At 61.3% G+C, this 55,195-nt stretch carries 59 protein-coding genes, 1 tRNA gene and 2 pseudogenes (1 of these 62 cut by a window edge); 36 read left to right on the top strand and 26 right to left on the bottom strand.

Annotation, left to right across the window (positions count from 1 at the left end):
- Positions 1-124 precede the first annotated feature (124 nt).
- Positions 125-466 (bottom strand): annotated as a pseudogene (locus GTP46_RS10595) (helix-turn-helix domain-containing protein); the annotation flags it as partial.
- A 92-nt stretch (positions 467-558) separates the two neighbouring features.
- Here GTP46_RS10595 and GTP46_RS10600 point away from each other — a divergent pair.
- Positions 559-780: a hypothetical protein gene (locus GTP46_RS10600; protein WP_161006606.1), complete on the top strand. Its 222-nt coding sequence runs from the start codon at positions 559-561 to the stop codon at positions 778-780.
- A gap of 48 nt (positions 781-828) precedes the next feature.
- On the opposite strand, the gene GTP46_RS29740 is transcribed toward GTP46_RS10600, so the two are convergent.
- The 4 genes and pseudogenes from GTP46_RS29740 to GTP46_RS30325 form a co-directional block, all read right to left on the bottom strand.
- Positions 829-1,410, bottom strand: a complete 582-nt coding sequence (locus GTP46_RS29740) for a DNA-primase RepB domain-containing protein (protein ID WP_308495428.1) — start codon at positions 1,408-1,410, stop codon at positions 829-831.
- Positions 1,407-1,907, bottom strand: coding sequence for an IncQ-type mobilization protein MobB (locus tag GTP46_RS29745; protein WP_229258913.1), 501 nt, complete (start codon positions 1,905-1,907; stop codon positions 1,407-1,409). The genes GTP46_RS29740 and GTP46_RS29745 overlap by 4 nt, the downstream gene beginning before the upstream one ends.
- Positions 1,908-2,235: 328 nt before the next feature.
- Positions 2,236-2,751, bottom strand: a pseudogene (locus GTP46_RS30320) (relaxase/mobilization nuclease domain-containing protein); the annotation flags it as partial.
- Positions 2,639-3,157 carry a plasmid mobilization protein gene (locus GTP46_RS30325; RefSeq protein ID WP_371869626.1) on the bottom strand — a complete coding sequence of 173 codons (519 nt, stop codon included), beginning with the start codon at positions 3,155-3,157 and terminating at the stop codon, positions 2,639-2,641. The gene GTP46_RS30325 and the pseudogene GTP46_RS30320, both read right to left, overlap by 113 nt.
- A gap of 449 nt (positions 3,158-3,606) precedes the next feature.
- Here GTP46_RS30325 and GTP46_RS10615 point away from each other — a divergent pair, with 449 nt between their 5' ends.
- Complete coding sequence (locus GTP46_RS10615) at positions 3,607-3,873, top strand: helix-turn-helix transcriptional regulator (protein WP_229258914.1); 267 nt, start codon at positions 3,607-3,609, stop codon at positions 3,871-3,873.
- Here GTP46_RS10615 and GTP46_RS10620 read toward each other — a convergent pair.
- The 4 genes from GTP46_RS10620 to pepN form a co-directional block, all read right to left on the bottom strand.
- The gene (locus tag GTP46_RS10620) at positions 3,833-5,071 is read right to left on the bottom strand and encodes a tyrosine-type recombinase/integrase (protein WP_161006610.1); all 1,239 of its coding nucleotides are present in this window, start codon (positions 5,069-5,071) and stop codon (positions 3,833-3,835) included. The genes GTP46_RS10615 and GTP46_RS10620 overlap by 41 nt on opposite strands.
- A 192-nt stretch (positions 5,072-5,263) precedes the next feature.
- Positions 5,264-5,339: transfer RNA gene (locus GTP46_RS10625), tRNA-Thr, on the bottom strand.
- A gap of 106 nt (positions 5,340-5,445) precedes the next feature.
- Positions 5,446-6,450 carry a class 1 fructose-bisphosphatase gene (locus GTP46_RS10630; protein ID WP_161006611.1) on the bottom strand — a complete coding sequence of 335 codons (1,005 nt, stop codon included), beginning with the start codon at positions 6,448-6,450 and terminating at the stop codon, positions 5,446-5,448.
- Positions 6,451-6,473: 23 nt separating this feature from the next.
- Complete coding sequence (gene pepN, locus GTP46_RS10635; RefSeq protein WP_161006612.1) at positions 6,474-9,116, bottom strand: aminopeptidase N; 2,643 nt, start codon at positions 9,114-9,116, stop codon at positions 6,474-6,476.
- Positions 9,117-9,298: 182 nt separating this feature from the next.
- Here pepN and GTP46_RS10640 point away from each other — a divergent pair, with 182 nt between their 5' ends.
- A complete protein-coding gene (locus tag GTP46_RS10640) occupies positions 9,299-9,943 on the top strand; it encodes a DUF4136 domain-containing protein (RefSeq protein WP_161006613.1) in 645 nt (214 codons plus the stop codon).
- Between the two features lie 91 nt (positions 9,944-10,034).
- Here the strand turns inward: GTP46_RS10640 and GTP46_RS10645 are convergent, their stop codons facing one another.
- The 4 genes from GTP46_RS10645 to GTP46_RS10660 are packed head-to-tail and all read right to left on the bottom strand — an operon-like array spanning position 10,035 to position 14,870.
- Positions 10,035-11,009: a quinone oxidoreductase family protein gene (locus GTP46_RS10645; RefSeq protein ID WP_161006614.1), complete on the bottom strand. Its 975-nt coding sequence runs from the start codon at positions 11,007-11,009 to the stop codon at positions 10,035-10,037.
- Positions 11,010-11,020: 11 nt separating this feature from the next.
- Positions 11,021-11,404 carry a methylglyoxal synthase gene (locus GTP46_RS10650; protein ID WP_161006615.1) on the bottom strand — a complete coding sequence of 128 codons (384 nt, stop codon included), beginning with the start codon at positions 11,402-11,404 and terminating at the stop codon, positions 11,021-11,023.
- 9 nt (positions 11,405-11,413) lie between these two features.
- The gene (locus GTP46_RS10655; RefSeq protein WP_161006616.1) at positions 11,414-12,319 is read right to left on the bottom strand and encodes a DMT family transporter; all 906 of its coding nucleotides are present in this window, start codon (positions 12,317-12,319) and stop codon (positions 11,414-11,416) included.
- Positions 12,320-12,359: 40 nt separating this feature from the next.
- Positions 12,360-14,870, bottom strand: coding sequence for an alkaline phosphatase D family protein (locus GTP46_RS10660; protein ID WP_161006617.1), 2,511 nt, complete (start codon positions 14,868-14,870; stop codon positions 12,360-12,362).
- A gap of 210 nt (positions 14,871-15,080) precedes the next feature.
- On the opposite strand from GTP46_RS10660, the gene GTP46_RS10665 reads away from it, so the two are divergent.
- Genes GTP46_RS10665 through GTP46_RS10715 form a run of 11 tightly spaced genes read left to right on the top strand, consistent with a single transcriptional unit; the run spans position 15,081 to position 23,417 of the window.
- Complete coding sequence (locus GTP46_RS10665; protein ID WP_161006618.1) at positions 15,081-15,806, top strand: YebC/PmpR family DNA-binding transcriptional regulator; 726 nt, start codon at positions 15,081-15,083, stop codon at positions 15,804-15,806.
- Positions 15,807-15,812: 6 nt separating this feature from the next.
- Positions 15,813-17,081: a phosphoribosylamine--glycine ligase gene (gene purD / locus GTP46_RS10670; RefSeq protein WP_161006619.1), complete on the top strand. Its 1,269-nt coding sequence runs from the start codon at positions 15,813-15,815 to the stop codon at positions 17,079-17,081.
- A gap of 1 nt (position 17,082) precedes the next feature.
- A complete protein-coding gene (hemF, locus tag GTP46_RS10675; protein ID WP_161006620.1) occupies positions 17,083-17,997 on the top strand; it encodes an oxygen-dependent coproporphyrinogen oxidase in 915 nt (304 codons plus the stop codon).
- A gap of 2 nt (positions 17,998-17,999) precedes the next feature.
- Positions 18,000-18,659, top strand: coding sequence for a nicotinate-nucleotide adenylyltransferase (locus GTP46_RS10680; protein ID WP_161006897.1), 660 nt, complete (start codon positions 18,000-18,002; stop codon positions 18,657-18,659).
- Complete coding sequence (gene rsfS / locus GTP46_RS10685) at positions 18,660-19,364, top strand: ribosome silencing factor (protein ID WP_161006621.1); 705 nt, start codon at positions 18,660-18,662, stop codon at positions 19,362-19,364. It abuts the gene before it with no gap.
- Between the two features lie 6 nt (positions 19,365-19,370).
- The gene (gene rlmH, locus GTP46_RS10690; RefSeq protein ID WP_072789839.1) at positions 19,371-19,841 is read left to right on the top strand and encodes a 23S rRNA (pseudouridine(1915)-N(3))-methyltransferase RlmH; all 471 of its coding nucleotides are present in this window, start codon (positions 19,371-19,373) and stop codon (positions 19,839-19,841) included.
- A gap of 10 nt (positions 19,842-19,851) precedes the next feature.
- Positions 19,852-20,472, top strand: a complete 621-nt coding sequence (locus GTP46_RS10695) for a Maf family protein (RefSeq protein WP_161006622.1) — start codon at positions 19,852-19,854, stop codon at positions 20,470-20,472.
- Positions 20,473-20,488: 16 nt separating this feature from the next.
- Entirely contained in the window at positions 20,489-20,776 is a 288-nt protein-coding gene (locus GTP46_RS10700) for an acyl carrier protein (protein ID WP_161006623.1), read from the top strand.
- Positions 20,773-21,450 carry an SDR family oxidoreductase gene (locus tag GTP46_RS10705; protein ID WP_161006624.1) on the top strand — a complete coding sequence of 226 codons (678 nt, stop codon included), beginning with the start codon at positions 20,773-20,775 and terminating at the stop codon, positions 21,448-21,450. Before GTP46_RS10700 ends, GTP46_RS10705 begins: the two co-directional genes overlap by 4 nt.
- A complete protein-coding gene (locus GTP46_RS10710; protein ID WP_161006625.1) occupies positions 21,450-22,745 on the top strand; it encodes an ANL family adenylate-forming protein in 1,296 nt (431 codons plus the stop codon). Before GTP46_RS10705 ends, GTP46_RS10710 begins: the two co-directional genes overlap by 1 nt.
- Entirely contained in the window at positions 22,746-23,417 is a 672-nt protein-coding gene (locus GTP46_RS10715; protein WP_161006626.1) for a hypothetical protein, read from the top strand. It abuts the gene before it with no gap.
- Here GTP46_RS10715 and GTP46_RS10720 read toward each other — a convergent pair whose 3' ends face one another.
- Together GTP46_RS10720 and GTP46_RS10725 are read right to left on the bottom strand one after the other, a co-directional pair.
- Positions 23,418-24,548 carry a DegT/DnrJ/EryC1/StrS family aminotransferase gene (locus tag GTP46_RS10720; RefSeq protein ID WP_161006627.1) on the bottom strand — a complete coding sequence of 377 codons (1,131 nt, stop codon included), beginning with the start codon at positions 24,546-24,548 and terminating at the stop codon, positions 23,418-23,420.
- A gap of 16 nt (positions 24,549-24,564) precedes the next feature.
- On the bottom strand, positions 24,565-25,461 hold the full coding sequence (locus GTP46_RS10725) for a hypothetical protein (RefSeq protein WP_161006628.1): 897 nt from the start codon (positions 25,459-25,461) through the stop codon (positions 24,565-24,567).
- A gap of 123 nt (positions 25,462-25,584) precedes the next feature.
- Between GTP46_RS10725 and rng the strand changes: the two genes are divergently transcribed.
- A complete protein-coding gene (gene rng / locus GTP46_RS10730) occupies positions 25,585-27,051 on the top strand; it encodes a ribonuclease G (RefSeq protein WP_161006629.1) in 1,467 nt (488 codons plus the stop codon).
- On the opposite strand, the gene GTP46_RS10735 is transcribed toward rng, so the two are convergent.
- The 5 genes from GTP46_RS10735 to GTP46_RS10755 all read right to left on the bottom strand — a co-directional run bounded on the left by GTP46_RS10735 (position 27,038) and on the right by GTP46_RS10755 (position 31,613).
- Complete coding sequence (locus GTP46_RS10735) at positions 27,038-27,424, bottom strand: hypothetical protein (protein WP_161006630.1); 387 nt, start codon at positions 27,422-27,424, stop codon at positions 27,038-27,040. The two genes, rng and GTP46_RS10735, sit on opposite strands and share 14 nt — an antisense overlap.
- Positions 27,421-27,918, bottom strand: a complete 498-nt coding sequence (locus GTP46_RS10740; RefSeq protein WP_161006631.1) for a hypothetical protein — start codon at positions 27,916-27,918, stop codon at positions 27,421-27,423. Before GTP46_RS10740 ends, GTP46_RS10735 begins: the two co-directional genes overlap by 4 nt.
- A gap of 112 nt (positions 27,919-28,030) precedes the next feature.
- The gene (locus GTP46_RS10745) at positions 28,031-28,804 is read right to left on the bottom strand and encodes a class I SAM-dependent methyltransferase (RefSeq protein ID WP_229258896.1); all 774 of its coding nucleotides are present in this window, start codon (positions 28,802-28,804) and stop codon (positions 28,031-28,033) included.
- 122 nt (positions 28,805-28,926) lie between these two features.
- Entirely contained in the window at positions 28,927-30,507 is a 1,581-nt protein-coding gene (locus GTP46_RS10750) for an isocitrate lyase (RefSeq protein WP_161006632.1), read from the bottom strand.
- A gap of 251 nt (positions 30,508-30,758) precedes the next feature.
- A complete protein-coding gene (locus GTP46_RS10755) occupies positions 30,759-31,613 on the bottom strand; it encodes an aldo/keto reductase family oxidoreductase (protein WP_161006633.1) in 855 nt (284 codons plus the stop codon).
- Positions 31,614-31,718: 105 nt separating this feature from the next.
- Here GTP46_RS10755 and GTP46_RS10760 point away from each other — a divergent pair, with 105 nt between their 5' ends.
- Together GTP46_RS10760 and GTP46_RS10765 are read left to right on the top strand one after the other, a co-directional pair.
- Positions 31,719-32,618, top strand: coding sequence for a LysR family transcriptional regulator (locus tag GTP46_RS10760; protein ID WP_161006634.1), 900 nt, complete (start codon positions 31,719-31,721; stop codon positions 32,616-32,618).
- 83 nt (positions 32,619-32,701) lie between these two features.
- Positions 32,702-33,361 (top strand): DUF3108 domain-containing protein, encoded by a 660-nt coding sequence (locus GTP46_RS10765; RefSeq protein WP_161006635.1) that lies wholly within the window; start codon positions 32,702-32,704, stop codon positions 33,359-33,361.
- A gap of 1 nt (position 33,362) precedes the next feature.
- On the opposite strand, the gene GTP46_RS10770 is transcribed toward GTP46_RS10765, so the two are convergent.
- Genes GTP46_RS10770 through GTP46_RS10780 form a run of 3 tightly spaced genes read right to left on the bottom strand, consistent with a single transcriptional unit; the run spans position 33,363 to position 35,832 of the window.
- A complete protein-coding gene (locus tag GTP46_RS10770; RefSeq protein ID WP_161006636.1) occupies positions 33,363-34,730 on the bottom strand; it encodes a vWA domain-containing protein in 1,368 nt (455 codons plus the stop codon).
- Between the two features lie 2 nt (positions 34,731-34,732).
- On the bottom strand, positions 34,733-35,359 hold the full coding sequence (locus GTP46_RS10775) for a TadE/TadG family type IV pilus assembly protein (RefSeq protein ID WP_161006637.1): 627 nt from the start codon (positions 35,357-35,359) through the stop codon (positions 34,733-34,735).
- Positions 35,359-35,832, bottom strand: a complete 474-nt coding sequence (locus GTP46_RS10780; protein ID WP_161006638.1) for a TadE/TadG family type IV pilus assembly protein — start codon at positions 35,830-35,832, stop codon at positions 35,359-35,361. Before GTP46_RS10780 ends, GTP46_RS10775 begins: the two co-directional genes overlap by 1 nt.
- Before the next feature lie 340 nt (positions 35,833-36,172).
- Between GTP46_RS10780 and GTP46_RS30330 the strand changes: the two genes are divergently transcribed.
- The 19 genes from GTP46_RS30330 (at position 36,173) to GTP46_RS10870 (ending at position 52,449) form a co-directional block, all read left to right on the top strand.
- On the top strand, positions 36,173-37,858 hold the full coding sequence (locus tag GTP46_RS30330; protein ID WP_161006639.1) for a sensor histidine kinase: 1,686 nt from the start codon (positions 36,173-36,175) through the stop codon (positions 37,856-37,858).
- Positions 37,859-37,875: 17 nt separating this feature from the next.
- Positions 37,876-38,550 (top strand): response regulator transcription factor, encoded by a 675-nt coding sequence (locus GTP46_RS10790; protein ID WP_229258897.1) that lies wholly within the window; start codon positions 37,876-37,878, stop codon positions 38,548-38,550.
- A 242-nt stretch (positions 38,551-38,792) separates the two neighbouring features.
- A complete protein-coding gene (locus GTP46_RS10795; RefSeq protein WP_092275371.1) occupies positions 38,793-38,960 on the top strand; it encodes a Flp family type IVb pilin in 168 nt (55 codons plus the stop codon).
- A 33-nt stretch (positions 38,961-38,993) separates the two neighbouring features.
- On the top strand, positions 38,994-39,161 hold the full coding sequence (locus GTP46_RS10800) for a Flp family type IVb pilin (protein ID WP_161006640.1): 168 nt from the start codon (positions 38,994-38,996) through the stop codon (positions 39,159-39,161).
- A 237-nt stretch (positions 39,162-39,398) separates the two neighbouring features.
- Positions 39,399-39,566 (top strand): Flp family type IVb pilin, encoded by a 168-nt coding sequence (locus GTP46_RS10805; protein ID WP_160989425.1) that lies wholly within the window; start codon positions 39,399-39,401, stop codon positions 39,564-39,566.
- 196 nt (positions 39,567-39,762) lie between these two features.
- Entirely contained in the window at positions 39,763-39,909 is a 147-nt protein-coding gene (locus GTP46_RS29445) for a Flp family type IVb pilin (protein WP_202414228.1), read from the top strand.
- A gap of 150 nt (positions 39,910-40,059) precedes the next feature.
- Complete coding sequence (locus GTP46_RS10810; RefSeq protein WP_072788862.1) at positions 40,060-40,227, top strand: Flp family type IVb pilin; 168 nt, start codon at positions 40,060-40,062, stop codon at positions 40,225-40,227.
- Between the two features lie 26 nt (positions 40,228-40,253).
- The gene (locus GTP46_RS10815) at positions 40,254-40,421 is read left to right on the top strand and encodes a Flp family type IVb pilin (RefSeq protein ID WP_161006641.1); all 168 of its coding nucleotides are present in this window, start codon (positions 40,254-40,256) and stop codon (positions 40,419-40,421) included.
- A gap of 103 nt (positions 40,422-40,524) precedes the next feature.
- Positions 40,525-41,100 (top strand): A24 family peptidase, encoded by a 576-nt coding sequence (locus tag GTP46_RS10820; protein ID WP_161006642.1) that lies wholly within the window; start codon positions 40,525-40,527, stop codon positions 41,098-41,100.
- A gap of 8 nt (positions 41,101-41,108) precedes the next feature.
- On the top strand, positions 41,109-42,500 hold the full coding sequence (locus GTP46_RS10825; protein WP_161006643.1) for an ATP-binding protein: 1,392 nt from the start codon (positions 41,109-41,111) through the stop codon (positions 42,498-42,500).
- Positions 42,497-43,372, top strand: a complete 876-nt coding sequence (gene cpaB / locus GTP46_RS10830; protein WP_161006644.1) for a Flp pilus assembly protein CpaB — start codon at positions 42,497-42,499, stop codon at positions 43,370-43,372. The genes GTP46_RS10825 and cpaB overlap by 4 nt, the downstream gene beginning before the upstream one ends.
- Before the next feature lie 18 nt (positions 43,373-43,390).
- Positions 43,391-45,016: a type II and III secretion system protein family protein gene (locus tag GTP46_RS10835; protein WP_202414229.1), complete on the top strand. Its 1,626-nt coding sequence runs from the start codon at positions 43,391-43,393 to the stop codon at positions 45,014-45,016.
- Positions 45,017-45,024: 8 nt separating this feature from the next.
- A complete protein-coding gene (locus GTP46_RS10840) occupies positions 45,025-45,294 on the top strand; it encodes a hypothetical protein (RefSeq protein WP_161006645.1) in 270 nt (89 codons plus the stop codon).
- Positions 45,295-45,317: 23 nt separating this feature from the next.
- Positions 45,318-46,487, top strand: coding sequence for a CpaE/TadZ family protein (locus GTP46_RS10845; protein WP_161006646.1), 1,170 nt, complete (start codon positions 45,318-45,320; stop codon positions 46,485-46,487).
- 33 nt (positions 46,488-46,520) lie between these two features.
- Complete coding sequence (locus GTP46_RS10850; protein WP_161006647.1) at positions 46,521-47,873, top strand: TadA family conjugal transfer-associated ATPase; 1,353 nt, start codon at positions 46,521-46,523, stop codon at positions 47,871-47,873.
- A gap of 2 nt (positions 47,874-47,875) precedes the next feature.
- Positions 47,876-48,850 carry a type II secretion system F family protein gene (locus tag GTP46_RS10855; RefSeq protein WP_161006648.1) on the top strand — a complete coding sequence of 325 codons (975 nt, stop codon included), beginning with the start codon at positions 47,876-47,878 and terminating at the stop codon, positions 48,848-48,850.
- A gap of 10 nt (positions 48,851-48,860) precedes the next feature.
- Positions 48,861-49,799, top strand: coding sequence for a type II secretion system F family protein (locus GTP46_RS10860; RefSeq protein ID WP_161006649.1), 939 nt, complete (start codon positions 48,861-48,863; stop codon positions 49,797-49,799).
- A 17-nt stretch (positions 49,800-49,816) separates the two neighbouring features.
- A complete protein-coding gene (locus GTP46_RS10865; protein ID WP_161006650.1) occupies positions 49,817-51,745 on the top strand; it encodes an Ig-like domain-containing protein in 1,929 nt (642 codons plus the stop codon).
- Entirely contained in the window at positions 51,745-52,449 is a 705-nt protein-coding gene (locus tag GTP46_RS10870) for an alpha/beta hydrolase (RefSeq protein ID WP_161006651.1), read from the top strand. The genes GTP46_RS10865 and GTP46_RS10870 overlap by 1 nt, the downstream gene beginning before the upstream one ends.
- Here GTP46_RS10870 and GTP46_RS10875 read toward each other — a convergent pair whose 3' ends face one another.
- The 3 genes from GTP46_RS10875 to GTP46_RS10885 all read right to left on the bottom strand — a co-directional run.
- Positions 52,450-53,991, bottom strand: a complete 1,542-nt coding sequence (locus tag GTP46_RS10875; RefSeq protein WP_161006652.1) for a sensor domain-containing diguanylate cyclase — start codon at positions 53,989-53,991, stop codon at positions 52,450-52,452.
- A 61-nt stretch (positions 53,992-54,052) separates the two neighbouring features.
- Positions 54,053-55,093: a lipopolysaccharide heptosyltransferase II gene (gene waaF, locus GTP46_RS10880; RefSeq protein WP_161006653.1), complete on the bottom strand. Its 1,041-nt coding sequence runs from the start codon at positions 55,091-55,093 to the stop codon at positions 54,053-54,055.
- Positions 55,090-55,195 carry the 3' end of an O-antigen ligase family protein gene (locus GTP46_RS10885; RefSeq protein WP_161006654.1) on the bottom strand. Its footprint extends 1,124 nt past the window's final position, so the window shows 106 of its 1,230 coding nt (coding positions 1,125-1,230); its start codon lies beyond the right edge, outside the window; its stop codon occupies positions 55,090-55,092. Before GTP46_RS10885 ends, waaF begins: the two co-directional genes overlap by 4 nt.

Raw genomic sequence — 55,195 nt, forward strand, 5'->3', positions numbered from 1 at the left:
GAGGCATAGGGAACGACCTTTACGCCTGCTGAACGGATACGATGGCTAAATAATGCAAGAGATCGCAGAGTAGCGCGAGGGAGAAATTCGTACTGTTGACAGTGGCCGGCTAATGGGTGACCCACTCAGTTTGACCCGCCTTCCACTGCCTGGCGAACGCCGCCACGCGGTCATACGACCCTTCATATCCCAGCTCTTGCAGCTCTGCATGGAGTTGCTTCAAATTGCGGCGCTGCTTACGCGGCTTGCTCGCCTCGCTCTTCAGCCATCCCGATAATTGCAGAGAATATCTGTCCAGTCCGCTCGCGATATGGCGTTCGGCATAGCTGGGCTCCGTGATCTCCGAACGCAGGTAGCGCCGGACAGTATTGCGAGAGATGCCCAGTCGCCTGGCGATCTCGCGTAGAGGAATCTGGTCACGTATGTGCCAGCGTCGAATGATGCCTAGTAAAGCCACGTTGATCACTCCGTTCTCCTGCCGATAAGACAGGTCGAATTGTGCTCTTCACGTGGGTCAGATTCAGTTGCAAATTACTGGGGAAAGTGGGTCACTTTTCGATGCAAATCAACATCGTGGTGAAATTAAGTGCGACACAACTGGAAAAAAGCCTATCTTTCGACGCATTATTAGATGGAAGCGCTAAACAAGAACTGAGTGGAAAAATCGTCATCCTCGCTTACGATGGCCCGCATATCGATAAATATGAAACAGTTTGGGGGGCTATGGGAGCGCATCGATATTTCGTGAACATTCTGCGTTCAATATACGATGCCCCATGAGCATGAGTATTAGCGAAGGTCGGCTTGGGGGCGTTATCGGAATTTCAATTAACGTGATCGCCCACGCGACGCATCGCGCTGTTTTGCTAGTTGCGCGATATGCTTCCCCAGTTCCTGCCGAATCCTCTCTAAGTAAGCCGGAGCTGCTGGCGCCACTTTGCCAGCAGCTTCAATCACCAGAGCATAGGGCTGGATATCATGTTTTGATTTCACCGCCCAATTCGTCAATCCAGCCAGTCGGCCATCTTTCGGACTATTCCCCTTGCCGGTTGGTAGTCCTAATCCTGCTCTTAGTCCTCGCGTGGCCATTTCTTGCGTATGCTCAGCAATTGAAGCATTGGATAACTTAACCCATGCTTGGCAATGCTCGCGATCTGTATCAACAACCACAGCTGGACTGAAGCCGCGCTGACGCAAGGTATCCAGCTGCACTTTAGTCAAACCATCCAGTAGCACCAGTCCATGCTCGCCATCAGGTCGAATCAGCACATCGTACCCACGCGCATTCATGCGCTTGAGCCAAGCTATGCCGTGCATCACCTCTTCCTTGTCCCAGTGGTGCTCTTCCTGATTACCTTCGGCCGCATGCTTTAACGTCACAACAAAACGGCTAACACCCATCGCCGTCATTTGCCTTTGCGCGGCTTCTGCATTGCGATCTCTGGCCTGAGTAACTCCGCCACTTCTTTCGCGTCCAATACGTTTTGCATGATCGGCGCTGGTGCCCGCCAGAGCAAGAATGCGCTCACGAGCAGCCCCGTTACCATTCCTGTCATCACGGCCAGCAGATAGTGGCTGATCTCCATTCGCTGCCCTGCTGCCTCCAGCCGCTCTGCCGCCAGCTGCGCCGCCTTCGTCGCGCTGTGCCAAGTCTTGATCGCGGTCTCTAGCTGCATGAGGAACTGCTTGCTCTGCTCCTTGCCGTGCTGCTCGATTTGCTCCAGACTCACCCGCGTTTCGTCCGTCAGGGCGGCCATCGCTTGCGCCAAAGGTTCCAGCAAGGTCGCTAGTTCTTCCGCGCTCGCGAGCTTCGCTTCGCGCAAGCGCTCGATCTGCTGGTTCAAGGACGCCAGCCTGGCTTCGTTCGATGCAGCGGCTAACTGCTTCACCGTCTCGCTCTTTGTCATAGCTCACTCCTCGTTTCGCTAGTCCCATTGGGCTGTAGCCCCTTCCCAGATCGCTGCCCTTCATCATCACGCCATCCAGTACATACGACAGACCTGACATCTTGCGTCCTTCCAGCTGCACCACCGGCACTAGCTGCACGTCAACCGCTTCAAGCCGAGCCGCGTAATCGCTGAAGCTATCGCAGTCCTTCGCTGCGGCGTCGCATAGCTGCTGCAAGCGCTGGCGCGTGGATGGCTGGCCGGTGCGCAGCCCTTCTTCGATTTCGCCTTTGGTTGGCGCGTGACGCTGCACGTCGATGGAAGGCTGCACGCGCTGCAGGTCATATTCGCGTTCAATGGCGCGCATCAGCATTTCTTGGCGTCGGTAGTCATGACTGTCCGACGTCACACCGCCATCAAAGCGTATGCGGTTCACCAGCAAGTGCACATGCTCGTGCTCTGTATCGAGATGGCGCGTCACCATGTACTGGTTGTTCTCTAGTCCCATGCCGTGCAGATAGCGCATAGAGACTTCCCGCCATTGCTCGTCGCTCAGATGTTCGCCTGGCGCGGCCGATAGCGACACATGTAAGACGGCCTTACCTAGCTTGGGCCGCAGGTTACGCACCTCGCCAAATTCTTTCGCTAGTTCACGCTCTGTGGTGCCGCTCATATTGGTGTCGATCACCCGGCCCTTCTCCGGGTTCAAGTCATAGGCCAGCGTACCGCGAAAGCCTCGGCCCTTCACGGCTTTAGCGATCATCACGCTCTCCTTGTACGCCAAGGAGAGATAGACGTAGGCGCTGCGTCTCTGACAGCAACTGCGCCAGCAAGCCGTTGGCGATAGTGACTCTCTGGCCTTCATTGGCCAAGCGGGTAAGCTGATTGAGATTGGCCGCCAGACGCGCTAATTCGACGTACTGCGCGCGATTGATTGCGGCGACAGGTGGTGGTGGCAGCCGCCGTGATAAAGCCGCTGTGCGCAGCCATTCGGCGGGCTTCATGTGCATGACGCTTGCACGCTCGCATAGCGTTGCATGCTCACTCGCTGAAACGCGTACCCCTATCACCGACGAACGCAGTGCAGCGGGATCACCTTTGGGGCGGCCACCTTTGGATTTTCGCGGAGCTGGAACGGCTTGCATGGCATGGCCTCTGCCGGTGTGAGTGAGCGCAGCGAATGCCGTGGACGAGCGGAGCGAGAGCAGCCCCGCAGGGCAAGCCAGTTTGAGTGAAACGAAAACATGGCTTGCTACTAACCGACGACACATCGTCTACCACTATAGCCAAACGCCACCAGCACACTCTGCGCTGCATCAACAGGCGCGTGCTATTCCAGCACTGCCAGCCTGGCCTGCGACTTTGCTAGTAGCCACGCGAATCCACACAAGACCAGTGGCTGTGGCTAAACCGCCAACAACACCATGCCATCTGGATAGAGTTGCAAAGACGCGCTTCACCGACAGCGTGGACCGGGTTCATTTCCAACGCCACATAGAACACCTGAGAAAAAAATTCAGTCAGGCAGGTAAAGGACCAATTTCCCTTTCGTAGCATTGAGCGCACTCAAACACTCGGCATATTTTCGATGGCATTCACATCAAGGAAGCGCAACATCAAACTCACCAATACCCGTGGTCCTACTTTATCTAAAACACCTGTCGAGACGCGGAGACACAGAATGGACACCAATACCACTATACCGGGAACGTGCCGCCTGATGCGGATACGTGAAGTGCTGCAGCTGTGCGGCCTATCGCGCGCGACGCTATACCGCGAGATCAAGCTCCACGCTTTCCCCGCGCCGGTCAAACTATCCGCGAGATCAGTGGGGTGGCTACAGGATGATGTAGTGCTATGGCTCCAGACGCGCATCGCACAGCGAGGCCCGGCCTACAACGCCGATACGCAAACCGCTCATCACGGTGAGAGGAAAACATCATCAGTCAGGCCGGCCCTACGTCAGGCGCGGGACGAATCGGAATGACGTTAGCGCCGGCGCGTAGCTTATCGAGATAGTCCGCCCAGCGCTGCATCATCGCAGCGCGTGCCGGCAGGTGCGCCGTGCGGTTGTATGCACGGCCATTGGGATCGATAACGCGGTGGGCCAACTGGTGTTCGATCAAGTCCACGCGCTCGTTCAATACTTCGTCCAGGATCGTCCGCGCAGTCGCCCGGAAGCCGTGCGCCGTCATCACGTCTTTCGTGTACCCCATCGCGCGCAGCGCGGCGTTGATGGTGTTCTCGCTCATACACGCTTGCTCGGTGCGCAAGCTGGGGAAGACAAACTTTCCGTGTCCGGTAACGCGGTGCAGCTCGCGCAGGAGTTCCACCGCCTGCTTCGGTAATGGCACCATGTGCTCCATCTTCATTTTCATCTTCGCTGCGGGGATGCGCCATTCGGCAGCGTCCAGATTAAATTCAGACCATTCAGCGGCACGCAACTCGCCTGGACGTACAAACAGCAGTGGCGTTAGTTTTAACGCTGTCACGGCTACCACATGGCCGTTATAGGCGTGCATCGCACGCAGCAGGCCAGCCAGTTCTTTCGGTTCGGTGATCGCCGCAAAATTCTTTCGTGGTACGGCGACCAAGGCACCTTTCAGATCCGGCGTCACATCGCGCTCGGCCCAGCCTATCGCCACGCCATAGCGCAGGATTTGTCCGCACACCTGTTTGATCCGATGTGCCGAATCCACCGCGCCGCGCGCTTCAACCCGCTGTATGACGCCAAGAATGTCGCGGGGCTTGATGGTGGACACTGGCATCTGGCCGATGAAGGGAAAGAGATCATGCTCCAGCCAGGCCAAAACCTTTTCCTGTGTTCCCGCGCTGCGACTGGCCTCCATCTTCGCCAACCATTCACGCGCCAGTGCTTCAAAGGTATTAAGGTCCGCCTCTAGTTGCTGCTGCGCGTGTGGATCGATCTTCGGCGCCTTAGGATCAACGCCAGCCCGCAACTGCTTGCGGGCATCAGCGCAGAGTTCCCGCGCCTCGGCCAGTGATATCTCGGGATAAGTGCCGAAAGCCAGCGTTTTATGCTTGCCATCGAAGCGATAGTTCATTCGCCAGTATTTATTGGATTCTTTGACAAGTAGGTAGAGTGAGCGGCCATCGCTGTACTTGTCACCGCTGGGCTTGCCGGAGTGCTTTAGTTTCCGGATAAAAAGGTCGGTGAGCGCCATGATGCAATCCCATTCCGGGTCTGGCGTCGATTGAGGGACAAATTTTTCGCGTGAGGGACCTGACGCCATTTTGTCCCTCACCCGTCGTAGATTTCATGGTACTCCGTCGGATTTGAAGAGACAATAAAAAACCCGCTTCCCTATGAAAGGAGCGGGTTTTGATACTTCTTGGTACTACATATTGCTGAGTTCTGGTGCCGCTTGCCGGAATCGAACTGGCGACCTTTTCATTACGAATGAACTGCTCTACCAACTGAGCTAAAGCGGCGACGACCCGCATTCTAACAAAGAACCTTCCACACAACTAGCCCTAAAACGATAAATTTTAGACAGCGATAGTAAAATTGCATTGCTTTCTGCGGATCAGGGACTTATCAGCCTTGCTGATGGTAGTCAGTCACCACCGCCACCTCATCGCGCGAACCCAGGAACACCGGCACACGCTGGTGCAGTTTGGTTGGCTGGATGTCAAGGATGCGTTGTTTGCCGTCGGTGGCCGCGCCGCCGGCCTGTTCCACGATAAAGGCCATCGGGTTCGCTTCATACATCAAGCGCAACTTACCCGGCACCGAGGTGTCGCGCAAGTCGGCTGGGTACATGAAGATGCCGCCGCGGTTCAGAATGCGGTGCACGTCCGCTACCATCGACGCGATCCAGCGCATGTTGAAGTTGGTGCCGCGCGGGCCAGTGTCGCCGGCCAGCAGTTCGCTGATGTAGCGCTGCACCGGCGGATGCCAGTGACGCTGGTTCGACATATTGATCGCGAATTCCTTGGTCTTGGCCGGGATCTGCATGTCGCGCTGGGTCAGCACCCACGAGCCCATTTCGCGGTCCAGCGTGAAGCAGTTCACGCCGTTGCCGGTGGTGAGTATCAGCATGGTCTGCGGGCCGTACACGGCGTAGCCGGCGGCCACTTGCTTCGAGCCTGCCTGCATGAAGTCCGCTTCGGTCGGCTGGGTCATGCCTTCCGGCGCTTTCAACACCGAGAAGATGGTACCGATCGAGACGTTGACGTCGATGTTCGACGAGCCGTCCAGTGGATCGAACAGCAGCATGTATTCGCCTTTTGGATAGCGGTTTGGAATCGGGTGGATCGACTCCATTTCTTCCGACGCCATCGCCGCCAGGTGGCCGCCCCATTCGTTCGCTTCGAGCAGGATTTCGTTGGAGATGATGTCCAGCTTTTTCTGCACTTCGCCCTGCACGTTTTCGGTGTCGGCCGAGCCAAGCACTTCGCCCAGCGCGCCTTTACCTACCGAGTGGCTGATGGTTTTGCATGCGCGCGCAACGACTTCGATCAGCAGGCGCAGTTCCGCCGGGATGTTGTCGTGGAGGCGCTGCTCTTCCACCAGGTATTGCGTAAGACTGACTCGTTTCATTGTGTACCCTCGTTGTAATGTAATTAGTTGGCCAGCGCTTTGGTGATGACTTCGGCCACGTCATTCGACAGCTTCTGTGCCGCGACTTTTTCCAGCGCCAGCTTCATCTTGGCTTGCAGCGCAGGCACGTAACGGCGCCAGCGGTCCATGCCGCGCGCCAGGCGTGCCGCCACTTGCGGGTTGATCGCATCAAGCTTGATCACGAACTCGGCCCAGAACTCATACGCACTGCCATCGGCCGCGTGAAATTGCGACGGGTTGGCGCTGGTGAAGTTGAAGATCAGCGCACGTGCGCGGTTCGGCGTTTTCAGTGTGAAGGCTGGATGCTGCATCAGCTTGCGCACTGCGGCCACGTTGGTGGTCGGCGCGGCGGCCTGCATGGCGAACCATTTGTCGATCACCAGTGCTTCGTTATCGAAGTCGTCGTAGAACGCCTTCAGGTACGGGCCCGCTTCCGCACCACTGTGGATCATGGCGACCAAGGCTGCCGAACGGTCGGTCATGTTGGAGGCGTTTTCAAACTGCTGCTGCGCGAGTTTGAGCTCTGCCAGTTCGGGCGCCACCATCAGGTAGGACAGGCACAGGTTTTTCAACGCGCGCTTGCCGGCCGACAGTGCATCTGGGCTGTATTCGCCCGGCGTTTGATTGGCGTGATACTGCGCCAGCAGTTCTGCTTTCAGCGATGCGCCGATGGTGCGGCGCATGAACTGGCGTGCGGCGTGGATCGCGTGCGGATCCACCACGTCCATCTGCTCGGCGATGATGGTTTCCGATGGCAGGATCAACGCCAGTTCGCGGAAGGCCGGGTCCAGCATTTCATCGGTCAGCACGGCGCGCATGGCGTTGATGAAGGTGCTGTCCAGTTTCAGGTTGGCTACGCCGCCGGTGGCCACTTGCTTGGTCAGTTTCAGCAGGCGTTCCATCGCCAGGCGCTGGCCGGCTTCCCAGCGGTTGACCGGGTCGCTGTCGTGGCTGAACAGGTGTAGCAGTTCGTCGTCGGTGTAGTCATATTCGAGGATCACCGGCGCCGAGAAGTCACGCAGGATGGATGGCGTCGGACGTTCGTCCACTTGACGGAAGCGGAAGATCTGTTCTTGCTCGGTCAGTTCCAGCACCACCGTGGTAGCGCCTTCGGCATGCGTGCCGTTTTCCAGATGCAGCGGCAAGTCCTTGCCGTTCGCATCCAGCAGGCCAACCGCCACAGGGATGTGGAACGGCAGCTTATCCGCTTGACCGCGCTGGCTCAGGATGATGTCGAAGTTGCGCTTGACCGCGTCGTAGCGCGTGCGCGCGGTGACCACCGGCGTGCCGGCTTGCGAGTACCAGCGTTCGAACTGGCGCAGGTCACGGCCGTTGGCGTCGGCCATCGCGGCGCGGAAATCGTCGCACTCAACGGCCTGGCCGTCGTGGCGCTCAAAGTACAGGTCCATGCCTTTGCGGAAGCCGTCGCGGCCCAGCAAGGTCTGGTACATGCGCACCACTTCCGCGCCTTTTTCGTACACGGTGACGGTGTAGAAGTTGTTGATCTCGACGAAGGAATCCGGACGCACTGGGTGCGACATCGGGCCCGCGTCTTCCGGGAACTGGGCCTGGCGCAAGGTGCGCACCTGGTCGATGCGGGTGACGGCGCGGCCGCTGTCGGTACCGATCATGTCGGCACTGAATTCCTGGTCGCGGAACACGGTCAGGCCTTCTTTCAGCGACAGCTGGAACCAGTCGCGGCAAGTGACGCGGTTGCCGGTCCAGTTGTGGAAGTACTCGTGGCCAACCACGGCTTCGATGCCGGCGTAGTCAATATCGGTAGCAGTGCGCGGATTGGCCAAAACGAACTTAGTGTTGAAAATGTTCAGGCCCTTGTTTTCCATCGCGCCCATGTTGAAGTCGCCCACGGCGACGATCATGAAGCGGTCCAGGTCTAGCTCCAGGTTGAAGCGCTCTTCGTCCCAGCGGATCGAATTCTTCAGCGACTGCATGGCGTAGTCGGTCTTATCGAGGTTGCCCTCTTCCACCCACACTTGCAGCAGCACGTCGCGGCCGTCGGCCAGCTTGAAGGTCTCTTCCTGGCACACCAGCTTGGCTGCGACCAGCGCGAACAAGTAGGACGGTTTCTTGAACGGATCTTCCCACTTGGCGTAGTGGCGGCCATCGCCGAGGTCACCCTCTTCGACCAGATTACCGTTGGACAGCAGCACTGGATAAGCGGCCTTGTCGGCGCGTAGCATCACGGTGTACTTGGCCATCACGTCCGGACGGTCAGGGAAGAAGGTGATGCGGCGGAAACCTTCGGCCTCGCACTGGGTAAAGAAGTTGCCATTCGAGACGTACAGGCCGGACAGCGAGGTGTTCTCCACTGGCGCGCAGATGGTTTCGATTTCCAGCACCACCTCGGCCGGAGCATTGCGGATGGTCAGCGACGATGCGGTCAGTTCGTAATCAGCGGCATCCAGCAGCTTGCCGTTCAGGCGCACTTGCACCAGTTCGATTTCCTCGCCGTGCAGCACGATGTCGTGGCTGGCCGAGGCCGGGTTCTGGCGCAGGACGATGCGGTTGGCAACGATGGTGCGTGCCGGAGCCAGGTCAAAACCCAGTTCTACGGTATCAACCAGATAGGCGGGCGGGGTATAGTCTTTGCGGAAAATCGTCGTGGGGCTGCTGTCTGTGCGCATGGGGGCTCTGGGAGGGACGGAGGCAAAAGCTTATTTTACCAATACCAGTCCGCTAAAACTAACCTAACTGTAAGTTGCTGCTTTCCACGATGGGGTAACATTCTGTAATAATCATGCAAGCTTCCAGTGCGGGGCCTAAACTTAGCTCTGGAAAATACCGTCTTATCTGAGAGGGCACCACCATGAAACATCTCGCCATCCTGGCGACTGCCGCCGCTATCCTGCTGAGCGGCTGCGCCACCACCATCCGCAGCAATGTAACCGCCTTCAACGACTGGCCGGCCGACATTCAGGATAAATCGTATGCGTTCGAAGCACCGCAGGGTGCGGACGATACGCTGGAATACCGCAACTACCAGGCGCTGGTCGCCGGTGAACTGGGCAAACTGGGCTTCCACCAGGCGCAGGACAGCCAGCAGCCGCAGCTGCTGGTGGGCATGAAGTTCTTCACCATTGATCATCCGGTGCGGGTGCTGCAGGCCGAGGATCCGTTCATGGGTCCGTATTGGGGTCCCGGCTTTGGCCGTTATCCCTATGGCTGGGGTTATTCGCGCTGGGCTTACCGGCCATTCTTCTACGATCCGTACCGTTTCGGCCCGCCGACTTATGTGGAAGAGCGCATCAAGCACCAGTACCAGCGCCAGCTGCGCGTGACCATCAACCAGAGTTCGGGCCGCAAGCTGTATGACGTGACGGTGCAAAACACCAGCGGCGTACAAGCCACGCCGCACGTGATGCCGGCGCTGGTACAAAGCGCGTTCACCGGCTTCCCTGGTCAGAACGGCGTGCCGCGCAACATCGACATCACGCTGGAGCCTAAAACGTAACCCGGGGTCAGTTCTGCCAAACGGACACGGGCTCAACCGTAGCAATCGCTACGGTTGAGCCCGTGTCCGTTTGGCAGAACTGACCCCGGGTTTATGGCAGCAGGATGGAGGAGCCCGTGGTCTTGCGGGCTTCCAGGTCGATGTGCGCTTGGCGCACGTCGGCCAAAGCATAACGCTGGCGGATATCAATCTTCACTTCGCCGCTACTCACCACCCCAAACAGCGATTTGGCCGAGGCTTCCAGGTCTTCGCGCTTGGCCGTGTAAGCCATCAGCGATGGGCGGGTAATGAATAGCGAGCCACGACTGGCCAGTTCGTTCAGACCAAACGGCGGCACCGGTCCCGATGCATTGCCAAAGCTGACCATCGTGCCCAGCGGCTGCAAGCAGTCCAGCGAGCCGATGAAGGTATCTTTTCCGATCGAGTCATACACCACCGACACGCCTTTGCCGCCGGTGAGTTCCTTCACGCGCTCGGGGAAGTTTTCCTTGTTGTAGTTGATGACGTGGGTGGCGCCGTTTTCAATCGCCAGCGCAGCCTTTTCCTCCGAGCCCACGGTGCCGATCAGGTTCACACCCATCACGCGCGCCCACTGGCAGGCGATCAGGCCAACGCCGCCCGCTGCGGCATGGAACAGCACCGTATCGCCGGCCTTCAGCGACACGGTGCGGTGGAACAGGTACTGTACCGTCAGCCCTTGCAGCATCATGGCAGCGGCGGTGTCGAAATCGATTTTATCCGGCAGCACCAGCAGCTGCGAGGCCGGGATATTGCGCGCCTCGGAGTACGCGCCAAGCGGACGGCCGCCGTAAGCCACGCGGTCGCCGACTTTCAACTCGGTGACGCCCTCGCCTACTTCTTCCACCACGCCAGCGCCTTCCACGCCCAGTGCGCCGGGCATGGGTTGCGGATACAGGCCGGTGCGGTGGTAGACGTCAATGTAGTTGAGACCAATGGCTTCATGGCGCATCCGCACTTCGCCCGGGCCGGGCGGCGGCAGGTCGACCTCCACCAGTTCCATCACTTCGGGACCGCCCACGCGGTTCATGCGGATAGCCTTGACCATGATCGTGCTCCTTATTTCGCTGCAGATTGCTGGAGTTGGGACAGTACCAGATGTGCCGACGCCACGTTGGTCGCGCACGGCGTATTGTGCACGTCGCAGGCGCGTACCAGGGCGTTGATGTCCGGCTCGTGCGGCTGCGGCGTCATAGGATCGCGCAGGAAGATCACGGCATCGATTTGACCTTCCACCAGCATGGAGCCGATCTGCAAGTCGCCGCCGAATGGGCCTGAGTGCTTGCGATCCACGGTCAGACCAACTTCATTGGCCAAGCGGCCGCCGGTGGTGCCGGTGGCGACCAGTTGGCAGGTCGAAAGGTAGGCCTTGTATTCGCTGGCCAAGGCGATCATGTCGTCTTTTTTCTTATCGTGAGCAATCAGGGCAATGCGGGTCTTCATGTCGTGATCCTATTTTTTTGACAGCAGATAAATCCCGGACAGCACGAGCGCAGTTCCGCCCAGCTGCCAGGAGGTGACAGGCTCGCCCAGCAGCAGCGCGCCCAGAAACAGCGTTGAAACGGGGCCGATCATACCAGCCTGCGAGGCGGTGCCGGCGCCGATGCGCTCGACCGCGATCATGGTCATGAACACGGGAGCGACGGTGCACAGGATGCCGTTGATCAGCGACAGGCCATACACCGGCATCGGTTGCAGCAGGCCGGAGGCGGGACGCAGCAGAAAGAACTGGCCGACGCAGGCGGCAGTGGAGACGCACATGGCGTAGGACACCAGCCTTATCGAACCTAATCGCCGGACCATTTCGCCGGACAGCAGCAGGTAGGCAGCATAGGCCGCAGCCGAGCCGGTGACCAGTGCCGCGCCGAGGGCGACATTGCCGCCGCCGCGCAGATCGTGCAGGAACACCAGCACGATGCCGCAGTAGGAAATCCCCAGCGCCATCCACTGCTTGCGGCCGATGTGGTGCTTGAGGATGGTAGAGCTGATCAGTAGCACGAAGGTCGGCGTAAGAAACAGGATCAACCGTTCAAGGCCGACCGAGATGTATTGCAGGCCGAGGAAGTCGAGAAAACTGGACAAGTAGTAGCCCACCAGCCCGAGACCGACGATGCGCCAGCGGTCGCTGGAGCTGAGTGGCGCTTCGGTGCGCATCTTCCAGATGGCGATGGCGGCGAATACCGGCAGCGAGAACAGCATGCGAAAAGCGATCAGCGTGACCGCATCGATATGGTAGCGGTACAGCAGCTTGGCGACGATGGCCTTGGTGGAAAACAGCACCGAACCGCCGACGGCGATTCCTAACCCGCTGAGAAAAGCGGCACGCGTCAGCGTGCCGTGTGTGATACTTTTGTCCATACATGAGATTGTACGGGCAAAAGCAAATGGCTGCTGACGGCTAGCTGATGGTCACTACCGGCGAGCCGGCGGCTACGGTTGCCGTGGTGGTGCGGGCGATGACGGTGGCTGGCGCGGAGGTGCCTACCAGCTTGTTCACCTGCTTGAACTGCGCCGTCATTTTGCCTGCCGTGAGCGTGACCAGAGTGTAGCCCTGCGCATCGGTGTTCAGGTGCTTGAGCCACTGGTTATTGCCCAAGGCTGACAGCTGCTGCGCCAGCGCCAACAGGCTGGTATTGAAGTCGCTGTTGGCTTGCAGGCCTGCCAGCACCGCCGACACGGTCGCATCCAACTGCGCCTCCGGCACACCTTTCGCCGCCAGTCCACCGCGCAGCTGCACGCGGGTTTGCTCCAGCAGCGAGGCCACCGTCGGCGCAGCTTTGCCCATGGTGTAGTCCAGCAGGTTGAAGTTCAGGTTGATCGTGCCCAGGCCCGTCACCGGCACCGCCAGCGGGTAGGACACCAGCGTCGCAATATCACCCAGCGACGATGCCGCATCGCGCAGGTAACTGAAGAACGAATCCGAGCTAATCCCCGCCGAAACCAGGTCCACCATCACCGGCGTGCCGCCGCCCGTCGCATCGAAATCATCATTCACGGTGCCAGCGAAGAAGGAGTGGATATCGCCCGTAATCGCCACTACGTTGCCGATGTTATTGGTCTTCAGGTGCGCCATCAGCGTTTTGCGCTCGGTGTTGTAGCCGTCCCACTGGTCGCAGTTGAGCAAGAAGCGGGTGAAGAACGCCGACAGCGCATCCTTCTTGCCCGACGCCGCCACGAAGACCGATTCCGCTTTGTTGGCCTGCACGTCCGGTTTGATGTAGCCAAAAGCGATGGTCTGCGCCGCTGCTGCCGCCTGCTGCGCTGGCGTGGTCGGGCCAGTGAAGATGGTCTTGCCGTAAGTCGCCACCGCAATCGACGCTTGCGCCGCTGTCAGGCCGGCTTTCATGCCAGCAGTAGCCATCGCACCTGACGTGCCGCCGCTCGCTGCAGCTGCCGCGATGGCGCCGGCGCCTGCTTGCGCAACGGCCGCCGATGCGCCAGCGGTCACCGCCGCCACGATGGCGCCGGCCACGGCGAAGTTGCCGCCTGCCGCAGCGGCAGTGGTGCCAACCGAAGTGGCCAGCGTGGTGACTGCGTTCAATGCCAGCAAAGTCGCAATCGCGTCGGTGCCGTTGAGGCCCATGCGCAGCAGCGATACCTCATTGCCCCACAATTTCCAGGTTGAGGTAGCGGACTTCATCTTGTCCATCCACCACTGGCGCTGGGTGTTGCCCAGGATGGTGGCAGTGGTCAGCGGATCGAGGCCGATGGTTTTGGCGCCGGCCATCTTCTGCGCTTCCACGCTGTCGAACAAATCCTGCGGCACCAGGTAGCGCGAGCCGATGCGGCCCAGTGGCTTGCCGGTCGCCGGATTAATCGACGATTCCGGGATGACGTGGTCAGAACGGTACAAACGCTCATCAGTCATCACCAGCTGCATCAGCTTACCGAACTGGAAGTCGCGGTAGATCTTGATGTTCTGGAAGCTGGCGTTGGCGGCGTCGAACGAAACGTCGGCCGGCATGAATTCAAACCACGCCTGGTTGGCGTTGCGGCGGCGCGAGGTCTGGTGCAGATCCGAGCCGTCGGCATTGAAAGAGCCGTCGTAGGTTTGCGCATCCTGCCATGCATCGTCGGTGAATTCGTGGTCGTCCCAGATGGCGATGAAGGCAAAGCGCTCGTGCAGCGCCTGCAGGCGCGTATCGGTGCGGTACTTCTTGTACAGGTAGCGGTAATCGGCCAGCGAGTTGGCGTACTTGGCGCCCGAGGTACCGTTCTTGAACACACCGTCCGGCAGCACCAGCGCATCGTGGCGGCTTTCCACTGCGCCCAGCTGGAAGTCCTCGCCCACGGTCTCGTAGATGTAGTCGCCCAGGTGGACGATGAAGTCGAGGTTCTCGGCGGCGATGGAAGACATCGCGCCCCAGTGGTTCACGCTCCAGTCCTGGCAGGTCATGTAGACGAATTGCAGCTGCGAGACGTCAGCATCCGCAGCCGGCGCGGTCTTGAAGCGGCCGACGTTGGAACGATTGTCGCCTGCTACGAACTGGTAGTAGTAAGTGGTGGCTGCCGTCAAACCGGTCAGCTTATGGCGCACGGTGTTGTCGTACTGCGCTTGCAGCGGCAGGCGCACGTCGGCCACGGTGGCGCCGTTCAATGCTGCGTTGCTGCCCAGCGCCGCGCTGTTGTCGACCGAGGTGACCACCAGGCGAATCGAGGAATCAGCGCCGGACGTCACAGCAGCCACGTTGTCGGCAGCTGCCGGCACGGCGCGGGTCCACAACAGGATGCTGTCGGGGCGTGGATCGCCCGTGGCCACGCTTTGCGGGAACTTCCACGCGCCGCTGGCCGCTGGCAGGTCACTGCCTGCCGCGCCGCTGCTGCTACCGCCGCACGCACTCAGGCCTGCACCCGATGCTACCGATACCGTAATAAAGCTGCCAAATTTCAGAAACTGCCGTCTATCCATGTCTGCTCCCGCGCTGCGATGATGTCAAAAAGGTAAACCCTAGCAGGAGGATATGACAGCTTCCCTACAAAAAGTGGAGCCTCACCTCTAGCGGAGGCGCCGGTGTGTGTGCTATGAGCGGCGGTTTCTGACCGCCCTCTTATGCTAGAATACCGCCCTCACCGCACACCAACGCTTAAATTACCGAACACCGCCGAAGGAAGACCGAACATGGCTGGACACAGCAAATGGGCCAACATTAAGCACAAAAAGGCAGCAACTGACGCGAAACGCGGCAAGATCTGGACGCGCCTCATCAAGGAAATTACCGTAGCAGCCCGCATGGGCGGCGGCGACATTGCGTCGAATCCGCGCCTGCGTCTCGCTATCGACAAGGCGGCCGACGCCAATATGCCGAAAGATAACGTGCAGCGCGCGATCACCCGCGGCACCGGCGGCGAAGACGGCGCGTCGTACGAAGAGGTACGCTACGAAGGCTACGGCATCGGCGGCGCAGCCATCATCGTTGACTGCATGACCGATAACCGCGTGCGTACCGTGGCTGAAGTGCGTAACGCCTTCAACAAAAACGGCGGCAACATGGGCAATGAAGGCTCGGTAGCCTTCATGTTCAAGCATTGCGGCCAGTTCCTGTTCGCACCGGGCACCAATGAAGACGCGTTGATGGAAGCCGCGCTGGAAGCCGGCGCCGAAGACGTGGTCACTGACGAAGAAGGCGGCATTGAAGTACTATGCGGCCCGCACGATTTCGCCGAAGTGAAAGACGCGCTGGAAGCCAAGGGCTTCAAGGCCGAAGTGGCCGAGATCATCATGAAGCCGGATGCCGTCACCGGCGTCACCGGCGACAACGCGATCAAGATGCAAAAGCTGCTGGACGCGCTGGAATTGCTGGACGACGTGCAGGAAGTGTATTCGAACGTTGAAATCGAAGACTGAGGACTTATGAAAATTTTGGTAGTCGGCTCCGGCGGCCGTGAGCACGCGCTGGCATGGAAACTGGCGCAATCCGAGCGCATCCAGATGGTGTACGTGGCCCCGGGTAACGGCGGCACCGCGCGCGACGCGCGCCTGGTCAACGTCAACATCACCGACCTGCACGAACTGGCGAACTTCGTCGAGAGCGAAGGCATCAGCCTGACCGTAGTCGGTCCGGAGACCCCGCTGGCTGGCGGCATCGTCAACCTGTTCCGCGCACGCGGCCTGAAAGTATTCGGCCCGACCAAAGAAGCGGCGCAGCTGGAGTCGTCGAAAGACTTCGCCAAAGCATTCATGCAGCGTCACGGCATCCCGACTGCCAAATACCAGACTTTCTCGGAAGTGGCACAAGCCCACGCCTACATCGACGCCAACGGCGCACCGATCGTCATCAAGGCCGACGGCCTGGCTGCCGGCAAAGGCGTCGTGGTCGCCATGTCGCTGGAAGAAGCCCACCAAGCGGTGGATGATATGCTGGCCGATAACCGCTTCGGCGACGCCGGCGCGCGCATCGTGATCGAAGAATTCCTGGCCGGCGAAGAAGCCAGCTTTATCGTCATGTGCGACGGCAAAAACATCCTGCCGCTGGCCACCAGCCAGGATCACAAGCGCCTGAAAGACAACGACGAAGGCCCGAACACCGGCGGCATGGGCGCTTACTCGCCAGCCCCGATCGTGACGCCTGCGATGCACGCCCGCGTGATGCGCGAGATCATCAACCCGACCATCGCCGGTATGGCGAAGGACGGCATCGTGTTCACCGGCTTCCTGTACGCCGGTCTGATGATCGATGCAGCGGGCAATCCGCGCACGCTGGAATTCAACTGCCGCATGGGCGATCCTGAAACGCAACCGATCATGTCGCGCCTGAAGACTGACCTGGTGACCGTGATGGAACACGCCGTCCACGGCACGCTGGACCAAGTGGAACTGGAATGGGACCGCCGCACCGCCGTTGGCGTGGTGCTGGCTGCTGCCGGCTATCCGGACGCACCGCTGAAAGGCGCCGTCATTGAAGGCATCCCGGCCGAGACTTCGGAATCGGTGACCTTCCACGCTGGCACCGCAGAAGTAGACGGTCACCTGCAAGTCACCGGCGGCCGCGTATTGTGCGTGGTTGGTTTGGCAGACAGCGTCAAGCTGGCACAGAAAACGGCTTACGAAGTGGTCGACCAGATCAGCTTCGAAGGCGCACAGTGCCGCCGCGATATCGGCTGGCGCGGTCTGAAACACTAAGATGTCTTCGACTCCCAATCCCGCAGCAGTCAAAGCCTGGCTGCTCGACCTGCAAAACCGCATCGTGCAAGCGTTGGAGGCCGTCGACGGCAACTCCTTCCTGCGCGATGAGTGGCAGCGCGCCGAAGGTGGCGGCGGGATTTCGCGCCTGGTTGAAGAAGGCAATGTGATTGAACGCGGCGGGGTGAATTTCTCGCACGTGCTGGGCGCCAAGCTGCCGCCATCGGCATCGGCGCATCGCCCGGATATCGGCGGCAATCCGTGGGAAGCCATGGGCGTGTCGCTGGTGATCCATCCGCGCAATCCCTACGCGCCGACGGTGCACATGAACGTGCGCTTCTTCAGCACCACCAACGCAGCCGGTGAGCCGGTGTGGTGGTTCGGCGGCGGCATGGATTTAACGCCGTACTACGGCAACCAGCAAGACGTGAAGCACTTCCACCAGACCTGCCGCGACGCCCTCGCCCCATTCGGCGACGACCTGCACGGCAAGTTCAAGCAATGGTGCGATGAGTATTTCTACCTGAAGCACCGCCAGGAAGCCCGCGGCGTGGGCGGCATCTTCTTCGATGACCACAGCGCCGACGGTTTCGAGCAAAGCTTCGCCATGACGCAAAGCGTGGGCGACGCCTTCCTCAAGGCTTACCTGCCGATTCTGGAAGCGCGCAAGGACACGCCGTACGGCGAACGCGAACGCGATTTCCAGGCGTACCGGCGCGGCCGCTATGTCGAATTCAATCTCGTTTTCGACCGTGGCACGCTGTTTGGCTTGCAATCGGGCGGCCGCACCGAAGCGATCCTGATGTCGATGCCGCCTATCGTCAAATGGCGCTATCGCTGGGAACCTGAAGCCGGATCACCGGAAGCGGCGCTGTATTCCGACTTCCTGCCTCATCGCGACTGGCTCGCTGCGTGACGATGGGCTACCGTGTCGCACTGCTGGGAGGCAGCTACGATCCGGTGCATCTAGGTCACGTCGCGTTGGGCGAGTACTTCGCCAATCTGCTGCAAGTCGACCAGTTGCGCGTGATCCCGACTGGCCTGCCGTGGCAAAAATCCACGCTGAAAGCCTCGTCGCAGCAGCGCGCTGACATGGTGGCGCTGGCCTTTGCCGGCCGGCCGTTCAGCGTAGCCGTCGACATGCAAGAAATCGCGCGCGGCGCCCAAGGGCTGCCGACTTACACGATCGATACACTGCGCCAGGTGCGCGCCGAACTGGGGCCCATGGCTTCCATCAGTTTCCTGATGGGCGCCGACCAGCTCCAGCGGCTCGATACCTGGCACGAATGGCAGGCGCTGTTCGACTACGCGCATATTTGCGTAGCGACCCGCCCTGGTTATGACATAGCCACAGCCGGCCTGCCGCCGGCCGTGGCGCAGGCGTTTTCCAGCCGTTTGGGAACGCCGGAACAAATCCGTAGCACGCCGCATGGTCTGACGTATCTGGCACAGGACTTCGCGGTGGATATCTCCGCAACCCGGATACGTGCGGCATTACAACGGGGGGAAGCGGCAAACTCGCTTATCCCGCCGCTAGTGCTAGACTATATTGAACAACACAATCTATACAAAAGCTAAATGGACATCAAAAAACTGCAAACCCTGGTCGTTGACGCCCTCGAAGACGTTAAGGCCCAAGATATCGTCCTGTTCGACACGACCCACTTAACCAGCTTGTTCGACCGTATCGCCATCGCGTCCGGTACCTCCAATCGTCAAACCAAGGCGCTGGCCGCCTCGGTGCGCGACAAGGTCAAAGCCGCCGGCGGCGACGTCTATGGCATGGAGGGCGAGGACACCGGTGAATGGGTGCTGGTCGACCTGGGTGACATCATCGTCCACATCATGCAAGCGCCAATCCGCGCCTACTACCGCCTGGAAGAAATCTGGGGCGACAAGCCAGTGAAACTGGGCGCCGCCAAGCGCAAGGGCACCAAGGAATCGGAAGAAGCCGAGCCGAAGAAAATCAGCAGCCACCTGGCCGCTGGTAAAAAGGCCGTTGCTGCTACCCCAGTGGTGGAGAAGAAGGCCGCCGTGCGCAAGCCTGCTGCTGCCAAGACCACCGCGACCAGCGCGACCAAAAAAGCCGCCGCCAAGCCAGCCGCAGTCCCAGCCGGCAAGAAGATCAAGGTCGGCGCACCGAAGACCACCGTCGCCGCGATCAAAGCACTGAAAGCCACGCCGAAGCCACGCGCTACCAAGCCTAAGAGTGATTCGGCGCCCGCCTCCGCCGCTGCACCGGCCAAAACGGTCATCAAGCGTATCAAAAAAGCGGCTGAGTAATTCTCTATGCAGCTGATTATCGCTGCGGTCGGCCACAAGATGCCGGCCTGGATCGAAACCGGCTACGCCGAGTATGTGAAGCGCATGCCGCCGGAACTGAAGATCGTGCTGAAAGAAATCAAGCCGGTCGAACGTTCGGGCAGCAAGACTGCCGCCACCGCGATGGCGCTCGAACGCGAGCGCATCGAGGCGGCGCTGCCGAAATCGGTGCGCATCATCGCCCTCGATGAACGCGGCAAGGACCTCACCTCGGTGGGCTTGTCGCAGCAGCTGGAGGCATGGCAGCAGGATGGCCGCGACACGGCTTTCCTGATCGGCGGCGCCGACGGTCTCGATCCCGCGTTGAAGGCGCGCGCGGAAGGTTTGATCCGGATTTCCAGTATGACCCTGCCGCATGGTATGGTGCGGGTGATGCTGGCCGAGCAACTGTACCGTGCATGGACCATTACGCAGAACCACCCGTATCACCGCGTCTAACAACAACGATATGAAACCGGTCGACAAGAAGATTTACCTTGCTTCCAAAAGCCCGCGCCGGCGCGAACTACTGCGCCAGGTCGGGATCGATTTTGAATTACTGCTGCTGCGCAGCGACGGCCCACGCGGCCCTGACGTCACCGAAGAAGTCAATCCCGGCGAAGCGCCGCTCGATTACGTGGCACGCGTAGCGCTGGAAAAAGCCAAGTTTGCGGCAGGTCTGGTGGTCCAGCGCCGTATGGCCGCGCGCCCTGTGCTGACGGCTGATACCACCGTCACCATCGACGGCGCTATCCTCGGCAAACCCGCCAATCCAAACGAAGCCACAGCCATGCTGCAACAGCTGTCCGGCCGCACCCACCAGGTGCTGACTTCCATCGCCGTCGCTTCCGGCGACTTCTCGGCCCAGATCACCCAAGTATCGGACGTGCGCTTCGGCGTGCTGTCGCCGGCCGCCATTGCAGCCTACTGCGCGTCGTCCGAGCCTTACGACAAGGCTGGCGGCTACGGCATCCAGGGCCCGGCGGCGATCTTCATTGAACACATCACCGGCAGCCACTCTGGCATCATGGGCCTGCCGATCTACGAAACTGTGCAGCTGCTGCGCCAGGCCGGCCTGCCCTATCCCTAACTAATTGCGAGTTCCCATGTCAGACATGAATTCCGTCAAACCTGCTGTATTTGCCGCCATCACCGCTCTGCTTGAGGATAAGTCCATCGCCATCACCGACGATAGCCAGTTGATTGGCGGTTCGGGCCTGCTCGATTCCATGAAGCTGGTGGAGTTGTGCCTGGCGCTGGAAGACCATGCGTCGGAGCTGGGCTTTGAATTCGACTGGACTTCCGAAGCCGCCATGTCGCGCTCGCGCAGCATGTTCCGCACCGCCGGCGCATTGGCGGCGGAATTTGCCAGCCAGATGGACGCCCAACAATGATCGTCGTCACTGGCGCCAGCAAGGGCCTGGGTCGCGCCATTTGCGACCGGCTGATCGCCAACGGCGTCGCCGTGTTTGGACTGGCGCGCAATGTCGAAGGCCTGCCCTTCCCTGCCATGGCGTGCGACGTCAGCTCCTACGATCAAGTGAAGGCCGTGGCGCAGCAGTTGAAGAAGGACGGCGCCAAGGTCGCTGGCCTGATCAACGCGGCCGGTATCGCCTCGATGAATCTGGCCGTGACCACGCCGCCGTCAGTGTCGCAAAACATCATCCACACCAACCTGCTCGGCACCATTTACTGCTGCCAGTTACTGGCGCCGCTGATGTTGCGCCACAAGGCTGGCGCCATCATCAACTTCTCGACCATCGCCGTGGCGCTGGGATTGAAAGGTGAATCGGTGTACGCTGCCTCCAAGGCCGGCGTGGAAGGCTTTACGCGTTCGTTCGCGCGCGAGATGGCAGACTTTAACGTCAATGTGAATTGCATCGCGCCGGGCCCGATCGATACCAGTCTGCTGAAGGGCATCACCAGCACGCAGATCGACAAGATCGTGGCCCAGCAAATCCTGCCGCGCCAGTTCACGCCGGACGCGGTGGCCGATCTGGTGGAACTGCTGCTGGACGCGCGTAGCAACTCGCTGTCCGGACAAGTGCTACACGTGGGAGGTGCTTGATGAAATTGATCGACAAGCTGGAACAGATCTGGGCTGGCGCGGATTATCCGTTCCTTATCCATCGCGGTACTGGGCTGCGCTTTTCGGAGATCGCGGCGCAGCAGCCAGTTGATTTGTCGGGCATCCGGCAAGGCGATGTGGTGGCGCTGATTGGCGACTTTGAACCATCGTCCATTTTGACCCTGCTGCGCCTCATCGACCTTGGCGCCATCCTGGTTCCGCTGACGGTGGAAACCGTGCATGAACACGAGTACTTTTTTGAAGCGGCCTTGGTTGATGCGGTAATCCGCGATGGCGTTGTAACCCGCCGCGAACATGGCCAGCGGCATGAATTTATCGACACGCTGCGCGCGCGCGGCCACGCTGGCTTGGTGCTCTTCTCAAGCGGCACCACCGGCCGGCCGAAAGCCATCCTGCACGATCTGAGCCTGTTCCTGCAACGCTTCGAGACGCCGCGCCCGACCCTGCGCACGATTAACTTCCTGCTGTTCGATCACATCGGCGGCATCAACACCCTGTTCCACACGCTGTTCAACAAAGGCGTGGTGGTGGCGCCGGAAGCGCGCACGGTGGAGTCGGTGCTGGAGACTTGCCGCCAGTACGACGTCGAAGTGCTGCCAACCACGCCAACCTTCCTGCGCATGATGCTGATGAGCGGCGCGATTCCGGCGCAAGTGCCGGCCTGCCTCAAGGTCGTCACCTACGGCACCGAGCGCATGGACCAACCAACGCTGGACGCGCTGTGCAAGCTGCTGCCTGACGTGGACTTCCGCCAGACCTTCGGCATGTCGGAGCTGGGCATCGTGCGCGTGAAGAGCGAAGCGCGCGATAGCCTGTTCATGAAAGTCGGCGGCGAAGGCGTGGAGACGCGCGTGGTGAACGACGTGCTGCAAATCCGCTCGCAATCGCGCATGCTGGGCTACCTGAACGCGCCCTCGCCGTTCGATGCCGAGGGCTGGTACGACAGCAAGGACATTGTCGAATCACGCGATGGCTACTACAAAGTGGTAGGCCGCATCAGCGATGTGATTAACGTCGGCGGCCTGAAATTCATGGCGTCGGAAGTCGAGCGCGTGGCGCTGGATTATCCGGGCGTGTCACTGGTGAAGGCCGTACCGCGCCAGAATCCCATCACCGGCCAGCACGTGGAGCTGATGGTGCAACCGAACGCCGAAGGTGCGGTCGACAAGGACGCACTGGCGGCCTACCTCAAGGAACGGCTGCAACCGCACATGACGCCCAAGCGCATCCGCATTGAGGCCGTGAGCGTGGGCCACCGCTTCAAGAAAGCATAAATGGATTACCGAGACATCATCGCCGGCATGAAGGCCGGCACGCTGGCCGACGCCAACACCAAGGCCATCGCCATCCGCAACCAGCAAGGCGACACGCTGGGCAAGCTGGTGCCGGTCGGCGCATGGATACTCGATGACCGCGAAACGGTGGAGCTGATGAGCAGCTGGCGCGCACGCGCCATGCGCATGTTCCTGACGCAGTTTGAATCGACTTACGAGCGCACGCTGGGCTACCTGAAGAACCGCTCCATCGCCAACGAGGGCTGCCTGTTCTTCATGATGTACGACGAAACGGACCGCCTGATCGGCCACATGGGATTGGCCGGCGTGGATGGCGTCAGCGGCGAGCTGGATAACTTCATGCGCGGCGTGGAAGGTGGTGATCCGCGTTTGGTCTACTACGCGGAACTGGCGCTGCTGGACTGGTGCTTCAAACAGCTTGGCCTGACGCACAGCGTGGTGCAAGTGCTGTCGTATAACTGGCTGGTGGTGGACCTGCACGAGGAAGTGGGCTACGCGCTGACTACCACGCAGCGCCTGCGCAAATACGAGAAGGATGGCATGACCTGCCATGACGTCGCTACGCCGGAAGACAGCAACGTCAAATACAACTACGTCAAAATGGAACTGGCGCCGGACGCGTTTTACGCCCGCGCGCCGTGGCTGGCCTGATCAGCGCAGGACGATCTGCTTCAGCGTGTCGCAGATAAAGCGCACGTCCTTCTCCGTCACACTCATATGCATCGGCAGCGACAGCACTTCGGCGCTGGCGCGCGAGGCTTGCGGGCACTGGTTGGCCGCGTGGCTGTACAGGCGATACTCGGTGTTGTCGCGATAGTGCACGCCCGGATAAATCTCAAACTCGTTCAGCGCCATCAGCACTTGATCGCGCTTGGCCACGCGTACCTGGAACAGGTGCCGTGAAGATTCGCAGCCGTCCGCCATCGGGATCACGCCAATCAGTGGATCGCCGCCGAGGTGCTGCTCGTACCACGCGGCCAGCTGGCGGCGGTAGGCGTTGTCGCGATCAAGATAGCGCAGCGACACCAGCGCCATCGCGGCCATGATGGAGTTGCCGTGGTATTTGAAGCCGATCTCCTCAACCTCGTACATCCACTTGTACGCGCCTTGACTGACGGTGCGCGAGTAGGTGTCCTTGTTGATGCCCAGCCAGGTCAGCTTGCGGGCGCGCGCATCTCGCTCGGCGTCCGGGAAGCAGATCATGCCGGAATCGGCGGTGGCCAGATTCTTCACGGCCTGGAAACTGAACACGGTACAGTCGGCGTCCGCGCCCACGTGCTGGCCGTTCAGGCGGGTGCCTGCCATGTGGGCGGCATCGAGGATCAGTTTCAAGCCGTGCTGGCGGCAGATGCGCAGCACTTCTGCATAGCGGCCGGTATTGCCACCGAGGCCGACGTACATCACGGCGCGGGTGCGGCTGGTGATCTTGCGTTCGAGGTCGGCCGGGTCGATGCACAGGCTGTCGTCGACGTCGGCAAACACCGGCATCAAATTCGTCTGCACCACGGCGTGGTTGGTCGAGACGAAGGTCAGCGGGGTGGAGATCACTTCATCGCCATCGGCCCAACCGAATTCGGTCTTGAACATGTGCAGCGCCAGGTGCAAACCCGAGGTATTCGAATTCAGGAAGTGCGCATGCGGCAGGCCGGCGTATTCACACCAGGCCTTTTCGATTTCCAGCGTTTTGAAACCGAGACCGGTCCAGCCTTTTTCAAGGCATTCGCGGATACCTTCTAGGCACTCATCAACGCGGAACTGGGGGGTGAACAGCTGGATGGACATGGGTGGATCTCCCTAATCAGGCGACGGATACGGCAGCCAAAGCGGCTTGCGCGCGCTCCATGACGGCACGGATGCGCAGCGCATTGTCGGCGCGCTGGGTGAATTGAACGGTCTTGCGCGAGGCGACCAGGCAGTTGTCCGGCGCGGCCAGGATGCGCTTGACGGCCGGCGCAAAACCTTCGGTCGGTGCGAACTGGATGCCGCTGTCGTTCCAGTCGCCGGAGGCCGGCAAGGTGGAGGCTTCGGAGATCACCGGAATACCCATCGACATCGGGCGCAGGCAGCGGTTAATTTCCAGCAGGTCGGTTTCGTAGGCGTGCAGGTTGAGGATGTAGCGGCACTCCAGCAAATGCTCGCTGAGTTTCGGGCCGTAGACATTCTCGATGTATTTGATGCTGATGCCTTCGCGCTCCAGCGCGTCCAGCATTACGCGGCGGCGCGGCACCACGGCGCCATAGAAACCGAGGTCGAACTTCATGATCCAGTCCTGCGGCGGCATCGGCGCCAAGCCGGGAGCCGGGAACAGTGGCAGCTCGAACGCGCCCGGGCAGCTGGGCGCGCGGCGCAGGATGGCGTCAACGTTGGGCTGGCACCAGTCCACCACCACGTATTGCGACAGGAAGTCCAGGTATTCCGGCGTGATCAGGCCCGAGGTGCTCTCAACCTGCTCGCCGTTGAAGATGATGGTGTGCTCGGGACTGGCGAACTGGCGCACTTCCTCGTAGGAGTGGCTGAACACGCTGCCGACACCAAACAAGATGTTGATCGCGCCCGGCACGATCAGGTTGGCGGTGATGCGGGTCTGGTAGCCGGCCTGGTTCAACAGGGCGGACAGGGCCAGCATGGTGTCTTCAAAGGTCCAGATGGAACGGCCATGATAGCGGTTGACCATGACCAAATTCACTGTTTGCATTCTCTAATCCTTGTCATCCATCTGGTCAGGCTACCTTGTGGCGAGAAATGCAGATATTTCTCTGTTGCATTGTAAGTAAGCCCTGTTTGCAGTGTCAAGGCGCACACGTGTATGATCGGCGACATGAACGAAGACATCCTGATTAACATCACCCCGCAAGAAACCCGTGTCGCCCTGATTGTCCAGGGCGCCGTGCAGGAACTCCACATCGAACGCACGCTCACGCGCGGACTGGCCGGCAACGTCTATTCCGGCAAGGTGGTGCGGGTGCTGCCTGGCATGCAATCGGCCTTTATCGACATTGGCCTGGAACGGGCGGCGTTTTTGCACGTGGCCGATATCTGGGAAGCGCGGCCGCACGACGGCGGCAACAACGCGGCGCCGACGCCGATTGAAAAGATCCTGTTCGACGGCCAGGTGCTGACGGTGCAAGTGATCAAGGATCCAATCGGCACCAAGGGCGCGCGCCTGTCGACCCAGATTTCGATTGCGGGACGGATGCTGGTCTACCTGCCGCAGGATGGGCACATCGGCATTTCGCAGAAAATTGAAAAGGAAGCGGACCGCGAAGCATTGCGCGCTCGTCTGCAGAGCCTGCTGCCGGCAGATGAAAAAGGCGGCTACATCGTGCGCACGCAAGCTGAAGATGCGTCGGATGCCGACATCGCCGCCGACGTGGAATACCTGCGCAAGACCTGGGCCGCCATCACCCACGGCGCGCGCACCAAGCCGGCCACCACCCTGCTGCACCAGGATTTGAGCCTGGCCCAGCGCGTGCTGCGCGATTTCGTGCATGACGAGACGGCCACCATCCAGGTCGACTCGCGCGAGAATTATGTGAACTTGCAGGAGTTCGGCAAGGCTTACACGCCAGGCGTGCTGCCGCGTTTGAATCACTATACGGGTGAGCGTCCGCTGTTCGATTTGTACGGCGTGGAAGAAGAAATCCTGCGCGCACTGGGACGGCGCGTGGACCTGAAGTCGGGCGGCTACCTGATCGTCGACCAGACTGAAGCCATGACCACCATCGACGTCAACACCGGCGGCTTTGTCGGCGGGCGCAATTTTGCCGACACGATTTTCAAGACCAACCTGGAAGCGGCGCACGCGATTGCGCGCCAGCTGCGGCTGCGTAACCTGGGCGGCATCATCATCCTCGACTTCATCGACATGGAAAATACCGAGCACCGCGCTTCGGTACTGGCCGAGTTGAAGAAGGCCTTGTCGCGCGACCGTACCAAGGTATCGGTGAGCAGCTTCTCGGCGCTGGGGCTGGTGGAAATGACGCGCAAGCGCACGCGCGAATCGCTGGCGCACATCCTGTGCGAGCCCTGCCCTGCCTGCAACGGACGTGGGCAGGTAAAGACCTCACGCACCATCTGCTACGAAATCCTGCGCGAACTGCTGCGCGAAGCCAAGCAATTCAACCCGCGCGAATTCCGCATTTTGGCGTCGCAGGAAGTGGTCGACCTGTTCCTCGAAGAAGAGTCCCAGCACCTTGCCATGCTGGGCGATTTCATCGGCAAGAAAATCTCGCTGCAAGTCGAGAACAGCTATCACCAGGAGCAGTACGACGTTATCCTGATGTGAGATCCGCTACCTTTACTGGCAATACTTCAAGACGGATTTCGTCTTCGCGGAACCGCATGCGCTTACACAGTTCCGCGTCGACGATTAGCAAGCCTTCGCTTTCAACGAAGAACGCAAAATAAACTTCATACTGAAACTTTGCCCGTAGCTGCAGGCGCTGGCTTTCCAACTTCGCAGGGATTGCCGTGTGATTTCGCAGAGTTTTGACTTCCACGACAATTCTTTCTTCTGCCTCTGCACCGCTTTTTTTTGCCGCAAAAACATCCGCCAACAATCCGGCTCCAATCGGTGCATCTTCGTACGCATAATAGCCGTTTCTCGTCAAAGCCAGCTTTACTACTGAAATGGCAAATTGCTTAGAGCGATCCATCATTTGTCCCCTACCCGCGTTAGCCGCGACTTGAAAACCTTCATACCTGACTGGAAATACTCATGTACTTCATTGAATATCATCAGACGAGTTTCCTCTTGTCGCAGTGAGAAAAGCCGAGGTACAACAGATACTCCACTCTGTAGCGCAGCATGTATGGCAATAGCATAGACTTCTTCCCGATCGCCACCAACACTACTGACAGCGGCCAGATAGACAGGCACTTTACGCGCCTTGGCAGCTCTCATCTTTGCACCACCTAGCCTGACTGGAACTCCACTGCCGCTTGCAGCAATACCAGCCGTTGTTTTGACCTGCACAAAGAAAAACGGCCCGTACTCGATGCCATTCTCGTCCAGCAAATTAACGAGAAAATCAAGTTGGGCTTTTGCCCCAAGAAAGCAGCAAGAAAACCGATAGGCACCTAATGTTTCCAAATGGAATAGCCGGGCGACGATACTCTCACCCAGCCGGCCCAGTTGATCTTCGGTGCCCATTTGCAGCCTCAACGCCCTTTTTATTAGGGCGATGGTAAGCCATGTATTCAGTTCAAAAGCACAGATCTCTCAAGCAATAGATGCATATCAAGCGGCCGTGAAAAAAGCCATCTTAATGTGACGGCTTTTTGAAGCGCAGCACGAAGCGGTCGGTTTTGCCGCGAATAGCGGGGTCGAAGATTTTCAGCTGGTGGTCGTCGGCCGCTACTGCCAGCACGCTGGTTTCGCCGTCGAAGACAAAGCCGGCTTTTTCCACTTCAGCCCTCACCGTTGCAAGATCAATGCGGTGCAGGTCTTCGGTATTTTTCAAGCCGCTGCCTGCAACGGCCGCGTGGTCGGCGACGATGTAGTAGCCGCCCGGTTTCAGGCGCTTGAAGACGGCCTGATTGAAGGCGTTGACGTCGGCGCCTTTCATGAAGCTGTCGTGCAGGTCGTGGTAGTTCTCGAAGGTCCAGGCCACGTCGACCTGGTTGTACAGATCGGCTTGCGGCTGTTCGGCGGCAGGATAGGACGTGGCTTCCACATTGCCATGTCCCGGCTCCGACGCAATGGCTTTGGCCAGCGCCAGCGGGTCGGACTTGAAGCCGGTGATTTCGGCCGGCACGTAGGCGTAGACTTTGCCGCTCGGCCCCACCAGCGTCGAGAACAGGCGCGACCAGTAGCCGCCGCCCGGCCAGATATCCACCACCACATCACCCTTCTTCACTTTAGAAAACGCCAGCAGTTCGGCCGGCAGGCGCACGCTGTCTTGCTGAACATCTTTTTCTGGACGCGCTTTGTCGGCAACCGCCGCCGATGGCGTCTGCGCCTGCACCGGTAGCGCCAACAGCAGCGGGGTGAGCGACAGCATGGCCAGCGAGGACTTCAAGAACAATACAGATTTCATGGATCGGACCTTTCCTGATTTTCCGCGCCCGTCGCGCGGCTGCGCTATCTTACTCCGGTCGCGCAAAGACGTCCGTCCATAAAAAAACCCGCCGAAGCGGGCTTTGCTACAAACGAATCAGCTTAGAACTGGTTCATGGTGTTGTCTTTACCGGCGGCCTTCAGCGCAGCTTCGCCGCTGAAGTAGTCTTTGTGGTCGTCGCCGATGTCCGAGCCGGACATGTTCTGGTGCTTGACGCAAGCGATGCCTTGACGGATCTCTTTGCGCTGTACGCCAGCCACGTAGCCCAGCATGCCCTGGTCGCCGAAGTATTCCTTGGCCAGGTTGTCGGTCGACAGCGCGGCGGTGTGGTAGGTCGGCAGCGTGATCAAGTGGTGGAAGATGCCGGCTTCGCGGGCTGCATCAGCCTGGAAGGTGCGGATCTTCTCGTCAGCCACTTTGGCCAGCACGGTTTCATCGTACTCGATGCTCATCAGCTGCGAACGCTCGTAGTTCGACACGTCTTGACCAGCGGCTTTCATTGCATCGTAAGCTTGCTGGCGGAAGTTCAGGGTCCAGTTGAACGATGGGCTGTTGTTGTACACCAGCTTGGCGTTCGGGATGACCTTGCGGATTTCACTGACCATGCCGCCGATCTGGGAAATATGCGGTTTTTCGGTTTCGATCCACAGCAGGTCGGCGCCGTTTTGCAGCGAGGTGATGCAATCCAGCACGCAGCGTGCTTCGCCACTGCCGGCACGGAACTGGAACAGGTTGCTTGGCAGGCGCTTAGGACGCAGCAGTTTGCCGTCGCGCTTGATGATCACGTCGCCGTTGCCCAGTGCGTCAGCCGAGACTTCGTCGCAATCCAGGAAGGCATTGTATTGGTCGCCCAGGTCGCCAGGTTCGTTGGTAACAGCGATCTGCTTGGTCAGGCCGGCGCCCAGCGAATCGGTACGGGCGACGATGATGCCGTCGTCCACGCCCAGCTCCAGGAAAGCGTAGCGGATGGCGCGGATCTTGGCCAGGAAGTCTTCGTGTGGCACGGTCACCTTACCGTCTTGGTGGCCGCACTGCTTCTCGTCCGACACCTGGTTTTCAATCTGGATGCAGCAAGCACCGGCTTCGATGAATTGCTTGGCCAGCAGGTAGGTCGCTTCCGCGTTACCGAAACCAGCGTCGATGTCGGCGATGATCGGTACCACGTGGGTGATGTGGTTGTCGATCTTCGACTGGATCGCCGCTTTTTCAGCGGCAGGCGCAGCGTCCAGTTGGCGGAACAGGCCGCCCAGTTCGCGGGCATCCGCCTGGCGCAGGAAGGTGTACAGCTCTTTGATCAGGGCCGAGACGGCGGTCTTTTCGTGCATCGACTGGTCTGGCAGCGGGCCGAATTCCGAGCGCAGCGCGGCAACCATCCAGCCCGACAGGTAGAGGTAGCGGCGGTCGGTGCTGTTGAAGTGCTTCTTGATCGAGATCATTTTTTGCTGGCCGATGAAACCGTGCCAGCAGCCCAGCGACTGGGTGTATTTCGATGGATCCAGATCGTAGGCAGCCATGTCGGCGCGCATGATTTTCGCGGTGTACTTGGCGATATCCAGGCCAGTCTTGAACTTGTTCTGGGCGCGCATACGAGCAGCGGACTCAGGATTGATGGCGTTCCAGGCGGCGCCTTGTTGCTCCTTCAAACCAGCAACTGCCTTGATGTCGTCTTGGTACTGGGACATGGTGTATCTCCTAAAAGAAAAAAGCGGGAAAGTAAGTCGTGAGCCTTAACTGCGTGCGAACTGCATGACTAAATAGTAGGACATTCTGATGCGTTGCACAAAGTCTTATATAAGACATATAACTTAATTTTTTTCCTTATTTTTCAATTAGATAGATCATATTTTTTACAATACAAAACGCCTTTTTAAAAAATGAAAAAAATCATGCGGCGGCCCACCATGGTAAATTCCACAATATGAAACGATTTTTCTTATGCTGAGGTAACAACACTATTTAAGCGCTGCACCGCCTGTGCCGGCAGCACCAGCTTGCCGGCTGCAAGGTTCTGGCGCAGGTGAGCCAGGGTCGAGGTGCCCGGGATCAGCAGGATATTCGGCGCGCGCTGCAACAGCCAGGCCAGCGCCGTTTGCAGCGGCGTCACTTGCAGTTCTGCAGCCACTTCGCCGAGGATGGACGATTGCAGCGGCGTGAAGCCACCCAGCGGGAAGAACGGCACATAGGCAATGCCCTGCTGCGCCAGCTCGTCGATCAATGCCTCATCATGGCGGTGCACCAGGTTGTAGTGATTTTGCACACAAACGATGTCGGTAATGCTGCGCGCCTGCTTTACTTGCTGTGCGGTGGCGTTGCTGAGACCGATGTGGCGGATCAGGCCGCGCTGCTGCAGCTCGGCCAGCTTGGTGATGTGGGCTTCGATGTCACCTTCGGCCGGACCCATTACATCAAACATCAGGCGCATGTTCACCACGTCCAGCACCTCGAGGCCGAGATTGCGCAAGTTGTCGTGTACGGCCGCTTCCAGCGCTTCAGGCGACTGCGCCGGCAGCCATGACGCATCAGCACCGCGCAGCGCGCCTACCTTGGTGACGATGGTGAGGTCGTCACGATAGGGATGGAGCGCTTCGCGGATCAGCTGGTTGGTGATGTAAGGGCCATAGAAGTCGCTGGTATCGATGTGGTTGACGCCGCTCTCGACTGCCTCGCGCAGCACCGCCAGCGCTTCCTCGCGGTTCTTCGGCGGGCCGAAAGCGTGCGCGCCGGCCAGCTGCATGGCGCCATAGCCCATGCGGTTCACAGTCAGGTTGCCAAGTTGGAAGGTACTCATGTGCTTCTCCTTTAGATGGGTTGATGGACACAGTCTAGGAGTCTTAGCGCTGTGCGACAATACACGGCAATAGCACAGCTTGTGCCGAAATCAGGACAATCCATCATGACCGATTTACAGGACGTGGGCGCCTTCGTGGCCGTAGCCCAGCATGGCGGCTTTCGCGAAGCTGCGCGCAAGACCGGCAGCAGCCCGTCACAGCTAAGCGAAGCGGTACGGCGGCTGGAGGCCGGACTGGGCGTGCGCCTGCTGCACCGGACCACGCGCAGCGTCGCCGCCACCGATGCCGGCCAACGCCTGCTGGAGCAGCTGACGCCGGCACTGGATGCGGTGGCGACGGCGCTCGATGTGGTCAACGGCTTCCGCGACCGGCCGGCCGGGCGGCTGCGGCTGAACGTGCCGGCCAGCGCGTCCAAGCTGGTACTGCCGCGCATCCTGCCGCCCTTCCATCAGGCTTATCCCGACATTACGGTGGAAGTCATCGTCGACGATAGTTTTGTCGACCTGCTGCGCAGCGGCTGCGACGCCGGCATCCGCTACGGCGAGCGCATGGAGCAGGACATGGTGGCCACGCCGATCGGTCCGCGCCAGCAGCGCTTCGCCCTCGCCGCTTCGCCCACCTATCTGGAACGGCACGGCACGCCGAAAAAACCGCAGGACTTGTTGCAGCATACCTGCCTGCGCGGCCGTTTCTCCAGCGGCGCCATGCCGCCATGGGAATTTGAATACAAAGGCAAACAGGTGCTGATCGAGCCGAACGGCCCGCTAATCGTCAACCTCGGGGCCGCTGCCGACCTGAAAGTCGATGTGGCCGTGGCCGGCGGCGGGCTGGTGTACCTGTTTGAAGACTGGCTACAGCCCTACTTCGAGCGCGGCGAGCTGGTGCCGGTGCTGGAACGCTGCTGGCCAGCCTTCCCCGGGCCCCTGCTGTACTACCCAGGCCGCCGCTACCTGCCGGCGCCATTGCGCGCCTTTGTCGACTTTATCCAGGCCATGCGCTGGTGAGGTGTGATTTTGCTGCACTGCGGCTAGCACTCTTTCAATGTTGGCGATATAGTCAATGCACAAATCACAACAAAGGAGACAGCATGACCATCAAACGTTACTTTGCAGTGCTCTGTTTCATCCTGCCCTGCGCACTCGCGCAGGCGGGCACTTCCCGTGAATCCGTACCGCTGCCAACCCCGGCCATCGGCGATTCGTGGACCTATCAGTACACTGATGTATGGAAAGGCGCCAAGGGCAATATCAACCGGGTGGAAGTAGCGGCCATCGACGAGGCCGGTGTGCACGTGGATGTACGCCGCGCTGCCAGCGGCGCCCTGCTGACACAGCAGCTGTTCAGCCCGGAGATGAATCCGGTCGACCGCGGCGCCATGCATTTCGCGCCGTCGTTTGCGCGCTACGCTTTCCCGCTGGCGCCGGGCAAGGAATGGAGCAGCGATGTCACCGGCAACAATCCCAAGCAAGGCAAGAACTGGCGCTATCACATAAAGGGCAAAGTGCTGGACTGGGAAAAGGTGAAAGTGCCGGCCGGCGAGTTTGAAGCGCTGAAGATTGTGGTGGAAGCCACCTACGGCGCCGAGGACACCTTCACCAAGAACGGCAGTGGCCAGCTGACCGAGACGGTGTGGTTCGTGCCGGAGCTGAACAACTTCGTCAAGCTTGACTACCGCGACACCGACTGGCAAGGCCGCCTCTACAACCGCGACAGCTGGGAACTCACCACCTACGTGCGCAAGCAGTAACTCATTTCGAAATCCGCAGGATGGCCGACGCCAGTTTGGAGAAGCACGGCGTCAGGTCGGCCTGAGTGGCCGCAAAGCAGTACACCCCCACCGGCTTGGCCGCGTTGAAGCAGCGCGCCGGTGCATCGGTCGAGTTGGCCATGCACTTGAGCGTGTCTTCGCCTTTTTCATTGTCGTAGCCGGTGCCTATCTTCAGGCTGGAGCCCAGGCCCAGCGTGAACACATAAATCCCCTCGTCGCGCGATTTCGACGCCATCGCTTCCACCAGGTTGCGCGAGGCGCGGTTGACGTTGGCGTAGGTGATGGCGTTGGTCACCACGCGCGGCGAACTGGTCACGATTGGATATTCGCGCGCGGCCGGATCGTTGGGATTGGTCGCCAGGTTGTGGGCGTTGTACCAGTCCGGCAGCGAATTGGCCTTGGTGGTGATGTCCGATGGCGTGCAGGTGCCGCCTAGGGTGGTCGATTGCAGGTCGATGCGGTATAGCCCGCCCGGGGTGCCGGAGCCGTCATCGTCGGTGATGATGGTGCCGGGGATAGGATTGCCCGAGGAGTCTTTGCAGTCCGTGGTGTTCTTCCAGTTCAGGTAGGCGCCGAAGGAGTTGGGCGCACCATCCGAGAAGAACACGATCACGCGCAGGTTGGAGCGGTTGTTGTTGGCGGTCGGCACGCTGTTGATCTGGGTGCGCGCCGTGTAAAAACCTTCCGGCGAGGCGGTCGAACCGGTGAATGAGAAGTTCTTGATGTGGTTGCTCATGGTGGTGCGGTCGAAGCCGCGCGCGGTCGGCCGGATCACGTCGTCCACCACGGCGCCATAGGAAAAATGCACCAGGCCGACGCGGTCGCGGTCGGCATTGAACTGGTTGAGGAAGGTCTGCCCCGAGCTACGCACATTGGCCGCCGAGCCGGACAGGGAACCGGAGGTGTCCATCACCAGGATCATGTCGAGGTCTTTGCGCTTGGTTTCGGTCAGCACGCCGGGCGACATCGGCCCAGTGCTGAAGCCGCCAAACAGCGCAGTCGGCATGGTGGCTGAGGCGCTGACGGTGATCGTCACCTCGCTGGTGTTGAACACCACACTGATATCGTTCAGGGTGGCGGTCGACATCAGGTAGTTGGCCGGGAAATTGATGTTGAAGAAGCGCTGCCCGGCGGCCTTGGCGTTGGCGATCTGGTCGCTCTGGTTGGCGCCGTTGCTGATGGCGCGCGCTGCGGCCAGGCCAGCGGCGTCAGTCGCTGCGTTGAGCTTGGCCTTGACCATGTAGCTCAGGCCGGCGCTAAAGGCCAGTCCCACCACGGCCAGCAAGGTGGTCAGCGAGATTATCACCATCACGGTGATGCCGCCGCGTTGTCTGTGTAAGGTTGCCATGATCAGAATACCGTCATTGAGTAAAAGTCCGGACCCAGCACCGGCGTGATGAAGGTGCCGAAGCTGAAGCTCTGGAACAGCATATTGAATTTGTAGAACACTTCGACCACGTAGATCACTTCGCCGTCCAGCAGCTGGCCACTCATCAGCGACACCGATGGCGCACTATTCCCGGTCGGGACCAGGCAAGTGCCTGCGGTGCCGCTGGCCCAGTTGGAGCAGCTCCAGACCTTGCTGGTGGGGCCATAGCCGCTAACGCGATAGCCGCGGTTGTTGACGCTGTCATCCCAGCGGTACTGCTCCAGCACGATGCTCTTGGTGACGCCGTTGCTGGTCGAACCCATGATGCGGGTGATGTAGATCATGCCCAGCTTGTTCATATCCAGCGGCGGCGCCGAAGCGGCCACCTGGCCGATGATGGTCTGGGCGTTTTCCGACAGCTGCAGCTTGCCGCGCGACGCCAGGTTGGCGCCCTCGCGCCCCAGGTTGACGATGATCATATTGGCTTGCAGCGCGCGCGCCACATCGATCAGCGCCAGGAACAGCACCAGCAGGATGGGCAGCAGCAGCGCGAACTCGACCGCAGCAATACCACGGCTGCGCTGGCGGGTGGAGGTGCGGGCGCGCATCAGAAGGCCTCGTTCTGCATGGTGGCGGCCACGGTGAACTTGTACTGGCCGCTGGGGAAGAAGGCGGCAACGATCGGCGTGGCCAGCTTCCAGGTGCAGTCGAGCCGCAGCACCACGATGTCGCCCGGGTTGCCGAACATATTGGCGTTGTAGGCGCTGGAGCTGGCGTAGCTGGTGCCATTGACCGAGATCACCGGGTTGACGCTATCGTACATGCCCATCGAGTTGTTCTTGATTTGCTGGATCACGGCCAGGTAGCGCTGCTGGTTGCTGGCGGCCGGGTCTTTGTCGGTACGGCCAGTGACGGCGTAGCGCGCCCCCTCGCGCACCGCGTATTGCATGGTGAGCGTGGTGTAGAACACAATGCTGTACTCGATCACGCCGATCAGCAGCAGGAAGGCGATCGGTGCAATGATGGCCATTTCGACGACGGCCGAGCCGCGCTGGCGGCGCAGGAATGCGGGCACTTTCATGGTGTTGCGTCCGTGGTACGGTGAAGGAGGCACAGGCGGGGGCGCAGACGGCGCGGGACTGTCGTCAGCCTGCGCGGCCCAGTAACGGCCGGCGGCGGCGCCACGGGAGCGAGGTGACGGTAATTCATTGTAACTTGATTCATTTTGTTTCGCCTAGTTATTTAACGTTCGCGAAAAGCATCAAAAGCGCATTACGGGGCGGTGCCGGGGTGAATCATCCCGTGCAGCGTAGCACGCTCTCGCTAGACATTGCAGCGCCGACTGCGTAGACTCGGTTGTGTTAGCAACAACTATCGAATCGCAATTTCGTTTAGTTTGCTTGTATGTGGGAGATAATGTAGTGATAGCAGAGCGTAGCAACGCCGGTGTGGCCCGCCAGAGCGGCGACGCCGTCGGCGCGTCGATGGTGTTTGTAATGCGGCTGGTACTGGCGCTAACCGCCATCCTGACGCTGTTTGTGGCGCCCGGCGACCTGGGCAACCGTTACGGCGTGCGCACCGTGCTGCATTCAATGATCTTCGGTGGCTACCTGCTGCACAGCCTGACTCTGCTGCTGGCCGCGCGCCGCCACCGCACCCCCTTCTGGCACGGCAAGACCGTGTATTGGATCGACCTCGGCTGGTTTGCGCTGATGGTGTATTGCACCGGCGGCGGCAACAGCTTCTTCTTCCCGTTCTTCTTCTTTGTGATTTTGACCGCCTCGTTCCAGTGGGGCTTTGACGAAGGCGCGCGCATCACGCTGGGCTCCACCTTTGCGCTGACGCTGGCGACCTGGCTGAGCGACAGCAATATCAATACCGGCCACCTGCTGCTGCGTACTGCCTTCGTGCTGGCGCTCGGCTATATGATCGCCTACTGGGGCGGCATGGGCGTGAACCAGCGCCGCCGCCTGCGCCTGCTGCGCGATGTCAGCCGGCTGTCCAATCCGCGCTTCGGGGTTGACCAGAGCATTGCCACCATGCTGCGCCAGACGCGCGACTTTTACCACGCCAGCAATTGCGTGCTGCTGATGCGCAATGGCAGCGACGAGCTGTGGCAGCTGCACTCCTCCGGCGCGCCCGAGGGCCGCTCCTCGCTGTCGCGGCTGCCGGAGGGCGCGGCTGCACCGCTGCTGGTGTTTGCGCCGGAGGCGCTGGTGCAGTATGCGGCGGCGCTGCATCCGCGCCTGCCCGGTACGCTGGAATCGCGCACCCGTACGCCGGACGACACCCGCTGGCGGCCGCTGGCGCCAGACACGGTGGAACAGTTGGTCGACTTGCTCGATGCCAGTTCCTTCGTCAGCGCGCCGTTGCCGCTGCGCAAGGGCGAGGGGCGGATTTACGTGGTCTCGGATAGCCACCGCTTCAACCGCACCGATGCGGTGTTTTTGCAACAACTGGCAGCACAGGTGTTCCCGGTGATCGAGAACATCGTACTGCTGGACCGGCTGGCCTCGGACGCCGCCTTCCGCGAACGGCAGAAAATTGCCCGTGACCTGCACGACACCACCATCCAGCCGTATATAGGCTTGCGCCATGGTATCAGCGCGCTGCGGCAATCTTTGCAATCGGATCACCATGTTGCGGCCGAACTTGATAAACTACTGGACATGACTACCCAGGTCATCGGTGATATGCGCCAGTTCGCCCGCAATGTGCGGCAAGGAGCGGCGCAAACAGACGCTGAGCTGCTGGTGGCCTTGCGCCGCCAGGCGCAGCAAGTGCGGGAGTTCTACGATATCCAGATTACGATACAGGCGGAAGACGGCCTGTCCATCAGCGACCGGCTCGCTGCTGAAGTGTTCCAGATCGTGAATGAAGGCATGCACAATATACGCAAACACACCCGTGCCCGTACCGGGCTGATCAGCCTAAGCAACGCTGACGGCCAGCTGCGGATACGCATAGAAAACGAAACCCCGGAAGGTCCATCGGCCCCATTCCTGCCTGGATCGCTGGCTGAGCGCACTGCTGCGCTTGGCGGAACGATCGAGATCGACTGCGCGTCGCCCGGCGCCACCGCAGTCCGTATCGCCATCCCGGTATAACTGACCGAGGCAAGACCATGAGCATTCCCGCTATCCGCATCATGCTGGTAGACGACCACAAGACCATGTTGTGGGGTTTGGAAAAATTAATCGAAGGCGGCGGCGACGACCTGCAGCTGGTAGGCACTGCCAACAACAACGACACCGCCTTGCAGCAAGCAAGCGCCCTCAAGCCCGACGTGATCGTGCTCGACCTCGACCTTGAGGGCCGCAGCTCGATCGAGATCTTGCCGCAGCTGCTGCAAGACAGCGGCGGCGCGCGCGTGATGATTTTGTCGGGCAACCGCGACCAGGGCTTGCTGACCCAGGCCGTCAAGCTGGGTGCGCGCGGCGTGGTCAGCAAGGAAGCGCCGGCCGAAGTGGTACTGAACGCCATCCGCGCCGTCTATCGCGGCGAGACCATCCTTGATCCAACCCTGATGAATGCGCTGCTGGGCCAGTTTTCTGCGCCAGCCAAGGCCGATCCGGAAGCGGTGCGCATCGCCTCGCTCACGCCCAAGGAGCGCAAGATCGTGGCGGTGGTGGTGGAAGGTAATGGCGCGCCAAACAAGGAACTGGCCTCCAAGCTGTTCATCGCCGAGCCGACCCTGCGCAACAACCTGACGACGATCTACCAGAAGCTGGGCGTGGCGAATCGCCTGGAGCTGTATGTCTACGCGACCAAGCACGGCATGACCAATGCCACGGCATAGCCAGCCTGGCCATCCTTAAAAAATCCGGACATTGTCCGGATTTTTTTTGCCCGCCCAACGTGACAATTGGTGACAAATGTCACGGCACATCGTGACGTTTGTCCGCTGCGCAGTGACATCGCGATGCGTAGAATGACTTTCATCGGCGGCACATAAGCAGTACTCAGAACCTGGCCCCCGTTTAGTAGACGTTAGAAGCCGCCAGACAAAAACATCAACCACACATTAAAACGAGGTCCATCATGAACGCAGTCAAAAACTTCATCAACGACGAAGCCGGCATCACCGCAATCGAATACGCCCTGATGGCTGCTGCCATCGCTGCCGCGATCACTGCTGGCCTGGCGATCCTCGGTCCTAAGCTGACCGCTTCGCTGACCTACATCTCCGGCCTGATCAAATCGTCGTAATCCATATACCGCATACACCGAAGGAGACGCATCATGAACGCAATCAAAAACTTCATCGCCAACGAAGACGGCATCACCGCTATCGAATACGCCCTGATGGCTGCTGCCATCGCCGCTGCGATCACCGCCGGCCTGGCCATCCTCGGCCCTAAGCTGACCGCTTCGCTGACCTACATCTCCGGCTTGATCAAATCGTCCTGATCGCCGCAACGCTGTAACCCCCTAACCCTTAAATCCGGACTTGCTCCGGATTTTTTTTCGCCCGGCCGCAGCTGGCCGGCAGCGGATGACAAATGTCACCGCACATCGTGACGTTTGTCCGATGTAAGGCAGCGCACCAGTGCGTAGAATGGTCTTCATCGGCAGTACCTAAAACCTGAACCCCGTTTTAGTTGAAGCAGTTAATCCCCTACTCATCTAACTTTTACGAGGTCCATCATGAACGCAATCAAAAACTTCATCGCCAACGAAGACGGCATCACCGCCATCGAATACGCCCTGATGGCCGCCGCCATCGCCGCAGCGATCACCGCCGGCCTGGCCATCCTCGGCCCTAAGATCACCGCCTCGCTGACCTACATCTCGGGTCTGATTAAATCGTCCTGATGCACCGGATTCACAGTCTCCTCGTTGTACCACTCCTGGCTAGTCTTCATCCGGAACTTCGGTTCCGGATTTTTTTTGCCCGCGCAAAAAAAACGGTGACAAATGTCACGCCACGCCATGACGTTTGTCCGATGTGAAAACGGAGCAAATTCCATACACTGGTTACTGAACTAATCGTCCAACCACAGGAGCAGCAATGCGTATTTTCCATATCCCACGCGGTCTCGCCCGCTTCGTCAGCAATGACGAAGGCGCCACGCTGCTGGAGTACGCTTTGATTGCAGCACTGGCCTCGGTGATCCTCATCATCGCCGTGCTGGCCGTGCTCGGTTCTAAAACATAAAACCAATAGTGACAAATGTCACTGTACACTTGCAGCAATAAATGTAGAATGTCTTACATCAGTTGTTGCCGCAATACCTAAAACCCGAACCCCGTTTTAGTTGAAGTAGCCAGTAAAAACTCTATTCAACCAACACAAACGAGGCTCACCATGAACGCAATCAAACACTTCATCCGCGACGAAGACGGCATCACCGCCATCGAGTACGCCCTGATGGCCGCTGCCATCGCCGCCGCGATCACCGCCGGCCTGGCTATCCTGGGTCCTAAACTCACCGCTTCGCTGACGTATATCTCCGGCTTGATTAAATCCTCGTAGCACCCACAACCTCACCGGAGAATTAGATGAACGTAATCCAAAACTTCCTGCGCGATGAAGACGGCATCACAGCCATCGAATACGCGCTCATGGCAGCGGCACTGGCCGCCGCCATCACGGCTGGTGTCGTGATCCTGGGACCGAAGTTGACCGATTCGCTCACCTACATCTCCGGCCTGCTCAAGTCGTCCTGATTGAGCGTCGTGACCGCGACAAAAAAATTTCCGGAACGGTATGCGCCGCTCCGGATTTTTTCTATACACTAGCCCTGTCTGTCCCCCTTTCATAAGGCGACCCATGACCTTTTTGCCCCTGGTCGTCCTGTGCGTTTTGCTCGCACTGGCTGTCTGGAATGATTTACGCACGCGCCGCATACCCAACGCTTTGGTGTTTGGCGGCGCCGTGCTGGGCCTGCTATTCAATGCGGCGTTGCCCGCCGGCGACGGTCTCTTCATACAAGTCTTTGGCGGTATCGGTTTGCTCAGCGCGCTGGGCGGGCTGGCCATCGGCCTGTGCCTGCTGCTGCCGATGTACGCCATGCGCGCCTTGGGCGCCGGCGACGTCAAGCTGATGGCCATGATCGGCGCCTTCGTCGGTCCCGGCGCCGTGGCTGGCATCACACTACTGACCCTGCTGGCCGGCGGCGTGCTGGCGCTGGTCGTGGCCGGCTTCAACGGCCGCCTGAAAGTCATGCTGTTCAACACCTGGCACATGATCAAGTACAGCATGCTGCGCTCGCTCGCGGGCGAAGTGCCGAAGATGGATGCGCCCGCCGCCGCCAGCGGCCGCCTGCCGTACGCGGTAGCGATTGCCGCCGGCGCCGCGCCTTACCTGATCGTCGGCGCGACGTCAGGCCGCAGCCTGTTTTCGTAAAGGATGCCATGACCGTTCAGCAGACGACAGAATCCCCTGCCGACGCGCGTGCCCCGCGCACCACGGAAGAAACGGGCCTCCCATTCCTGTTCCTGGTCGAGCTGTTGTCCAAGGTCTTGTTCCAACGCGGACAAGTCCGCCTGCCTGAACTGGCGAATCATCTGAAACTCAGCATCAGCGTGATCACCCCGCTGGTCACGCATCTGCGCAATGAAAAGCTGTGCGAAGTCACGCGCAGCGGCGGCAGCGGCACCGATGCCGACCTTACCTACCATCTGACCGAAGCGGGCATGCAGCGCGCCATCGCCTGCCTCAATCGCAATTCCTACGCCGGTCCGGCACCGGTCACGCTGGCCGCTTACGTAGCGCAGATGGAGGCACAAAGCGTGCGCCACCTGCACGTCACGCGCGAAGATGTGCAAGCGACTTTCCATGACGTGATCGCCAACCCATATGTGCTGGACCAGATGGGCGCGGCGATGAATTCGGGCCGCGCGATTTTCATCTACGGCCTGGCCGGCAGCGGCAAAACCTTCTTGGCCGAGCGCCTGTGCGGCTTGCTGCACGGCGCCATCTCGGTGCCGTACGCGATCATGATCGATGGCGAAGTGGTGCCGTTCTACGACCAGGTACAGCACCGCCCGATCGAAGGTGGCGTGCCGGCCGAAGACAGCGGCGAACTGTTGCGGCCACTAGACCCGCGCTGGGTACGTGGCCTGCAGCGCCCGACCGCGCTCACCGGCGGCGAACTCACATTGGAAATGCTGGACCTGCGCTTCGATCCCAACACGCGCCTGTACCAGGCGCCTCCCCATTTGAAAGCCAACAACGGCATCTTCATCATCGACGACCTTGGCCGCCAACGCTGCTCGCCGCTGGAGTTGATGAACCGCTGGATCGTGCCGATGGACCGTGGCGTGGATTATCTTTCCTTGCACACGGGACTAGTTTTTCAAGTGCCTTTTGATGTGGTCGTGGTATTCTCGTCTAACTTCCTGCCGGAACGATTATCGGATGGCGCCTTCCTGCGCCGGCTGGGATACAAGATCGAAGTACCGCCGCAAACCCCCGCGGAGTATGAGCTGCTGTTCCGCCAGGCCTGCGCGCAGTACGGCATCGCATTCGACGCCGCAGCGTACGACTACCTGCTGAGTGGCCTGCATGCCAAGGACGAGACACCGCTACTAGCCTGCTATCCACGCGACCTGATCCGTCAGGTGCGCGACCTGGCCCGCTACGAAAGCACGCCGCCCACCTTGAACCAGCGCTCGCTGGACTGGGCCTGGCAGAACTACTTTGCCGGCGCCGGCGCCCGACGCGTCGCCGCCGAGCAGCAGAAAAAAGAACGCGAGCGCCGCGATGCGCAAATCAATCCGCATAACCAGGGAAGGCAAGGATGAGAAATACCCGGGCTCTGACAATGATAGGGGTGGCGCTGTTCCTGGCGCTGGCAGCCGTGGTGGTAGCGGCGCAATGGATCGCCGGCCAGTCGGCCAACAATAGCAACAAGGTCGCTGTGGCGCTGCTCGACATCAGCATGGGCGCGCGCATCACGCCAGAGCTGGTGCACATGGTGGACTGGCCGGCCAGCTCGGTGCCGCCGGGCGCGCTGACCGACGCCAAGGCACTGGAAGGGCGCATCACGCGCGCCAATGTCCAGCGCGGCGAACCGATTACCGAAGGCAAGCTGGCGCCGGCCGGCACCTCGGGCGGCTTGTCGGCAGTGGTGGCAGAGGGCAAGCGCGCCATGACGGTGCGCGTCAACGACGTGGTGGGCGTGGCCGGCTTTGCACTGCCCGGCAATTACGTCGACATCCTGGTCAATACCCAAAGCGACAGCCGCGGCGACAACACCGTGCGCGAACAAGCCATCTCGAAGATTGTGCTGGAGCGCATCCTGGTGCTGGCCATCGCGCAGGAATCCAACCGCGACGATACCAAACCGAAAGTCGTCAACGCAGTGACGCTGGAACTGACGCCGGAACAGGTAGAAAAACTCGACCTGGCGCGCAGCGTCGGCACGCTGTCGCTGGTGCTGCGCAACCAGATCGATCCGAAGTCGGCCAACACCGAGGGCGCCACCAAGAGCAGCTTGCTCGATGGCGTACCGGGAGCGGCACCGGCGCCAGCCACGCGCCACGAACCATCGCTGCCGCAGAAGCCTGCGGTGGCAGCCGCACCGGCGCCGCGTCCACCGCCACCACGCATTGAGCAAGCGGGTGACAAGGTGGAAGTCATCAAAGGTCTGGAACGCAGTTCACAACAATTTTAAGCTGACGGAGAACGCGACTTGAGCCACGTAATTACTGCGCCCTTCCCTTCCTTGCCGCTGCGGGCCGCCGCTCTGGCGGTGCTGCTGAGCGCTGCGCCGCCGGCCGTGCTGGCCGCCAGGCACGCCGGCAAGCCAGCCGCTGCCGCCACAACGGCCGCCGCTACCGCGCCTGCTGCTGCCACCACCGCCACCACGCCACCCACATTGGAACTGGCCAAAGAGGTCACGCTGTCCGCTGGCAAATCCACGCTGATGCACCTGCCCTACCCGGCGGCGCGGGTGGCGGTGGGCGACGCCAAGATTGCCGACGTCATCCTGCTCAATCCCAGCGAAATCTACATGCTGGGCAAGGCCACCGGCGCCACCAACCTGATCGTCTGGAACCGCGCCAACCAGGCCAGCGTCATCGACATCACGGTCGGACTGGACACCGCCGCGCTGCGCGCCCAGTTCAGCGAGCTGTTCCCGAATGAGCGCGACATCCGCATCACCGTCTCCGGTAACTCGGTAATCCTGCACGGCACCGTGGCCGACTCGGTGCGCGCCGCGCAAGTGGTGGCGGTAACCAGCGCCTACCTGCAGCGCAACGCGCGCAGCGGCAACCAGGGTACGGCCGCCGCGCCCGACCAGGCCGCACAAGCTGCGCAAGCGGCAGCGGGCAGCGGTGCGCCAAGCGCCGCATCCGGCGCCGCAGCAGGCGCCGCCTTCCAGGCCGCGATGGACCCGATGTCCGGCCTGGCGCAAGCGCAAGGCAGCAGCGGCAGCAGCGGACGCGTGGTCAACATGCTGTCGGTGGCGGCACCACAGCAGGTGATGCTGGAAGTAAAAATCGCCGAAGTCTCGAAAACCCTGGTTGACCAGCTGGGCGCCAGCGTCGGCCTGAACGGCACGCGCGGCAGCTGGACCTACACCATGCTGTCCAATCTGCTCAGCGGCAATCCCAGCAAGGTCGACGCCTTCAACAACAAGAGCGGCAAGTTCCTGACGCTGGACGCGCAAAAGAACGACGGCCTGGTCAAAGTGCTGGCCGAGCCAACCGTGATGGCCATCAGCGGCCAGGAAGCCAGCTTCCTGGCGGGCGGCAAGATCTTCATTCCTGTCTCGCAGAGCAATACCGGCGGCACGCCGCAGATCACGCTGGAAGAAAAGGAATACGGCATCGCGGTCAAGTTCACGCCAACCGTGCTCGATGGCGGCCGCATCAACTTGCGCGTGTCGCCCGAAGTCTCCGAGCTCAACCGCGAAGGCATCGGCGTCAGCGCCACCGGCAGCACGGCCACCGCCATCCTGCCGTCCTTCACCACGCGCCGCGCCAGCACCACGGTGCAGCTGTTTGACGGCCAGAGCTTTGCCATCGGCGGCCTGATCAAGAACAATGTCACCAGCAGCATCAAGGCCTTCCCCGGTCTCGGTGAAATCCCGATTTTGGGCGCGCTGTTCCGCAGCAGCGATTTCCAGAACGACCGTACCGAGCTGGTGTTCATCGTCACACCGCACCTGGCACAGCCGCTGCCGGCCGACCACAAGCTGCCGACCGACGACTACGTGCAGCCGAGCCGCGCCGACTTCTTCCTGAACGGGAAGATGGAAGGCCGCAACCCGCCTGCCGCCAGCAAGCCAACGCCGGCCGGCGGCAATCCATAGGAGCCATCATGCGAACCACGATACTCCTCGCCGCCGTCCTGCCTGTGCTGCTGAGCGCCTGCGGCACCACGCCGCGGCTCGACCGCGAATTCGGCAACAGCTTGCGGCTGGCGCGCGCCCAGCAGACGCTGGATCCGCAAGCGGGCCGCGTACGGCGGCCGGTCAACGGCATGGATGCGCAGGCAGCCACGGCGGCCTACCAGAATTACCAGCAATCGTTCACCACCAAGGACGACCAGAGCGGTGGCTTCACCATCGGCGTCGGCGGCAAGCGCTAAGCACAGGACAAGGAGCAGCACACTTGAAGATCACCGTCATATCCCGCGATGAACGCCAGCTGGCGGACCTGATGCGCCTGCTGCGCGCGCGCTCGCCGTCCGACGAAATCGACCACCTGCTGGGCGGCGTCGGCCGCACCGCTGCGCTCAACGACGAGCAAATGCCGGACGTGCTGATCATCGACCGCCCGCAAACCGACGACGATGACATGGAGCAGCTGGAGCGCTTCTCCTCGCAGCATCCCCACATCGCCTGCGTGGCGCTGTGCATCGACCAGGAACCGCAGTTCCTGCTGCAAGCCATGCGCGCCGGCGTGCGTGAAGTACTGCCGTCGCCAGTCAGCAGCAACGCGCTGTATCCGGCGCTGGAACGCATCGCCGAAAAACTCGAACGGCGCGGCCAGACCAGCGGCAAGGTGATCGCTTTCATCTCTTGCAAGGGCGGCAGCGGCGCCACCTTCCTCGCTACCAACCTCGGCTATGCGCTGGCCGCCAGCGGCAAGCAAAAGGTCGCGCTGATCGACATGAATCTGCAATTTGGCGACGCCTCGCTATTCGTCTCCGACCACAAGCCGCTGGCCACGCTGAGCGATGTGGCGCAGCAGATCCACCGGCTTGACCCGTCGTTCCTGACCTCGTCCATGCTGAGCATCACGCCCAACTACGGCGTGCTGGCGGCGCCGTCCGATCCGGCCCACGCCAACGACGTCAAGCCCGACCACATCGACGCCATCCTCAAGCTGGCGCGCCGCCAGTACGACTTCGTGGTGCTGGATGTGGGCCGCAGCCTGGACGCCGTCAGCATCCGCGCGCTCGACCATGCTGACCAGATTTTCCCCATCCTGCAAACCACGCTGCCCTACATCCGCGACAGCAAGCGCTTGCTCAACGTGTTCCGCTCGCTGGAATACGGTAAGGAGAAAATCCAGCTGATCGTCAACCGCCACGACAAGAACAGCGAAATCCGTTTGAAAGACCTGGAGAGCGCCTTCGACGCCGAGATCGCCTTCACCTTCCCCAACAACTACGAATCGGCCGCCGCCTCGGTCAACCAGGGGGTACCGGTGCTGCAACTGGCACCGACCGCGCCGCTGAGCCAGGCGCTGGCCGAGCTGGCGCGCAAGCTGAGTGGCGAAGCGCCGCCGCAGCAGCAAGGCGGCGGCTGGCTGGGCAAGTTCGGCCTGCGTAAATAGAAACTGAGTAGGAACTGAGTAAGGAACCGCATCATGAATACTCCCGTCTCCCTGCGCGAACGGTTGGAAAATACCGACATCCGCGGCTCCGGCCAGCGGACGCAAGGCGGTATCGACAACCGCGCTTACCAGAAACTCAAGCAGCGCCTGCACGCCGCGCTGCTGGACCGGGTCGACCTGGAAAGCATGCAGCGCCTGACGCAGGAGCAAATCCGCGTCGAGCTGCGCAACCTGGTCGAGAAGCTGCTGGAAGAAGACGCGGTGGTCATCAACGACGCCGAGCGCAAAACCCTGACGCGCGACATCCAGAATGAAATGCTGGGCTTCGGCCCGCTGGAACCGCTGCTGGAAGACCCGACCGTGTCGGACATCCTGGTCAACACCTACCGCCAGATCTATGTCGAGCGGCGCGGCAAGCTGGAGCTGACCGACGTCACCTTCAGCGACGACGCCCACCTGATGAAGATCATCGACAAAATCGTCTCGCGCGTGGGCCGCCGCATCGATGAATCGAGCCCGATGGTCGATGCCCGTTTGCCGGACGGTTCACGGGTCAACGCCATCATCCCGCCGCTGGCAATTGACGGCCCCATCATGTCGATCCGCCGTTTTTCGGCTGATCCGCTGCGCCTGGCCGACCTGGTGGCGTATGGCTCGATGACGGCCGACATGGCTGAAGTGCTGCAAGGCCTGGGCAAGGCCAAGGTCAACATCGTGATCTCTGGCGGTACCGGCTCCGGCAAGACCACCATGCTGAACGTGATCTCCGGCTTCATCGGCCAGACCGAGCGTATCGTCACCATCGAAGACGCGGCCGAGCTGCAGCTGCAGCAGCCGCACGTGGTACGGCTTGAAACGCGGCCGCCGAATATCGAAGGCAAGGGTGAAGTCACCCAGCGCGCGCTGGTGCGCAATGCGCTGCGGATGCGCCCTGACCGCATCATCCTGGGCGAGGTGCGCGGCGCCGAAGCGCTGGACATGCTGGGCGCCATGAACACCGGCCACGAAGGCTCGATGGCCACCATCCACGCCAACACCCCGCGCGACGGCCTCACCCGCTTGGAAAACATGATCTCGATGGCGGCCGCCAACCTGCCGACCAAGGCCATGCGCCAGCAAATCAGTTCCGCAGTCGGCGTGGTGATCCAGGTCTCGCGTCTGACCGACGGCAAGCGTAAAGTGATGTCGATCCAGGAAGTCACTGGCATGGAAGGCGAGATCATCACCATGCAGGAAATCTTCAGCTTCAAGCAGACCGGCCTCGGTGAAGACGGCCGGGTGCTGGGCCAGCACTCCGCCAGCGGCATCCGCCCGCGCTTCCTCGAACGGCTGCGCAACTTCGGCATCAACATCGGCTCAACCGTGTTTGATCCAGCGGGGCTCTGATCATGGACTTGCGGCTGTTGCTGTTCATTCTGCTGATTTTCGCCGCCGTCGGGCTGCTGGTGTGGGGCATCTACACCAGCTGGAACAACGCGCGCGGCCCGGAAGCGGAACGCATCGCGCGCCGCCTGCGCAACGCCATCGGCGACAGCGGCAGCGAATTGGCGGTGTCTATCACCAAGGAACGTACGCTGTCGCAAGACCCCAGCATCCAGCAGCTGCTGATGCAACTGCCGGGCATCCAGAAGCTGGACCGGCTGCTGCTGCAAACCGGACGCAGCATGAGCGCGGCACAATTGTCGGCGCTGATGGCCGGCTGCTTCCTGATTGGCTTCATCCTCGCCAGCTCGCTCAAGCTGCCGTGGTTCGGACGCCTGATGCTGAGCAGTCTGGTGGCCGCGCTGCCGGTGCTGGAAGCCATACGCGCCAAGAACAAGCGCATCCTGCGGATTGAATCACTGCTGCCGGATGCGCTCGACATGATGGGCCGCGCCATGCGCGCCGGCCACGCCTTCCCTACCGCACTGAAAATGGTCGGCGAAGAAATTCCCGATCCGCTCGGCGCCGAGTTCCGCATCGTGTTTGATGAAGTCAACTTCGGCGTCTCGATGCCGGACGCGCTGATGAACCTCGCACTGCGCGTGCCCAGCACCGACTTGCGCTACTTCGTGATCGCTGTGCTGATCCAGCGCGAAACCGGCGGCAACCTGACCGACTTGCTGGCATCCATCAGCGCCATCATCCGCGACCGCCTCAAACTGCTGGGACAAGTAAAAGTCATGTCAGCCGAGGGCCGCATGTCGGCCTGGGTGCTGGGCCTGATGCCGTTTGCCGTCGGCGGGCTGGTGTCGGTGGTCAATCCCGGTTCGCTGGAAGTGCTGTTCACCGATCCGGGCGGCCGCAAAATGCTGACCGTGGCCGCCGCGCTGATGGTGATCGGCATGTTTGCGATCCGCCGCATCACCACGATCCGCATCTGATGAGAGCGCCATGACCATTATTCAGCTCATGTTCCTGTTCGTGGTGTTTATCGCCGTATTTGCCGGCGTGGTGCTGGCGGTGCGCCTGTTCACCGCCAATCCGGTCAAGGACCGGCTGGAAGCGCTGCACGACCGCAGCCAGGTTACGCGCAAGAGCGCAGTGTGGATCGAGGCCATCGTCAACTTGGCAGCGCCGCTGGCCAAGCTGTCGCTGCCGACCGAAGGCTGGGAAAATTCGCCGGTGCGGATGCGCTTCATCAACGCCGGCTGGCGCACGCCATCGACGCCGGCGCTGTTCTTCGCCGGTAAAACCGGACTGGCGGTGCTGCTGCCGCTGGTGGTGTTCCTCTACCTGAGCAGCAAGGCCGTGGCCACCGACGGCAACGTCAAGATGTTCTGGATGGTGATGGCGGGCGGCGCCGGCTACTACCTGCCCAACATCATCCTCAACCACGTGGTGAAGACGCGCCAGCGCGACATCTTCGAATCTTTCCCTGACGCGCTCGACCTGATGACGGTGTGCGTGGAAGCCGGCCTGGCAATGGATGCCGCCCTCGCCCGCGTGGCCAACGAGATCGGTTTGAAAAGCGTGGTGCTGGCCGAAGAAATGCAGCTGGTGACGCTGGAACTGCGTGCCGGCAGCGCCAAGGATAAAGCGCTGCGCAACCTGGCGCTGCGCACCGGTGTGGAAGACGTCGACGCCTTGGTCACCATGCTGATCCAGGCCGACCGCTTCGGCACCAGCATTGCCGACTCGCTGCGGGTACAGTCCGAACAGCTGCGCACCAAGCGCCGCCAGCGCGCCGAGGAACACGCGGCCAAGATTTCGCTCAAGCTGCTGTTCCCGCTAATCTTTTTCATTTTCCCAAGCTTGCTGGTCGTGCTGCTGGGCCCTGCGATGCTGAACCTGTACCGCAACCTGCTGCCCGCAATGGCCGGAACCAATTGATCACTTCAGGAGACACCATGATTTTGCGCTGGATCGACCGACTCACTTACTATGCATTGGCCGTTTTATGCGCCGCCGTGCTTGCCGCCTGTGGCGGCGGCGGTAGCGGCAGCAGCGGCTGCACCACCATCGATCCCACCCGCGACAGCAGCCTGCCGGGCTGCAGCACCACCAATCCGACCACGCCGACCACCAAGCCGACCCTGGTCATGACGCTGACCAACGCCAGCGGCGCTGCCGTCACCACCATCGCGCCGGGCGCCACCGCCACCCTGAGCGCCGTGCTCAAGGACGCCAACAACGCCGCCGTACCCAACATCGTGGTCACCTTCACCAGCACCGACCGCAACGCCGTGTTCTCCTCGGCGATCGGCACCGCCGTCACCGACGGCACCGGCAAGGCCACGGTGCAGATCGGCCCCGGAGCCACCAGCACGGCCGGCGGCTACGTGGTCAGCGCCAACGCCACCGTCGCCAGCACCGCGCTGTCGGCCAGCGCCAACTATGCCATCGGCGCCTCCACCGGCGCAGCGGCCAGCCAGCTGACCTTCGTTTCGGCGCTGCCGCAAAACATCGCGCTGAAAGGCACCGGCGGCGCCGGCCGCCAGGAAAGTTCGACCGTCACCTTCAAGGTGCTGGACGCCAACGGCAATCCGGTAGTGGGCCAGCAAGTCAACTTTGCGCTCAACACCACCGTCGGCGGACTGACCCTGACTGCCGCCAGCGCTACCAGCGGCACCGGTGGCCTGGCCACCACCACCGTTAATTCCGGCACCGTCAACACGCCGGTGCGCGTCACCGCCACGCTGGCCGGTAGCAGCACCAGTACCCTGTCCGACCAGCTGGTGGTGTCGACCGGCGTGCCTGAGCAAAACAGCTTCTCGCTCAGCGCCGCCATCAAGAACGTCGAGGGCGGCCAGTTCAACGGCTGCGCCGCACCGACCGGCACCGTGATTACTGCCCGCCTGGCCGACCACTTCCACAACCCGGCGCCGGACGGCACCGCTGTCAGCTTCACCGCCGAGGGCGGCAGCATTGATGCCTCCTGCCTGACTGGCCTGACGCAAACCACGTTGACCGACGGCAGCGTGGTCACGCAAAAAGGCACGCCGGGCGAATGCACGGTACGTTTCTGCGCCGGCAATCCGCGTCCGGCCGACGGCCGCGTCACCATCCTCGCTTACGCACTGGGCGAGGAAAGCTTTGTCGACACCAACGGCAATAACCGCTACGACGCCGGCGAGCCATTCACCGACCTCGGCGACCCGTTCCGCAATGACCGTGCCATCAGCGATGCCAACGCCAACGGCATCGACGACGCCAACGCCAGCGGCAACGCAGTGCGCGCCAGCGGCGAGCAGTACATCGATTCCAACGGCAACAGCAGCTGGGACCAAACCGGTAACGGCACTTACAACGGCGTGCTGCAAGCGACGCCAAGCGTAGGCACGGTGCACGTGCGCGGCGCGCTGGTGATGGTGCTGTCCAACAGTACGCCGGCGGTCAGCCTGCTCAGCAGTGCGACCGGCACCGGCACGCTGGCACTGTCCCATTGCACCAACGGCATCACTTTCGTCAACGATACGCGCAGCTTCAGTTTTGCCATCCGCGACAATAACCCGACCGTGTTTGCCACCAACCGCATGTCGCTGCACAGCGGTGATCCGCTGTGGCTGGCCGACCGTCCAGGCAACCCGCTGCCGGCCGGCACCACCATCCAGTTCAGCAGCTCCAACGGCGCCATCCTGGGCGGCACCACCGTCACCGTGCAAAACACCAACGCGGCCGATTCCAGCGCCTGGGTGTACAGCATCCCGATGATCAGCGATGCTTCGCAAGATGCGGCGCTGAACTGCACCAACACCATCACCAGCGGTGCGCTGACCGTCACCATCACCACGCCGAACGGCAGCGTCTCGCGCGTGAATTTCCCAGTGACGGACTGATGACACAGCAGCCCGCGCCCTACGCCGACGGCCGCCTGCACGCGCGGCCCGAGGTGCTGCGGCAGCTGGCGCATCACCGCCAGCCGCCACTGGCAGCGGGCACCCACCAGCTGGCGTTTGCCGACGGCCACAAGGCGGTGCTGCATGTACCCGCCAATGCGGGTACGGACCAGCGCCTGCTGCACCTGCTGTTGTGGCTGCATGGCGCCGGCGGCCAGCACGGCGGCGGCGACCACATCGCGCTGGCGCATGCGATCCGCCACGGCGTGCTGCTGCTGATACCGGATGCGCATGGCAGCAGCTGGGACTTCCTGCACGGCGGCTTTGGCACGGACCTCGCTTTCATCGACCGGCTGATGCTGTGGACCATGCAGCGCTACGAGATCGACGAGCAGCAGATGGCCATAGCCGGCTTTTCCGACGGCGCTTCGTATGCGCTGTCGGTGGGGCTGATGAACGGCCATTTGTTCCGCGATATCCTGGCGTTTTCGCCCGGCTTCATGGCGCCGCTGCGGCGCGAGGGACAGCCGCGCGTGTTTGTCTCGCACGGCAAGGAAGATCGCGTGCTGGCAGTGGCGCGCGGCGCCGCCATTGCCCAGCGGCTGGCGCAGGAAGGCTATGACGCGAGGTACGAGGAATTCGACGGCGCCCACATCGTCTCACCACCAATCGCACGCGCCGCGCTGCATCGGCTCGAACAGTAGCTACACCTCGGCCTGGGCCTGCGCCAGGCAGACGCGGTTGCGCCCTTCCGACTTGGCCACGTACAGCGCCTTGTCGGCCGCCTCCACCAGCATATGCGCCAGATGCACGCCGCGCTTGGGCGTGATGGTGGCAACGCCGGCACTTAACGTGACGTGGCCGAAGCTGCTGCCGCTGTGCGCCATCTGCAAATTCTCCACCGCGCGCCGGATGCGCTCAGCCACCGCCTCCGCGCCCTGCAAGTCTGTGCTCGGTAACAGGATGCCGATTTCCTCGCCGCCGTAGCGCGCGCTGAGGTCGCCGGGCCGCTTGGGCGTGAGCGCCTTGATCAACTTGCTCACCGCGCGCAGCACCTCATCGCCGGCACTGTGGCCATAGACATCGTTGTACTGCTTGAAGTAGTCGACATCGATCATGATGAAGGCCAGCGTGCTGCCATGCCGGGTGGCGCGGCTGAACTCGTTGCCCATCGTGACATCAAGCTGGCGCCGGTTGGCCAGCCCGGTCAAGCCGTCCTGCATGGCTTGCCGCTCCAGCGTGCGGTTGGCGCTTTCCAGCGCATCGCGCGCCTTGCGCAGCTCGGCCTCGGCCAGTTCGCGCAGCTTGATCTGGCTCACCAGCCGCTTGCCGAAAAAGCCGATCAGCGCCGCCAGCACGACCACCCCGATCGAGCGGGTGAAGGTGTCGCGCCGCCAGCGCTCCAGCATTTCCTCGCGCGACAAGGCTGCCGTGACAAACAGCGGATAGTGCTCCAGCGGGCGGAAGCTGTTCAGGCGCAGTTCGCCGTCGTGCGAGGAATGGAAGACATGGCTGCCAATACGGCCAGCGCCGCTCTGCTGGGCGTAGTAGCGATACAGCTCGCTGTCGCGCATGCTGCCGCCGACGCGGTCGCTGTCGAAGGGCTGGCGCAGCATCAGCACGCCGGTATTGGAGACCAGCGCCACCGCGCCGCGCGCGCCAACGTCAAAGCTTTGGTAGAAGCGGCGGAAGTAGTCGATGTCCAGCGTGGCCAGCACCACGCCGCCGAAGCTGCCATCGGCCTTATTCAGGCGGCGCGACACCGGCATGATCCACTTGCCGGTGGAACGGCTGATCACCGGGTCGCCCACGTGCGGACCGCGCTCCTCGTGGGTGCGGTGGAAGATGAAGTATTCGCGGTCGGCATTGTTGTAAGCCTGGCTGGTGACGCCGCGCGAATTGACCAGCCAGCGGCCACGCTCGTCGTACACGAATAAACCCACCAGCTGTGGCAAATTCGCCACCTGCGCCGCCATTTGCCGCTGCACCCGGGCCAGCGCCTTATCGCCCTGCCCTTCGGTCTCGATGCGCTCGACGATGTCGGCCAGCGAGGTGTCGGCCGCCTTGATGGTGTCGTCAGCCTGCTGCGCCATGGCGCGCGCCACGTTGGCGCCCAGGCGTTCCATCTCCTGCAGCTGGCCGCTGCGCGCATTCACGCTGCGCCAGACGTCGATCACGACCAGCGACAGGCAGACCACGCTGACGAACACCGTGGCCCAGAAAGTGATGGAGTATCGCTTCAACATGGTTGCGCGCGGGGTTTGGGCACTCCTTGCTTTATACCCCAAAACGGCGCCGCTGTGCCGTTCAGCGCGCCAGCATCGGTTGTAGTTTTTGCCATGCCAGGTCCGGCGTCAGCTTGACCATGCAATCCTGATGGCCCAGCGGGCATTCGCGCTGCTTGCACGGCGCGCAGTCGAGCCGCAGCGATAGCGAAGCCGCCAGGTCGGAAAACGGTGGTGCGTGGTCGGGATCGGTGGGGCCATACAGCGCCAGCACCGGGCGGTTCAGCGCCGAGGCGATGTGCAGCAGGCCGGAGTCGTTGGCGACCACCGCTGCCGCGCGGGCGATCAGGGCGAAGGCTTCCGGCAGGCTGGTGGCGCCGGCCAGGTTGAACACGGCAGCGCCTTCCGGCAGCGCTGCCGCTACTTCAGCGCAGGCTTCCTTGTCCTTTGGCGAACCGAGCAGCGCGATTTGCGTGGTCGGATCGCGCTTCAGCACTTCCTGCGCCAGACCGGCGAAGTGGCGCGCCGGCCAGCGCTTGGCGCCGCCGAATTCCGCCCCCGGCGCCAGCGCCAGCATCGGCCGCGACTGGTCGATGGCAAGGCGTTCGCACACGGCGGCAATCTGCGCCGGCGGCACCACCAGCCGAGGACGCGGCAGCGCGGCGCGCAGGCCGGGGCCTTGTACCGTCACCGGTGACTTGGCCAGCGCCGCGTAAAACGCCACCATCGGGCGCGGCGGCACTTCGTCATGGTGCATCACATTGATCATGCCGTAGCGGCTTTCGCCCTTGTAGCCGACCCGCTGCTTGATGCCAGCCAGCCACGGGATCAAGGCGTACTTGATGGTGTTGGGCAGGATGTAGGCATCGGCATAGCCGCGCTTGCGCAGCAGGCGGGCGTATTGCCAGCGCTGCTTGAGTTGCAGGGCGCCGTGGCGGAACGGGGTTTCCAGTACCTCGTCCACCTCGGCGGCCTGACGCCACACGGCGGCTACCGCCGGCGGCGCCAGCACGTCAATCGGCCGCTCCGGATGGGCGGCGCGCAGCAGTTGCAGCAGCGGCTGCGCCATGACGGCGTCGCCGATCCAGTTGGGGGAAATAATCAGGGTCCGCAATTCGCTCACTGCGCTTTCTCCTTTGCGTTCAGGCACAGTCCTGCCAGCAGGAATAGCATCATCGCGTAAAACATATTGCTGCGCACCGACCAGAAGATCACTTCCGTCAGG

Source organism: Duganella flavida (genome assembly GCF_009857445.1).
GTDB classification, from domain to species: domain Bacteria; phylum Pseudomonadota; class Gammaproteobacteria; order Burkholderiales; family Burkholderiaceae_D; genus Rugamonas; species Rugamonas flavida.

What these genes read in the sequence shown, in the direction of transcription:
- GTP46_RS10600 (WP_161006606.1), top strand. Translation starts at nt 559, where the DNA reads ATGCAAATCAACATCGTGGTGAAATTAAGTGCGACACAACTGGAAAAA.
- GTP46_RS29740 (WP_308495428.1), bottom strand. Translation starts at nt 1,410, where the DNA reads ATGACGGCGATGGGTGTTAGCCGTTTTGTTGTGACGTTAAAGCATGCG.
- GTP46_RS29745 (WP_229258913.1), bottom strand. Translation starts at nt 1,907, where the DNA reads ATGACAAAGAGCGAGACGGTGAAGCAGTTAGCCGCTGCATCGAACGAA.
- GTP46_RS30325 (WP_371869626.1), bottom strand. Translation starts at nt 3,157, where the DNA reads ATGTGTCGTCGGTTAGTAGCAAGCCATGTTTTCGTTTCACTCAAACTG.
- GTP46_RS10615 (WP_229258914.1), top strand. Translation starts at nt 3,607, where the DNA reads ATGCGGATACGTGAAGTGCTGCAGCTGTGCGGCCTATCGCGCGCGACG.
- GTP46_RS10620 (WP_161006610.1), bottom strand. Translation starts at nt 5,071, where the DNA reads ATGGCGCTCACCGACCTTTTTATCCGGAAACTAAAGCACTCCGGCAAG.
- GTP46_RS10630 (WP_161006611.1), bottom strand. Translation starts at nt 6,450, where the DNA reads ATGAAACGAGTCAGTCTTACGCAATACCTGGTGGAAGAGCAGCGCCTC.
- pepN (WP_161006612.1), bottom strand. Translation starts at nt 9,116, where the DNA reads ATGCGCACAGACAGCAGCCCCACGACGATTTTCCGCAAAGACTATACC.
- GTP46_RS10640 (WP_161006613.1), top strand. Translation starts at nt 9,299, where the DNA reads ATGAAACATCTCGCCATCCTGGCGACTGCCGCCGCTATCCTGCTGAGC.
- GTP46_RS10645 (WP_161006614.1), bottom strand. Translation starts at nt 11,009, where the DNA reads ATGGTCAAGGCTATCCGCATGAACCGCGTGGGCGGTCCCGAAGTGATG.
- GTP46_RS10650 (WP_161006615.1), bottom strand. Translation starts at nt 11,404, where the DNA reads ATGAAGACCCGCATTGCCCTGATTGCTCACGATAAGAAAAAAGACGAC.
- GTP46_RS10655 (WP_161006616.1), bottom strand. Translation starts at nt 12,319, where the DNA reads ATGGACAAAAGTATCACACACGGCACGCTGACGCGTGCCGCTTTTCTC.
- GTP46_RS10660 (WP_161006617.1), bottom strand. Translation starts at nt 14,870, where the DNA reads ATGGATAGACGGCAGTTTCTGAAATTTGGCAGCTTTATTACGGTATCG.
- GTP46_RS10665 (WP_161006618.1), top strand. Translation starts at nt 15,081, where the DNA reads ATGGCTGGACACAGCAAATGGGCCAACATTAAGCACAAAAAGGCAGCA.
- purD (WP_161006619.1), top strand. Translation starts at nt 15,813, where the DNA reads ATGAAAATTTTGGTAGTCGGCTCCGGCGGCCGTGAGCACGCGCTGGCA.
- hemF (WP_161006620.1), top strand. Translation starts at nt 17,083, where the DNA reads ATGTCTTCGACTCCCAATCCCGCAGCAGTCAAAGCCTGGCTGCTCGAC.
- GTP46_RS10680 (WP_161006897.1), top strand. Translation starts at nt 18,000, where the DNA reads ATGGGCTACCGTGTCGCACTGCTGGGAGGCAGCTACGATCCGGTGCAT.
- rsfS (WP_161006621.1), top strand. Translation starts at nt 18,660, where the DNA reads ATGGACATCAAAAAACTGCAAACCCTGGTCGTTGACGCCCTCGAAGAC.
- rlmH (WP_072789839.1), top strand. Translation starts at nt 19,371, where the DNA reads ATGCAGCTGATTATCGCTGCGGTCGGCCACAAGATGCCGGCCTGGATC.
- GTP46_RS10695 (WP_161006622.1), top strand. Translation starts at nt 19,852, where the DNA reads ATGAAACCGGTCGACAAGAAGATTTACCTTGCTTCCAAAAGCCCGCGC.
- GTP46_RS10700 (WP_161006623.1), top strand. Translation starts at nt 20,489, where the DNA reads ATGTCAGACATGAATTCCGTCAAACCTGCTGTATTTGCCGCCATCACC.
- GTP46_RS10705 (WP_161006624.1), top strand. Translation starts at nt 20,773, where the DNA reads ATGATCGTCGTCACTGGCGCCAGCAAGGGCCTGGGTCGCGCCATTTGC.
- GTP46_RS10710 (WP_161006625.1), top strand. Translation starts at nt 21,450, where the DNA reads ATGAAATTGATCGACAAGCTGGAACAGATCTGGGCTGGCGCGGATTAT.
- GTP46_RS10715 (WP_161006626.1), top strand. Translation starts at nt 22,746, where the DNA reads ATGGATTACCGAGACATCATCGCCGGCATGAAGGCCGGCACGCTGGCC.
- GTP46_RS10720 (WP_161006627.1), bottom strand. Translation starts at nt 24,548, where the DNA reads ATGTCCATCCAGCTGTTCACCCCCCAGTTCCGCGTTGATGAGTGCCTA.
- GTP46_RS10725 (WP_161006628.1), bottom strand. Translation starts at nt 25,461, where the DNA reads ATGCAAACAGTGAATTTGGTCATGGTCAACCGCTATCATGGCCGTTCC.
- rng (WP_161006629.1), top strand. Translation starts at nt 25,585, where the DNA reads ATGAACGAAGACATCCTGATTAACATCACCCCGCAAGAAACCCGTGTC.
- GTP46_RS10735 (WP_161006630.1), bottom strand. Translation starts at nt 27,424, where the DNA reads ATGATGGATCGCTCTAAGCAATTTGCCATTTCAGTAGTAAAGCTGGCT.
- GTP46_RS10740 (WP_161006631.1), bottom strand. Translation starts at nt 27,918, where the DNA reads ATGGGCACCGAAGATCAACTGGGCCGGCTGGGTGAGAGTATCGTCGCC.
- GTP46_RS10745 (WP_229258896.1), bottom strand. Translation starts at nt 28,804, where the DNA reads ATGAAATCTGTATTGTTCTTGAAGTCCTCGCTGGCCATGCTGTCGCTC.
- GTP46_RS10750 (WP_161006632.1), bottom strand. Translation starts at nt 30,507, where the DNA reads ATGTCCCAGTACCAAGACGACATCAAGGCAGTTGCTGGTTTGAAGGAG.
- GTP46_RS10755 (WP_161006633.1), bottom strand. Translation starts at nt 31,613, where the DNA reads ATGAGTACCTTCCAACTTGGCAACCTGACTGTGAACCGCATGGGCTAT.
- GTP46_RS10760 (WP_161006634.1), top strand. Translation starts at nt 31,719, where the DNA reads ATGACCGATTTACAGGACGTGGGCGCCTTCGTGGCCGTAGCCCAGCAT.
- GTP46_RS10765 (WP_161006635.1), top strand. Translation starts at nt 32,702, where the DNA reads ATGACCATCAAACGTTACTTTGCAGTGCTCTGTTTCATCCTGCCCTGC.
- GTP46_RS10770 (WP_161006636.1), bottom strand. Translation starts at nt 34,730, where the DNA reads ATGGCAACCTTACACAGACAACGCGGCGGCATCACCGTGATGGTGATA.
- GTP46_RS10775 (WP_161006637.1), bottom strand. Translation starts at nt 35,359, where the DNA reads ATGCGCGCCCGCACCTCCACCCGCCAGCGCAGCCGTGGTATTGCTGCG.
- GTP46_RS10780 (WP_161006638.1), bottom strand. Translation starts at nt 35,832, where the DNA reads ATGAAAGTGCCCGCATTCCTGCGCCGCCAGCGCGGCTCGGCCGTCGTC.
- GTP46_RS10790 (WP_229258897.1), top strand. Translation starts at nt 37,876, where the DNA reads ATGAGCATTCCCGCTATCCGCATCATGCTGGTAGACGACCACAAGACC.
- GTP46_RS10795 (WP_092275371.1), top strand. Translation starts at nt 38,793, where the DNA reads ATGAACGCAGTCAAAAACTTCATCAACGACGAAGCCGGCATCACCGCA.
- GTP46_RS10800 (WP_161006640.1), top strand. Translation starts at nt 38,994, where the DNA reads ATGAACGCAATCAAAAACTTCATCGCCAACGAAGACGGCATCACCGCT.
- GTP46_RS10805 (WP_160989425.1), top strand. Translation starts at nt 39,399, where the DNA reads ATGAACGCAATCAAAAACTTCATCGCCAACGAAGACGGCATCACCGCC.
- GTP46_RS29445 (WP_202414228.1), top strand. Translation starts at nt 39,763, where the DNA reads ATGCGTATTTTCCATATCCCACGCGGTCTCGCCCGCTTCGTCAGCAAT.
- GTP46_RS10810 (WP_072788862.1), top strand. Translation starts at nt 40,060, where the DNA reads ATGAACGCAATCAAACACTTCATCCGCGACGAAGACGGCATCACCGCC.
- GTP46_RS10815 (WP_161006641.1), top strand. Translation starts at nt 40,254, where the DNA reads ATGAACGTAATCCAAAACTTCCTGCGCGATGAAGACGGCATCACAGCC.
- GTP46_RS10820 (WP_161006642.1), top strand. Translation starts at nt 40,525, where the DNA reads ATGACCTTTTTGCCCCTGGTCGTCCTGTGCGTTTTGCTCGCACTGGCT.
- GTP46_RS10825 (WP_161006643.1), top strand. Translation starts at nt 41,109, where the DNA reads ATGACCGTTCAGCAGACGACAGAATCCCCTGCCGACGCGCGTGCCCCG.
- cpaB (WP_161006644.1), top strand. Translation starts at nt 42,497, where the DNA reads ATGAGAAATACCCGGGCTCTGACAATGATAGGGGTGGCGCTGTTCCTG.
- GTP46_RS10840 (WP_161006645.1), top strand. Translation starts at nt 45,025, where the DNA reads ATGCGAACCACGATACTCCTCGCCGCCGTCCTGCCTGTGCTGCTGAGC.
- GTP46_RS10850 (WP_161006647.1), top strand. Translation starts at nt 46,521, where the DNA reads ATGAATACTCCCGTCTCCCTGCGCGAACGGTTGGAAAATACCGACATC.
- GTP46_RS10855 (WP_161006648.1), top strand. Translation starts at nt 47,876, where the DNA reads ATGGACTTGCGGCTGTTGCTGTTCATTCTGCTGATTTTCGCCGCCGTC.
- GTP46_RS10860 (WP_161006649.1), top strand. Translation starts at nt 48,861, where the DNA reads ATGACCATTATTCAGCTCATGTTCCTGTTCGTGGTGTTTATCGCCGTA.
- GTP46_RS10865 (WP_161006650.1), top strand. Translation starts at nt 49,817, where the DNA reads ATGATTTTGCGCTGGATCGACCGACTCACTTACTATGCATTGGCCGTT.
- GTP46_RS10870 (WP_161006651.1), top strand. Translation starts at nt 51,745, where the DNA reads ATGACACAGCAGCCCGCGCCCTACGCCGACGGCCGCCTGCACGCGCGG.
- GTP46_RS10875 (WP_161006652.1), bottom strand. Translation starts at nt 53,991, where the DNA reads ATGTTGAAGCGATACTCCATCACTTTCTGGGCCACGGTGTTCGTCAGC.